The following is a 56,240-nucleotide window of genomic DNA, read 5'->3' on the forward strand; positions in this document are numbered from 1 at the left end:
CCGCGGCGAGGAGTGGCTGGCCTCCGTGCCGAAGCACATCCTGATCTACCGCTATCTCGGCCTCGAGCCGCCGGTCTTCATGCACCTGTCGCTGATGCGCAATGCCGACAAGTCGAAGCTGTCGAAGCGCAAGAACCCGACGTCGATCTCGTACTACACGGCGCTTGGCTATCTGCCGGAAGCGCTGATGAACTTCCTCGGCCTGTTCTTCATCCAGATCGCCGAAGGCGAGGAGTTGCTGACGATCGAGGAACTGGCTGCAAAGTTCGACTCGGAGAACCTCTCCAAGGCCGGCGCGATCTTCGACATCCAGAAGCTCGACTGGCTGAACGCCCGCTGGATCCGCGAGAAGCTTTCGGAAGAAGAATTCGCCGCCCGCGTCCTTGCCTGGGCCATGGAAAACGACCGCCTGAAACAGGGCCTGAAGCTCAGCCAGTCGCGCATTTCGAAGCTCGGCGAACTGCCTGATCTCGCAAGCTTCCTCTTGAAGTCCGACCTCGGCCTCAAGCCCGAAGCCTTCGCCGGCGTCAAGTCGACGCCCGAAGAACTGCTCGAGATCCTCAACACCGTTCAGCCGGACCTTGAAAAGATCCTCGAATGGAACAAGGAATCGATCGAAGCCGAACTGCGCGCGGTCGCCGAGCGCATGGGCAAGAAGCTGAAGGTGATCCTGGCGCCGCTCTTCGTGTCTGTGTCCGGCTCGCAGCGCTCGCTGCCGCTGTTCGACAGCATGGAAATCCTCGGCCGCGCCGTGGTCCGCCAGCGCCTCAAGGTCGCGTCCCAGGTGGTCGCCTCCATGGCCGGTAGCGGAAAGTAAGGAGAGCACGATGAACGACAAGACCGAGACCACTGGCCTCTCCTCCGACGCCACGGAAGTGCGCGCACAGAAGCTGAAGCTTTTGCGCGAGCAGATCGGCGACGTCTATCCGGCGCATTTCCACCGGACGATGAGCAATGCCGAGCTGACCGCAAAGTACGAGAGCCTGGAGCCGGACACCGAGACCCAGGATGTCGTGACCGTTGCCGGCCGCGTCTATTCCTCGCGCAACTCCGGCATGTTCATGGACATCCATGACGCCTCCGGCAAGATCCAGATCTTCAGCCACAAGGACACCACGCCGGAAGACGCCCGCGCGCTGCTGCCGATGATCGACATCGGCGATATCATCGGCGTGACCGGCGTCGTTCGCCGCACCAAGCGTGGTGAGCTGACGATCAACGCCCAGGCAATCACCATGCTGACGAAGTCGCTGCTGCCGATGCCCGAAAAGTGGCACGGCCTCTCCGACATCGAGATCCGCTACCGCAAGCGCCACCTCGACATCATGACCAACGAGGAATCGAAGCTGCGCTTCCAGCAGCGCAGCAAGATCGTCTCGGGCATCCGCCGCTTCATGGAAAACGACGGCTTCATGGAAGTCGAAACGCCGATGCTGCACTCGGTCTACGGCGGCGCCACCGCCGAGCCGTTCAAGACGCATCACAACACGCTGAAGCTCGACATGTTCCTGCGCATCGCGCCGGAACTGTACCTGAAGCGCACGCTGGTTTCGGGCCTCACCGACAAGGTCTTCGAGATCAACCGCAACTTCCGTAACGAAGGCGTCTCCACCCGGCACAATCCGGAATTCACCATGATGGAGTGCTACTGGGCCTATGCCGACTACGAGGACATCATGGACCTCGTCGAGCGGCTGTTCGGTGAGCTTGCCATGGCGATCCACGGCTCGACCGAGTTTGCCTATGGCGACAAGGAAATCTCCTTCAAGGGTCCGTTCCGCCGCGTGCCGATGCCCGACGCTGTCAAGGAAGCGACCGGCATCGACTTCCTGGCGATGAAGACCGACGAAGAAGCCCGCGCTGCCGCCAAGGCTGCCGGCTTCGAGGTCGAGAAGGACTGGACCTGGGGCGAGTGCCTCGCCTTCATCTTCGAAGAGAGGGTCGAAGGCACGCTGATCCAGCCGGCCCACGTCACGCATTTCCCGAAGGACATCTCGCCCTTTGCCAAGGAAGTGCCGGGCGAACCGCGCCTCGTCGAGCGTTTCGAGACCTATTGCAACGCCTGGGAACTGGGCAACGCCTTCTCCGAACTCAACGATCCGGAAGAGCAGCGCGCCCGGATGGTCGAGCAGCTGGAACAGGCGCACGCCCGCGGAGAAAAGGCCAAGCAGCTCGACGACGAGTTCCTTGACGCGATCGACCAGGGCATGCCGCCGGCCGGTGGCCTCGGCATCGGCGTCGACCGCCTGATCATGCTGCTCACCAACGCACCGTCGATCCGCGACGTCATCCTCTTCCCGGCCCGCCGGCAGAAGGCTGACTGATCAAGGTCGCAAAACCCACGAACACGAAGGCCCGCCGCTCACGCGCCGGGCCTTTTTTCAATTCTCAGAAAGAACGGATTACCGAACGTAACCCGGGCCTAGTGGCCCGCAGGCGCCTCGGCGGTCTCGGCCGGCTTGGCCTCCTGCTCACCGGCGCCGCCCTCGGCGCTCACGCCATCGGCCGGTGCGGCCGACGGGTCGATGCATGGCGAATGGTCGTCCATGGCCGCCATCATCGCGCGGATGTCGTCCATCGAAAGGTCGACGGTCTTGCCATGGAAGACGCCGACAGAATTTGCCGTGCCGTCATTGTAGAACGCCCGAAACGTCTCGCTCATGCCCGGAACGCTCCGCGGACCGGGGGCGAAGAGCACCTCCGCACCGATCGCCGCACCGCGCACGTCAGCCCGGTTTTCGGGACCTGCGGAATCGAGCACGACGACCTGATAGAGATCTGCCCGCTCGGCCTTCGCCAGGGCGCCCACGACGCGCAACGCCGTGCGCATGCGCGCCTGGCCGTCGGCGCGGTCGGTCTTGACGTGCATGCGGATCCAGCGCTGGCCGTTGTGGCCGAGCTTCAACGTGCGAATGGTCGTACACTCGAGGCCCGAAACCTTCGGCTTGGAAAGTTCCGCCATGAGCGCATCGCGGCTGACATAGACGGCAGCACCGCCCGAAGCGGCGGAAACACCGAAAGCCGCCGTGAGAATGACGAGCAGTCTCTTTGATGGCCTGATCTTGCCGAGGATAGCCTTCACGAGCGTGGACTCCGCCATCATATCCAGAAATTGCAGAAAGCCCGGAACGGGCAGCACAACATTAGGCGCGCGACCTTTCGGAAAGTTTAAATTGCGGTAGCGATCTGCCGGCAACCCGCAAGACACCGGCGGGTGGCAGATCAACAGACAGGAGGCCGGTGATTGTGCGCCGGCCTCCTGCCTGAAGCATGCACGCCGATCAGTCGACGGCGATATCGATCCGGTCGCGGCACTCGCGATAAGGCGAAAGATGCACCTTGCCCGAGGCATCGATCCACCGGCGGTTTTCGACGCAATTGGCGCCCGACTTCGTCAGGATGACCTTGGGGCGCCGCCGGTTGTAGCTGTCGTTGGCATGGGTGAAGGAACCGATGCCGGCATACCAGTCGCTGCTGTCGGAAGAACCGTGTCCGCCACCACCGCCACCGCGGCCCTTGCCACCGGCACTTTGGGCAAAGGAGGGAGCGGCAAACGACGTTGCCGCGGTGACGACGATCATGGAAACAAGGACCAGCCGATGCATGACATTACCTCCCGATTGACTGGATGAGCCGTTCCCATCCACACGCAAAGCTTGCCATGCTCGCCCGGTTGGTGATGTTCCCATGGAAACCATGGCCAGAGGCACGGCCGCTCCTCGCGTCAACCCGGATGGCGATTGACATTCGCGGCCATCTTGCCTCCATTGCGAGCCGTCAAACACAAGAACAAGAAAAGAAGAACGAGAATGCATAAAGTCATCTTTGATACGGATCCGGGCATCGACGATGCAATGGCGCTGCTTTTCCTGCACCGTCACCCGGCCATCGACCTGATCGGCATCACCACCGTATTCGGCAACGCCTCGGTCGAAACCACTACCCGCAACGCGCTGTTCCTGAAGCAGCGTTGGGGCATCGGTGCGCCCGTCGCCAAGGGTCTCGACAAGACTTTCAATCCCGACCGCCCGCATGTCGGCTGGCCGACCTTCATCCACGGTGACGATGGCCTCGGCAACATCGACGTGCCCGAGACGGTCGACCTGCCGGTCGATCCGCGCCCGGCGCACCGCTTCATCATCGACACCGTTCGCGCCCATCCCGGCGAAGTGACGCTGATCGCCGTTGGCCGCATGACCAACCTGGCGCTGGCGCTGCGCGAGGATCCCGATTTCGCAGCGCTCGTGCGCGAAGTCGTCATCATGGGTGGCGCCTTCGACGTCAACGGCAACATCACGCCGGCTGCCGAGGCCAACATCCACGGCGACCCGGAAGCCGCCGACGTCGTCATGACGGCCCCCTGGCCGGTCACCGTCGTTGGCCTCGACGTCACCACCCAGACCGTGATGACCAAGGCGATGATCGCCGATATCGCCGAACGCGGCGGCGACGCCGGCAAGCTGCTTGCCGATATCTCGAAATTCTACGTCACCTTCTACGAGCAGCACGTGCCCGACGGCATGGTCGTGCATGACAGCTGCGCCTGCGCCTATGTCGTGGCGCCCGACCTCTTCACCGTCAGGAGCGGATCGATCCGTGTCGTCTGCGGCGGCATTGCCGACGGCCAGACGATCCAGAGCCCCGACAACCGTTTGTTCCCGCCAAGCCCCTGGGACGATCTTCCGAGCCAGAAGGCCTGCATCGACATCGATGCCGCCCGCACGCTGAAGCTCATTATCGACACGCTGGTTCTGCCCGGCTGAACCTGATCGAGGCGCAGCAAATGTTGCGCCTTGAAAAACTTGAACAAGACGGCTGGCGAATGCGCATTCGCCGGCTATCTTTCAGTCCATGAAACCGGACGCCCTGCTCTACCCCGCCCCCAAAGGCCTCTATTGCCCGATCGGTGACTTCTACATCGACCCGGTTCAACCGGTCGAAAGGGCGCTGATCACACACGGCCATTCCGACCATGCCCGCGCGGGGCACGGCCACGTGCTCGCCACCCGCGAGACCCTCGACATCATGCGCATCCGCTACGGCGACGACTTCTGCGGCACGAGCCAGGCGATCAGCCTCGGTGAACCCCTTGTCGTCAATGGCGTCGACGTGGGCTTCCATCCGGCCGGTCATGTACTCGGCTCGGCGCAGATCTCCGTTCGTGCAAACGGCGTGCGCATCGTCGCGTCTGGCGACTACAAGCGACGACGGGATCCGACCTGCGCCGGCTTCGAGCCGGTCGCCTGCGATGTCTTCATCACCGAAGCGACCTTCGGCCTGCCGGTCTTCCACCACCCGGACGATCGCGCGGAAACCCGCAAATTGCTGACGTCGCTCGCCCAGTTTCCCGAGCGCACGCACGTGGTCGGTGCCTATGCGCTCGGCAAGGCGCAGCGGGTGATCGCACTCCTGCGCGAAGAGGGGTATCACCAGCCGATCTTCATCCATGGCGCCCTGCAACGGCTGTGCGACTACTATCAGAGCCAGGGCATCGACCTCGGCGACCTGCGCCCGGCAACGCTTGCCGCCGACGAAAAGCAGGATTTCAGGGGCACGATCGTGATCGGCCCGCCCGCCGCCTTCGCCGATCGCTGGTCGCGGCGCTTCTCCGACCCGATTGCCAGTTTCGCTTCCGGCTGGATGTTGATCCGGCAACGAGCGAAACAGCGGGGCGTCGAGCTGCCATTGATCATCTCCGACCATTGTGACTGGGCCGAACTGACGGCAACGATCACCGAGATCGCGCCGGCCGAGGTCTGGGTCACGCACGGACGCGAGGAAGCGCTGGTGCGCTGGTGCGAGCTCAAGGGCATCGCCGCCCGCCCGCTTCACCTCGTCGGCTACGACGACGAGGGAGAGTGACGAGATGCGCGCCTTCGCCGAACTGCTCGACCGCCTCGTCCTCAGCCCGCAGCGCAATGCCAAGATCCGCCTGCTTGTCGATTACTTCCGGACCGCGCCGGATCCGGATCGCGGCTATGCGCTCGCGGCGATCGCCGGCACGCTGTCGCTCAACACCGTCAAGCCGGCGATGATCCGCGACCTCTTGCTCGAACGCATGGACGCGGTGCTTTTCCAGTATTCCTACGACTATGTCGGTGACCTCGCCGAAACGGTGTCGCTCGTCTGGGAGCCGCCTACCGGCACCGTAGAGGCGGACATTCCGCTTGGCGAGGCCATCGAGCGTCTGCAAAGGACCGGACGGGCCGATGTGCGCGGCGTCGTTCGCGACATGCTCGACCGATTGGATACGTCGGCGCGCTTCGCCTTCCTCAAACTTGTGACGGGCGGCCTTCGCATCGGGGTATCGGCGAAGCTCGCCAAGCAGGCGCTCGCCGACATGGGCGGCAAGGACGTCGCCGAGATCGAGACCCTCTGGCACGGCCTGTCGCCGCCCTATCTGCCGCTCTTCCGCTGGCTTTCGGGCGAGGCGGAAAAGCCCGAGCTTTCGACGCCGGCCGTCTTTCATTCGGTCATGCTCGCCAATCCTGTCGGCGACGGCGATCTCGACGGGCTCGACCCCAAGGACTTCGCTGCCGAATGGAAGTGGGACGGGATCCGCGTGCAGCTTGCCAATATCGGCGGCGTGCGCCGGCTCTATTCCCGCAGTGGCGACGAGATTTCCGGCGCCTTTCCCGACGTCCTGGAGGCCGCCGACTTCACCGGGGTGATCGATGGCGAACTGCTCGTCGGCGGCACCGCGCGCACCAACCGCGCAACCCGAACTTTCGCCGACCTGCAGCAACGGCTGAACCGCAAGACGGTCAGCCCTAAGCTCATCGAGACCTATCCGGCCTTCGTCCGCGCCTATGACATTCTCTTCTCAGGCGAAGAGGACGTTCGCCCACTGGGTTTCGTCGAACGACGCGCGCGGCTCGCCGACCTCGTCGAGCGCGCCTCGCCGCAGCATTTCGACCTGTCGCCGCTGGTGCCCTTCGCGTCCTGGCAAGAACTCGACAGCCTGCGCGCCGACCCGCCCGATCCGGTGATCGAGGGCATCATGCTGAAACGGCTGGATTCGCCCTATACGCCGGGCCGCGCCAAAGGCCCGTGGTTCAAGTGGAAGCGCGCGCCCTTCAACATCGACGCGGTGCTGATGTATGCCCAGCGCGGCCACGGCAAGCGCTCGAGCTACTACTCCGATTACACCTTCGGCGTCTGGACCGACATCGACGGAAAGGAAACGCTGGTACCGGTCGGCAAGGCCTATTTCGGCTTCACCGACGCCGAACTGGAAATTCTCGACCGTTTCGTCCGGGACAATACGACCGAGCGCTTCGGGCCGGTGCGCGCCGTCAGGGCCGAGCCCGAGTTCGGTTTCGTTGTCGAGGTCGCCTTCGAGGGTATCAACCGCTCGAGCCGCCACAAGTCGGGCGTCGCCATGCGCTTCCCGCGCATCGCGCGCCTGAGACAGGACAAGCTGCCGCGTGACGCCGACCGGCTGGAGACGCTGCAGGCGATGATCGAGGCGCGGGAGAATACCTAGCTTCGCGGAACATCCGGCGCTGCCTCGCGTTGGCCAGGGCAACCAACCGAAAGGCGATGTGCCATGCCAGCCCAGTCGAAAGCCCAACAGCGTGCAGCCGGCGCTGCCCTTGCCGCCAAGCGCGGCGACGTCAAGAAATCCAGCCTCAAGGGCGCCTCGCGCGAAATGGAAAAATCCATGAGCGAAGGTGAACTCGAAGACCTTGCAGAAACCAAGCACAAGAAGCTGCCCGAGCACAAAGGTGACTGAGACGCGAAGGAATAAAAGCGGAACCTAAAACAAGGTTTATTAAGACCCTTTTGGGATTATCCGGCTCAAGACATAGCCATTCGCGTGCCGCCGGGGTGTTTCGTGCCTGCCAGACATGCTTTCAACCTCGGGATGAAGAGGCTCGCCAGGGTTTTGACGCCGAGCTATCTTCCGGCGATCATTGCCGCCTTCGTGGTTCTGGTCGCTGGCATCCTTGCGGACAACCAGAACCAGGTGGTCGACGAGGCGCGCCAGCGCGCGCGCGTCGCCGAGGAACTCAATCCCATCCGCTCCAAGCTCGAGGCCAACGTCAACGGCAACATCCAGCTCGTGCGCGGGCTGATCGGCACGCTGGTCACCGAGCCGGCAATGGATCAGCAGCGCTTCGCCGCGCTGTCGCGCAGCGTCTTCACCGAGCGCTCGCAATTGCGCAGCATCGCGGCTGCGCCCAATCTGATCGTCTCGCTCGTCTACCCGCTCGAACAAAATCGCCGCGCACTCGGCCTCGACTACCGCCGGAACGAAGCGCAGCGCGCCGCCGTCATGCGCGTAAAGGACACCGGCCAAATGGTGCTTGCCGGGCCTGTCGATCTCGTCCAGGGCGGCAAAGGGCTGATCGGCCGCTTCCCCGTATCGATCGACGCCGGCGGCGGCAGCAACCGCTTCTGGGGCATCGTCTCGGCCATCATCGACGTGGACCGGCTCTATCGCGACAGCGGCCTTTCTTCCGATGAACTCGGCATAGACGTCGCCATTGCCGGTCAGGACGGCACAGGCGCGCAAGGTCCGGTCTTTTACGGCGACGCCAATATTTTCCGTGGCTCGCCGGTCGAAATGACCGTGCTCCTACCCGGCGGTTCCTGGCATATCGCAGCCGTTCCGAAGGGCGGTTGGCCGACGACGGCGGGCAACGCCTGGCTCATCCGCGGCCTCATCGTCATCGGCGGACTGATGATCATCCTGCCGATGGTGTTGACCGGGCGCCTCTTGAGCGAGCGGCAAGGCAACATTCGTGCGCTCAGATACAGCAAGGCGCAGCTCCAGGAACTGTCCCATCGGCTGAAGATCGCGCTCGACTCCTCCCAGATCGGCATCTGGGAACTCGACATCGCCAGCAAGAAGCTGCTCTGGGACGAGCGGACCAAGGAACTCTATGGGCAAAAGACGTCGTTGCGTCAGGCCTATGACGACTGGAAGGACGCGCTGCACCCGGACGACCTCGACCGCGCCGAGCGGGAATTTGCCGAGGCGCTGGAATCCGGGCTCGCCTACAATTCCGACTTCCGCGTTCGCCTGCCCGACGGCAGCACGCGCCACATCCGGGCCAACGGCTCCTTCTATATCGGCGCCGACGGGCACAGGAAGATCGTCGGGGTCAACTGGGACGTGACCGCCGACTTCGAAACCCGCGAAACGCTTTTCGAAGCCAAGCGCACGGCCGAGGCGCACAGCGTCGAACTCGAAGCGGCGCGCCATCGCATGGAGTTCAACGCGCTGCACGATCCGCTGACCGGCCTGCCAAACCGGCGTTTCCTCGACCAGGTCCTGGCCGATCGCGACCGGCATTTCGCGCGGGAGGCGAAACTCAGCATCTTCCACATGGACCTCGACCGCTTCAAGCAGATCAACGATACGCTCGGCCACGCGGCGGGTGACGAGATCCTGCGGCATGCCGCCGAGCTTCTGCGCGGCAATGCCGACGAAAAGGACTTCGTCGCCCGCATCGGCGGCGACGAATTCGTGCTCGTCCGCCAGGATGGAGGCATCGAGCCGGATGCCCGGCTGGCGTCACGCATCATCGAGGCGATGAGCGTGCCCGTCCGCTACAAGGACCAGGAGTGCCGCATCGGCGTCAGCATCGGCATCGCCGCCCAAAGCCAGACGAGCGAAGAGCTGTCGCACGTGCTCGTCAACGCCGACATCGCGCTCTATGAAGCCAAGCGCCGCGGCCGCAACCGCCACGAGATCTTTACCGGCGAACTGAAGACGGCTGTCTTCAAGACCAAGCAGACGGCCGACGAGATCCTGCGCGGGCTCGAACACAACGAATTCATCGCGTATTTCCAGCCGCAGTTCTGCCCGCGCTCGCTCGACATCATCGGTGTCGAGGCGCTGGCGCGCTGGGACCATCCGACCAAGGGCCTGCTCGGCCCACACACGTTCCTGAAGACGGCCGAAGACATCAATGTTGTGGCCGCGATCGACCAGGCGATCCTGGAGCAGGCGCTGTTCCAGATCTATCGCTGGGAAGCAAGCGGCATTCGTATCCCCAAAGTCTCTGTCAATCTCTCCTATGCCCGGCTTCACGACGAAAATCTGATCGAGCGCCTGGAACAGTTGCAGATCCCGGCCGGCCGCCTGTCGTTTGAACTGTTGGAATCGATCTCCTTCGACGAAAGCGACATGACGGTCCTGTCGAACATCCGCCGGATCAAGGAACTCGGCATCGCCATCGAGATCGACGATTTCGGCACCGGCTATGCATCCATCGTCAGCCTGCTGAAGCTGACGCCGCGGCGCTTGAAGATCGACCGCCAGCTCGTCCTGCCGATCCTCAAATCCCCAGCCGAAAAGCGTCTGGTCGAGTCCATCATCGACATCGGCACGTCGCTCGGCATCGAAGTGATCGCCGAAGGCGTCGAGACCCTCGAACACGCGGCCATCCTGAAGGAACTCGGCTGCCATGGGCTGCAAGGTTATGCTTTCGCGCGGCCCATGAGCGCCAACGACCTTGCGACCTTCGCCTTCGAGCGTCGGTGGCTGGCAGCCTGAGAGGCTTCGGCCACAGCTAAAAAGCGCAGGTGCGTGCATTTTTCGCAGGCTTGAGGCTTGGCAGCCCTGCCGCGAATCGCCATAAAAACAATTGCCTGCCTCCACATTCTTGGGAATGGCGGCATCACCTGCGGCAGTCGCTGATGCGACCGCCCTTTCGGGCCTCTAGAGTGTCCCGCTTCAAGTGGAACCACTGAAAGCGGAAAAGATGCTCTAGAATCAAAATCCTGGTGCGTCCCTTGTGCATTCTTTTGGAAAGCACGGCGCTCGGGTGCCCGCTCTCCATGAACCCGAACGAAGGGAACGGTACGATCGAATACGCGGGAAAATTGCTTTCTGTCTTCATTCTCGCCCCATTTGTGGGAAGCCTCCTTGCAATCTTCTTTCCGCCCGATCAGCGCGGTGCGACAGCCTGGTTTGCAGGAGCGATCGCGCTCCTTTGTTTCCTCGTCGCCGCCGGCCTCTATCCCTTCGTCACCTCGGGCGGCGTCCTGCGCTATGACATCGCCTGGCTGCCGGAACTCGGCCTCAACTTCACGCTCCGGATGGACGGCTTCGCCTGGCTCTTCACGGTTCTGGTAACCGCGATCGGCGTGCTCGTGGTGCTTTACGCCCGCTACTATATGGCCGCGGAAGACCCGGTGCCGCGCTTCCTGTCGCTTTTCCTCGCCTTCATGGGCTCGATGCTCGGCGTCGTGCTTTCAGGCAATCTCATCCTGCTCGCCGTTTTCTGGGAACTGACGAGCATCGTCTCCTTCCTTTTGATCGGCTACTGGCACCACAATGCCCACGCCCGTGACGGCGCCCGCATGGCGCTGACCGTAACCGGCACAGGCGGCCTCTGCATGCTCGTCGGCCTTCTGCTGATGGGTCGCATCGTCGGCAGCTACGATCTCGACGTGGTGCTCGCCTCCGGCGACCTCATCCGCAACTCGCCGCTCTACATGCCGGTACTGATTCTGGTGCTGCTCGGGGCGCTGACGAAGAGCGCGCAGTTCCCGTTCCATTTCTGGCTGCCGCACGCGATGTCGGCGCCGACGCCGGTTTCGGCCTATCTGCATTCGGCAACCATGGTGAAGGCAGGCGTCTTCCTCTTGGCGCGCCTCTGGCCGGTCATGGCCGGCACCGAGGCCTGGTTCTGGATCGTTGGCCTTGCCGGTCTTTCGACGCTGCTGCTCGGCGCCTATTTCGCCATCTTCCAGCAGGACCTCAAGGGCCTGCTCGCCTATTCCACTATCAGCCATCTCGGCCTGATCACCGTGCTCCTGAGCCTCGGCAGCCCGCTGGCCGCGGTCGCCGCGGTCTTCCACATCGTCAACCACGCGACCTTCAAGGCGTCGCTGTTCATGGCGGCCGGCATCATCGACCACGAGACCGGAACGCGCGACATGCGCAAGCTCGGAGGGCTGATCAGGTACATGCCTGGAACGGCGGTACTCGCCATGGTCGCGAGCGCGGCCATGGCTGGCGTACCACTCTTGAACGGCTTCATCTCGAAGGAAATGTTCTTCGCCGAAGCGATCGAAACGCACCAGGCCAACATTCTCGATACGATGACGCCCTATGTCGCGACGCTCGCCGGCATGTTTGCCGTTACCTATTCGCTGCGCTTCATCCACAGCGTCTTCTTCGGCAAGACGCCGGAGGACCTGCCCAAGGTGCCGCACGAGCCGCCGCGCTGGATGCGTGTGCCGATCGAGTTCCTGGTGCTCGCCTGCCTCGTCGTCGGCATCATTCCGGCGATCACCATCGGCCCGTTCCTGCACACGGCTGTCGTCTCCATTCTCGGCGCCAACACGCCCTATTACAGCCTTTCCGTCTGGCACGGCTGGAACCTGCCGCTGATCATGAGCTTCGTCGCTCTTGCCGGCGGCATCGGTCTCTACTTCCTGATGCGCAACTACCTCGCCACCAGCGTCGAGGGGCCACCGATCTTCCGCCTGCTGCACGGCCAGCGCATCTTCGAGCGCGTGCTGGTAACGCTCTCCTGGAAATGGGCGCGTTCGCTGGAGCAGCGCCTCGGCACGCGGCGGCTGCAGCCGCAGATGCGCTTCCTCGTCTTCATCGCGATCGCCGCCGGCGCGCTGCCGCTGCTTCTCAATCATTTCGAGCTGCCGCCGCTTCTCGTGCGCAGCATCGATCCGGCCTTTGCCCTCCTCTGGGCGGTCGGCATCGCCTGTGCCATCGGTGCTGCGATCCTGGCGAAGTTCCACCGGCTGGCGGCACTCGTGCTGCTCGGCGGCGCCGGGCTCACCACCTGCCTCACCTTCGTCTGGCTTTCGGCGCCGGATCTGGCGGTTACACAGCTCCTCGTCGAGATCGTCACGACGGTGCTGATCCTGCTCGGCCTGCGATGGCTGCCGAAGCGCATCGAGGACACCGAGGAAACCGAGCTCTTGTCGCTGAAGGTCCGCTTCCGGCGCCTGCGTGACTTCCTGCTGGCGGTCGTCGCCGGCGGCGGCGTGGCGCTGATCGCCTATACGATCATGACCCGGCCCATGCCTGACACGATCGCGAGCTACTTCCTCGAGCGCGCCTACAAGGAGGGCGGCGGCACCAATGTCGTCAACGTCATCCTCGTCGACTTCCGCGGCTTCGACACGCTCGGCGAGATCGCGGTGCTGGCGATCGTCGCGCTTACCGTCTTCGCCCTGCTGCTGCGCTTCCGCCCGCAGGCCGACAGCCTGGAGGCTCCGGAACAGCAGCGCGTCCAGAACGCCTTCGACGACGATCACCCGGATCGCAACAAGGGTGACAGCGTGGCTGAATACCTGTTCGTGCCATCGGTGATCATGCGTTGGATGTTCCCGGTCATCGGCATGCTCGCAGCCTACCTCTTCCTGCGCGGCCATGACCTGCCGGGCGGAGGCTTTGCTGCCGGCATCGCCATGTCGATCGGCTTCATCCTGCAATACATGTCCGGCGGAACCCGCTGGGTCGAGGAGCGCCTGCGCATCCATCCGCTGCGCTGGATGAGCATCGGGCTTCTGGTGGCCGCTGCGACCGGCATCGGCTCCTGGTTCTTCGGCTATCCGTTCCTGACATCGCATTCGCAATACGTGACGCTGCCGATCATCGGCAAGTTTCCTCTGGCGAGCGCCCTGTTCTTCGATCTCGGCGTCTTCTCGCTGGTGCTCGGCGCAACCGTGCTGATCCTCATCGCGCTCGCCCACCAGTCGATCCGCGCGCCGCGAGCCCATGCACGCGCCATGCGAAAGGAGGCACGCTGATGGAGATCATTCTCTCTGCCGCAATCGGCGTGCTTACGGCATCCGGCGTCTACCTGCTTTTGCGCCCGCGCACCTACCAGGTGATCATCGGCCTCTCGCTGCTCTCCTATGCGGTCAATCTCTTCATCTTCGGCATGGGGCGCCTTCGCGTGAACGCGCCGCCGGTGCTGGAGCCAGGTGGTGTCGGCGATCTCAGCCGCTTCACCGATCCGGTGCCGCAGGCCCTGGTGCTGACAGCGATCGTCATCGGCTTTGCCATGACCGCGCTCTTCCTCGTCGTGCTGCTCGCCTCGCGCGGCTTCACCGGCACCGACCACGTCGACGGCAGGGAGCAGCGCCATGACTAACTGGATGCACCACCTGCTGATCCTGCCGATCCTGCTGCCGCTGATGGTCGGCGCCGCGATGATCCCGATCGACGAGCGCAACCGCTCGCTCAAGGGTGTGCTGAGCTTCGTCTCGACGCTCGCGCTCTTCATCCTCTCGATCGTGCTGATGCGGATCGCCTCGATGGATGGGGCGCCCGCAGGCAACGGCGTCTATCAGCTCGGCAACTGGCCCGCCCCTTTCGGCATCGTGCTGGTGCTCGACCGCCTTTCGGCACTGATGCTGTGCCTGACGAGCGGACTGGCGCTTGCCGCCCAGGCCTATTCGATCGCGCGCTGGCACACCGCGGGCCATCATTTCCATTCGCTGTTCCAGCTCTTGATCGCCGGCCTCAACGGCTCGTTCCTGACCGGTGACCTTTTCAACCTCTTCGTCTTCTTCGAGATCATGCTGGCGGCGTCCTACGGGCTGCTGCTGCACGGCTCCGGGCCGCTGCGCGTCAAGGCCGGTCTGCACTATGTCGCGATCAACCTCGCCGCCTCCTCGCTCTTCCTGATCGGCGTCAGCCTGATCTATGGCGCGACTGGCACGCTCAACATGGCCGATCTCTCCATGAAGCTGGCGACGCTCTCGCCGGAGGATCGCCAGATGGTCGAGGTCGGTGCCGGCGTGCTCGGCGTGGCCTTCCTGGTGAAGGCCGGCATGTGGCCCTTGAGCTTCTGGCTGCCGACGGCCTATGCAGCCGCGACGCCGCCGGTCGCCGCCGTCTTTGCGATCCTCACCAAGGTCGGCATCTATGTCATCCTCAGGCTGTCGCTGCTGGTCTTCGGCGCGAGTGCCGGCGCGTCTGCCGGTTTCGGCCAGCCGATCCTGCTTGCCGGCGGCCTGCTGACGATCGCCTTCGGCGCCATCGGCGTGCTCGCATCGCAGGCCATGGGCCGCCTCGCCGCCTATTCGGTGCTGGTCTCCTCCGGCACCCTGCTCGCCGCCATCGGCCTCGGCCACCCAAGCATGATCGCCGGTGCGCTCTTTTACCTCGTCAGCTCGACACTGACGATCGCCGCCTTCTTCCTGCTGATCGAACTGGTCGAGCGCGGACGTGACGCCGGCGCCGACGTTCTTGCGGTGACGATGGAAGCCTACGGCGACGCCGACGAGGACGAGGAGGAAGAAGAAGTCGGCTCGGCGATCCCCGGCACGATGGCGATCCTCGGCCTGTGCTTCTGCCTTTGCGCCCTCTTGCTGGCCGGCCTGCCACCGCTCTCCGGCTTCGTCGCCAAGTTCGCGATCCTCGGCGGTCTCTTCGGCCTGTCGGGAGCGGAAGCCGCCCCGGCGGTCTCCGCCGCCGACTGGACCTATGTCACGCTGCTGATCGTTTCCGGTCTCGCCGCGATGATCGCAATGAACCGCGTCGGCATCCGCACCTTCTGGGCGTCGATCGAAAACACCGTGCCGCGCGTCGTAGTCATCGAGATCACCCCCGTCGTCGTGTTGCTCGCTGCCTGCATCTTCTTAAGCGTGCAGGCCGGGCCGGCGATGCGCTACATGCAGGCAACAGCGGATTCGCTGTTCGATCCTGCGGGTTATACGGAACGGGTGCTCTCAGCGCCGCGGGCGGGAGGGCAATAGGCGATGCGCACCTGGCTCCCCTATCCCCTGCTCTCCGTCGGGCTGCTCATCATCTGGCTCCTGCTCAATCAGTCGGTTGCGCCCGGCACCTTCCTGATGGGGACGGTACTGGCAACCGGTCTTGGCTGGGTGACGCTGAAGCTTGGCCTCGTGCGCTCGCACCCGCGCCGGGTTCTGTTGATCGTGCGCTTCGGCTTTGCCGTCGCCGTCGACGTGATCCGCTCGAACATCGCCGTCATCGCCGTCATCCTGCGTGGCCAGCGCCGACCGCCGAACTCGGGCTTCCTGACCATCGATCTCGATCTGGAAGACGAAAACGCCCTGGCGCTGCTTGCCTGTGTCATGACAGCGACGCCGGGAACGGCCTGGCTCGAATACGATCGCGGCCGCAAGTCCCTGCTCTTCCACGTGCTCGACATGGAGAACGAGGACATCTGGCTCGATACGGTCAAGCGCTATGAGACCGCCCTGAAGGAGATATTCGGATGATGGAACTTTCAATCATCTGGTCGATCCTGATTGCCCAGATCATGCTCGGCCTGGCGATGGCTTTTGCCTTCTATCGCATGGTGAGGGGGCCGCGCGCCCAGGACCGCATCCTCGGCCTCGACACGCTCTATATCAACGCCATGCTGATGCTCTTGACCTTCGGCATCCGCACGGCCAACTCGCTCTATTTCGAGTCCGCCTTGATCGTGGCTTTGATCGGCTTCGTCTCGTCGATCGCCTTCGGCAAGTTCCTGATGCGCGGGGAGATCATCGAATGAGCCACCTCACCGACCTTCCCGTCTGGGCAGCCGTTCTCGTCTGCGGGCTCACCGTCCTCGGCGCCGCAGTGGCGCTGATCGGCTCCGTCGGCTTGCTCCGGTTCACCAGCTTCTACGAGCGCCTGCACGCACCGACGCTGGCGACCAGCGGCGGCGTACTGATGATCTGCACCGCCTCTATCATCTGCTTTGCCGTGCTGCAGAGCCGCTGGGTATTCCACGAAATCCTGATCATCGTCTTCGTCGTCGCCACCACGCCGGTGACGCTGATGCTGCTTGGACAGGCAGCGCTCTACCGCGACCGCGTCGAGGAAAAGCGCGGCGTCCCGCTCAAGCAGCGGCCGCCGCGCGAAGAACCGGCAGAATAGGTTTCAAAACCCTCTCAGCGGGAAACTTAGGCCGACCCCCGAGGGAGTGCGGCCTATTCGCCGCGCCCTCTGAAGCGCCGCTGATAGGCGGGATCGTAGAGCGAGCTTTCACGGAAATCAGAGGCTTCGAGCCCCGGACCGACGAAGATCAGCGCCGTGCGCTCGATCGGCTCTTCCGCCACCTTGGCGGCGATGTCACCGAGCGTGCCGCGCACCACGCGTTCGTCCGGCCAGGAGGCCTTGACGACGATGGCGACCGGGCAGTCGGCACCGTAGACCGGCGTCAGTTCCTCGACCACCTGCTGAAGCGCATGGATCGCAAGGTGGATTGCCAGCGTCGATCCAGTAGCGCCGAAAGCGGAAAGCGTTTCTGAGTTCGGCATCGGCGAGGCGCGGCCCGAAACGCGGGTCAGCACCAGGCTCTGGGCCACGGCCGGAATGGTCAGTTCGCGACCGAGCGCTGAAGCCGCCGCCGCAAAGGAAGGAACGCCCGGCGTCATCGTATAGGCAATGCCATGCTTCTCGAGCCGGCGGATCTGTTCGGCCACAGCACTCCAGACCGAGAGGTCGCCCGAATGAAGCCGCGCCACGTCGAGCCCTTCGGCTTCGGCCTTCACATACTCCGCCTCGATCTCGTCGAGCGACATCGGCGCCGTATCGACAATGCGGGCGCCCGGCGGGCAATATTGCAGCAGCTCCAGCGAGACGATCGAGCCGGCGTAAAGGCAGACCGGGCAGCGCCCGATCAGGTCGCGACCACGCACCGTGATCAGGTCTGCGGCTCCCGGGCCGGCGCCGATGAAATGTACCGTCATAGGTTACTCTTTCTTTTTCTTGCGCAGTTCCGGACGCAAAACCGCGTCACACTTTCGCTGGAACTGCTTTAGCCCTTCGTCCACGACCATTGGGTGACCGGCATGGCCGGCTTCCAGCCGGTCATGCCACCGATGGGTCCTGCACGCGCGATATCGATGCGGATCAGCGAACCGCCGAGCCGCGCGTGATGATCGAGCAGCACCGCTTCCATGTCCGTCGTCACCGCGTTGGCAACCAGCCGTCCGCCTAACTTGAGCGCCTCGATCGCTGCTTCCATGACGCCGTCTTCGCTGCCGCCGCCGCCGATGAAGATCGCGTCCGGTTGTGGCAGGCCGGCAAGCGCCGCCGGCGCCTCGCCTTCGACAACCGTCAGCCCGGGCACGCCGAACATCGTCGCGTTGCGGCCGATGCGCGCTGCCCGCTCCGGCTCCACCTCAATGGTGATCGCCTGCATGGTCGGATCGGCGAGCATCCATTCGATGCCGATCGAGCCAGAGCCGCCGCCGATGTCCCATAGCAGTTCGCCCTTGCGCGGTGCGAGTGCCGACAGCGTCAGCGCCCGGACCTCGCGCTTGGTGATCTGCCCGTCATGTTCGAACAGCGCATCGTCGCGGCCGGCGGCAAGCGGCAGGATGCGCGCGCCCTCGTCGGCCGCCACCTCAATGGCGCAGACGTTCAAAGGATGCACGAGGCCGAGCATGAAGCGCGCGGCGATCTGCGTCGTCACCCGTTCGCCGGCGCCGCCCAGCGCTTCGAGCACGGTCAGTCGCGACTGACCGAAGCCGCTTGAAACCAGAAGCTCGGCAAGGTCTCGCGGACCCGCGCCGTCCGACGTGAGCGTAAGCACACGCGCCCCCGGATGCAAATGCGGTCGCACCAGATCCAGCGGCCGCCCATGTACGGAGACGAGCGTCGCATCCTGCAGCGCCCAGCCGAGGCGCGAGGCGGCAAGACTGATCGACGACGGCGCCGGAAGCGTGCGTATTTCGGCCGAGGCGATGCGGCGCGCCAGCGTCACGCCGACGCCGAAGAAGAATGGGTCGCCCGAGGCAAGCACCACCACCGGGCTGCCGCGACGCGCGACGATCTCGACGACCGAGCGTTCGAGGGGGCTTAGCCAATTGTGCGCTTCGCCGGTGATGAGGGAGGCGGCGAGCTCCAGATGACGATGGCCGCCGTAGACGACCGGCGCTTCGGCGATCAGCCGCTTGGCCTCGTCGCCGAGACCCGCTACACCATCCTCACCGATACCGATGACGGTCAGCCAGGGGGAGACGATGGCGGGTTCGCTGTTCGACACGTCAGCCATGGAAAAACCTCGTATTCTGATTCTGGGTGGCACCACCGAGGCACGCGAACTCGCGCGCCGCTTGGCCGAAGATGTCCGCTACGACACCGCCATCTCGCTGGCCGGCCGCACCGCGGACCCGCGGCCGCAGCCGGTCAAGACGCGCATCGGCGGCTTTGGCGGCGCCGATGGGCTGGCGCATTTCCTGCATGACGAAAACATCGCGCTGCTGGTCGATGCGACGCACCCCTTTGCCGCACGCATTTCGCACAACGCCGCGGACGCAGCGCAAAGAACCGGCGTTGCGCTTATCGCCCTCCGCCGACCGGAATGGGTGCTCCTGCCTGGCGACCGCTGGACTGCTGTCGATAGCGTTGTCGAGGCCGTCAGCGCGCTCGGTGATCGGCGACGCCGCGTCTTCCTGGCGATAGGTCGACAGGAAGCTTTCCACTTCGAGGTCGCGCCGCAGCACAGCTACGTCATCCGCAGCGTCGATCCGGTGACGCCGCCGCTTAATCTGCCCGACCAGGAGGCGATCCTGGCGACCGGTCCCTTTGCGGAAGCCGATGAAGCCGCGTTGCTCAGGAGCCGGCAGATCGATGTGATCGTCGCCAAGAACAGCGGCGGCAGCGCCACCTACGGCAAGATTGCCGCAGCGCGCCGGCTCGGCATCGAGGTGATCATGGTCGAGCGGCGCAAGCCCGCGGACGTGCCGACGGTCGGCAGTTGCGACGAGGCACTCAACCGCATCGCTCACTGGCTCGCCCCTGCATAGAAGCGCGGCGTGTAGACGAGATCGGGTTGGCCGTCGCGCTCGACGATGCGCGTCTCCGGCGAGCCGATGATGACGCAGGTCGCCATGTCGGCGCGGTTGGCATCGGCCTCGCCGAGCGGCATCACCGCGATCCGTTCGTCCGGCCGCCCGGCCGCACGGCCGAAGATGACCGGAACCGTTGCCGGCAGAACGCTGCGCAGAAGCTCGAAGGCCTCACCGAGCTGCCAGGGCCGCGCCTTGCTGATCGGATTGTAGAGCGCAATGACGAAGCCCGCTTCCGCCGCCAGCCTGAGGCGCCGGGTGATGACTTCCCAGGGCTTCAGATTGTCGGAAAGCGAGATCGCACAGAAATCATGACCGAGCGGCGCGCCGATGCGGGCGGCAACGGCGAGCATCGCGGTCACGCCGGGCGTGATCACCAGTTCAACCGACTTCCATTCCGCCGGTCCCTTGTCGATCGCCTCGCAGACGGCGGCCGCCATGGCAAAGACACCGGGATCGCCACCGGAGACCATGCAGACCTTCACGCCTGCCGCAGCCCGCGTCAGCGCGACCTGTGCCCGATCGAGCTCCTCGCGGTTGTCCGAGGCGACACGGATCTGATCCGGTCTGAGGTTCAGCCGGTCGAGATAGGGAAAGTAGCCGTAAAACTCCTGAGCGGCCGCAACGGCTTCCGCCGTTTCCGGCGTCATCTGCTTGGCGCTGCCCGGTCCGGTACCGACGACATAGAGCGTACCGGTCATGGTCGGTCCTTCCAGCCGGGAACGAGCACCAGCGAGAAATAGGGCGCCTCGTCGTCGGCCTTTTCCGCAAGAGCCGTCATCGCCGCGTTCTTCATCGTGCCGCGTTCGACATAGACGGCCTGGTCGAGACGGCCGGAGGCAGCGAGCGCCCGACGGATCTTCGGCAAATTGCGCCCGACCTTCATGATCACGGCGGCTTGGGTATCCGCAAGCCTGCGGCCGAGCTCGGCCTCGGCCATGGTGCCCGGAAGCACCGAGAGCACGTCGTCGCCCTGCACCAGCGGCAGGCCGGCAAGCGACCAACAGCCGGACATGGCGGTAATGCCGGGGATCACCTCGACCGGGAAACGATTGGCGAGCCGCACATGCAGATGCATGTAGGAACCATAGAACAGCGGGTCGCCTTCACTGAGCACGGCGACCGTGCGCCCGGCGGCAAGATGCGCCGCTACCGCTTCGGCCGACGCATTGTAGAAGTCGGTGATCTGGGTCTTGTAGGCGCCATCGTCCTTGTCGATTTCGGTCGTCACCGGATAGTATAGCGGCAGCTCGACAAGATCGGGCTTCAGCAGACCCTCGACCACCGCGCGGCCGTTACCGCTTCGCCCGGCCTTGGCGAAATAGGCAAGCACATCGGCTTGCCCGAGCGCCTTCACCGCCTTGACCGTCAAAAGTTCCGGATCACCGGGGCCGGTCCCAACACCGATCAGGCGCCCCACGCCGACGCCGCTCACAGGCCCGGCCTCGCGAGCGAGTTGAGCGCTGCCGCCGTCATGGCGCTGCCGCCGAGCCGGCCGCGCACGATGGCGAAGGGAACGCCATAGGAATTCTCGGCCAACGCATCCTTCGATTCCGCCGCGCCGACGAAACCGACGGGCATGCCGAGGATTGCCGCCGGCTTCGGCGCGCCGTCGCGCAGCATTTCCAAGAGGAAGAACAGCGCCGTCGGTGCGTTGCCGATCGCGACCACCGAACCGGCCAGCCGCTCGCTCCAGAGCTTTAGGGCTGCGGCGGAGCGGGTGTTGCCGATCTCGGCCGCAAGGCCGGGCGTGCGAGGATCGCGCAGCGTGCAGATCACCTCGTTGCCGGCCGGCAGACGGGCGCGGGTGACACCGTGCGCAACCATCTCGGCATCGCAGAGGATCGGCGCACCGGCTTTCAGCGCCGCACGGGCCGAGCTTACGAAATCGGGAGAAAACACGAACTGCCTGGTCGCCTCGACGGAACCGCAGGCGTGCACCATGCGCACCGCCAGATCCGCTTCCTCTTCGGAGAAGCGCGACAGATCGGCCTCGGCGCGGATGATGGCGAAGGAACGCTCGTAGATGGCGTTGCCATCGCGAATGTAATCATACTCAGGCATGTCTATCCCTGTTCGAACGCTGCCGAGACGCGCGCAGCTCCGAGCCGTGTAAGACAGGACTGCGCCGATTCGCCAGCGTCTTTGTTTTGCCGCACCAGCCGGCCGAGCCGGGCAAGGGCGGATCCCATTCCATTCTCATCGGTGTAGGCGCTTGGCAAGCCATTGGCAGCCCCATTTACGACAAGCCCGTATCCTGATGGCGCACCGACAAGCGTCAGTTCGGACGGCTTCGGCCGGGCGCAGCCCTTGGCGCAGCCGGAGAGATGCACGGTGAGCGACCCGTCCAGCAATTCCGGCGCCGTCTCGACGAGGCGCTCGGCCATGCCATTGGTTTCCATCCACGCCGAGGCGCAACCCTTGCTGCCGGCGCAGGTGGCGATCGCGTTGCGCGGATCCTGCTCGGCAATGCGAAAACCGTGTGACGCTGCCAGGCTCTGCGCCACAGCCGCGGTCTCGGGGCAAAGGCCGAGGACGAAGAAGGCGTGCCCGGGCGCAAGCCGGATCGCATTGGCGCCAAGCGCCTGGACCTGATGCAGGTAGGATGCCAGCGCGGCGGCCTCCACCTGAGCAAAGGCCAGACCGAGGCCGAGAACGGTGTCGGCGTTACCCAGCGCATGAATGCCGGGTATTGCGGCCGAACGCGGAGCGGCCGGGCGTTCGGACGATGTCTCACAGCGACAGAGCGCGCGGATTTCCGACGGGTCCAGATCGCGCCCGCGCACCGTCGTGCCTAGGCTCGCCAGTTTCTCGAGAATGGTGATCAGGGCCGGCACGACCGCGTTGCCGGCCAACGTCCCGACGATCGATGCCTTCGTTGCCGTGCCGCCAAGCGACAGCACCCAGGCGACCCCCGCGACAGTCGAAACCGCCTGAAGGCGAATGTCGGCGACGACAGCGCCGAGACCAAACCGGCCACCGCTATCGATGACGACGGATAATTTGGGTGCAAGCTTCAACGGCACCTGGCGCGCACCCAACGCTTCACGAAGCTCGGTGGCAATCGGCCGCGGATCGGCGATCTCGTCCGGGTCGATGCCGGCGAGAGGCGGCACCTCTATCGCGAGCCCCTTGGCAATGGCGATCTCCGCATCGCCGATCGCCTGCGCCAGCATCGGCACCGAAGCTGCACTCAGGCCGCGAAGCTGCAGGTTTCCGCGCGCGGTAATCTCGATGATGCCATTGCCGAAGCGCTCGGCAGCCGTGGCAAGGGCAATGACCTTCGGCAGCGTCAGACTGTCATCCGTTGGCCTCACCCTGACGAGCAGGCCGTCGCCGGTCTGCATCGGCTCTGCCAAGGACGGGCAGGCGCCGCGGCGCATCGAAGCGACGGTGCCGGTTTCTCCGGTCAATGGAAGGGCGCAGCTGGTCATCAAATCCGTCATCACTTGAGGCTCTCCTCCCTGAAGAAGCCTCTTAAGACGCTATAACACAGCCGCAAACCTTGAGTGAGATCAAACACGACGCAGATCGGCCCTCCCCGTCACTCGTCGAAGTCGGCGCCCTTGCGCAGGAGATAGATGTCCATGATCCATCCCATCTTCGCGCGCGCCGCCGCCCGCGTTTCAAGGATCCGGTCCTTCACCTCAGCCACGCGGCCGGAAATGACGATCTCATCCGGCGTGCCGAGATAGGCGCCCCAATAGATCTCCGCCTCCGGGTCCTCGACCCGCTGAAACGCCTGTTCGCCATCGAGCATGACGACCGAGGTCTGGCTCTTCTCGGGAAAGCTTTCGTGCAGCCGACGCCCCGTGGTGATCTCCACCGGCTTGCCGACGAGGTTCAGCGGAATGCGGTGGCTGGCGCAAAGCGCCTGCAGACTGGTGATCCCGGGAATGACGTCGTAGGCGAAGGCGACCTCACCGCGTGCCCTGACCCGCTCGACGATGCGAATGGTGCTGTCATAGAGCATCGGGTCGCCCCAGACGAGAAACGCGCCAGTTCCCTCTTCGCCCAACTCCTTCGACAGAAGCGCTTCGTAAATCCCAGCGATCTGGGCGTGCCAGTCATCGACGCTGCCGTCATAGCTGACGCCTTCGGTGCGCCGCACGGGCACCGCGAACTCGACGGTGCGACTGTCCTTGCGCGTGACGTAGCGGGCGCAGATGTCGCGGCGCACTTCGGCAAGCTCGGTCTTCTTCGCTCCCTTGGTCGGGATAAAGAGCACGTCGGCGCGGTTCAGCGCGTTGATCGCCTGCACGGTCATGTGTTCGGGATTGCCCGAACCGATGCCGATGATCAGAATTTTGCGCATGCCCGCCTCCGCCATTTCGTTCGGGCGTCTTAGGCGGATCGCCGCCGCCAAGGCAAGGCCTCGGGGCGACGACAAAGCCGTCATTCGCGCCAAGCCTTCAGTTGATGTCCGCAGCCGGATTTTCCGGCAACCGCCAGTCGATCGGATCGAAGCCTTTGCCTTCAAGGAAGGCATTGGCCTGGGAAAAATGCCGGCAGCCGAGAAAGCCGGAATGGGCTGAGAGCGGCGACGGATGTGGTGCCCTCAGGACAAGATGGCGCGAGCGGTCGACGAAGGCCGCCTTCTTCTGCGCATAGGAGCCCCAAAGCATGAAGACGACGGGATGCTCGGCCTCGTTGACCGCACGGATGATCGCATCCGTGAACTTTTCCCAACCGTGACCCTGGTGTGACGCAGCGTTCCCGCGCTCTACCGTCAGCACGCTGTTCAAAAGCAGCACGCCCTGCCTTGCCCAGCTTTCGAGAAAACCGTGACGCGCCGGCGGAATACCGAGATCGGTATTCAGTTCCTTGTAGATGTTGACCAGCGACGGCGGCGTCCGGACACCGGGGCGAACGCTGAAGCAGAGCCCATGCGCCTGGCCGTCACCGTGATAGGGATCTTGGCCGAGAATGACCACGCGCACCTTGTCGAGCGGCGTCAGGTCGAGCGCGCGAAAATACTCCGGCCCGCGAGGGAAAATCTGCCGGCCCTCGTTCTTCTGGGCCACGAGGAACTGCTTGAGGTCAGCCATGTAGGCGCTGGCGAATTCCGGTGCCAACGCTTCCTTCCAGCTTTCTTCAAGCTTCACTGCCGTTTCCATTGCACGTCCGCTCCATGTCAGGGGATCGAGGCCGCAATTTAGGCCGCCCGGACATCATCGCAAGCCCAATCGCGCCCGCCGCGGGAATGCTGCACCGGTTTTGCCGGGCGGCCACAACCACACGGGTATTACGCTAGCCCTTTTGAGGAGCATTGTATTTCAACAGATACAACGGTAATCAGGAGGCGATATCGTTGTATCCTAAGAGATATCACGCATCGTTGGAGGGAAATCGATGATCAAGAGAAGAGACTGGCTGAAGGGACTGGTGCTGGCGCTCGGCCTCGCCTGGGCCGGCGCAAGTGTTCTGCCGGCGTCCGCACAGGCGGAAGAAAAGGTGACGGTCTTTGCGGCTGCGAGCCTGAAGAACGCGCTCGATGCGATCAATGCCGAGTGGCAGAAGGAAAGTGGCAAGGAAACGACCGTTTCCTACGCGGCCAGCTCGGCACTGGCCAAGCAGGTGGAACAGGGCGCGCCCGCCGACGTCTTCATCTCTGCCGACCTCGCCTGGATGGACTACCTCGCCGAAAAGAAGCTGATCAAGGACGACACCCGCGCAAACCTGCTCGGCAACCGCATCGTGCTCGTCTCCGGCAAGCAGGACGCTGCCCCGGTCGAAATCAAGCAGGGCTTCGATCTCGCTGGCATTCTCGGTGACGGTCGCCTTGCCATGGGTGCCGTCGATTCCGTTCCGGCCGGCAAGTACGGCAAGGCTGCGCTCGAAAAGCTCGACGCCTGGAAGGCCGTGGAGGCCAAGGTCGCCGGCGCTGAAAGCGTGCGTGCCGCCCTCCTGCTCGTTTCGCGCGGCGAAGCGCCGTACGGCATCGTCTACCAGACCGATGCCGCGGCAGACCCGGGCGTCAAGGTCGTCGGCACCTTCCCGGAAGACAGCCATCCGCCGATCATCTACCCGATCGCGATCACGGCCGAGAGCAAGAGCCCTGATGCGGCCGCCTACATCGACTTCGTCAAGTCGGCAAAGGCTGCCGAACTCTTTGAAAAGCAGGGCTTCACAGTCCTGAAGTAGCCGGCTGAAATAGGCGCTAGTGCCGTCTGTCCAGAGGCAGGCGAAGCATCTAACGTCATGTTCGCGACGCCCGCGCCCAAACGCGGGCGACGCGAACATTTGTCAGAGGCATAGGGGGCAGACAGCCGCGTCCCACAAGCCTCGTATTGGGGAGCGATATCCATTGGACTGGCTTGCAGTGAGCGATGCGGAATGGACGGCGATCCTGTTGAGCCTGCGTATCGCAACCGTCGCAATGATCTGCAGCCTGCCCTTCGCACTCGTCGTCGCCATGCTGCTTGCCCGCGGGCGCTTCTGGGGCAAGACACTGCTGAACGGCCTCGTTCATCTGCCGCTGATCCTGCCGCCTGTCGTCACCGGCTTCCTGCTGCTCCTGCTTTTCGGCCGCCGCGGCCCGCTCGGCGCCTTCTTCGCCGATTATTTTGGCCTCGTCTTTTCCTTCCGCTGGACCGGCGCTGCCCTTGCCTGCGCCGTCATGGCCTTCCCGTTGATGGTGCGCAGCATCCGCCTGTCGATCGAGGCGGTTGACCGCAAGCTCGAGGACGCGGCGACCACGCTCGGCGCGAGCCCCCTCTGGGTCTTTGCCACCGTCACGCTGCCGCTGATCATTCCCGGCATCATCGCCGGCATGATCATCGCCTTTGCCAAGGCGATGGGCGAGTTCGGCGCCACGATCACCTTCGTCTCCAACATTCCCGGCGAAACGCAGACGCTTTCGGCCGCCATCTACACCTTCACCCAGGTGCCGGGCGGCGACGCCGGCGCCATGCGGCTGACAATCATTTCCGTCATCATTTCCATGGCCGCGCTCATCTTCTCCGAACTGCTGGCGACCTTCGCCGCACGCCGGGTGGCCGCCCAATGAGCCTCATCGTTGAAGCCCGCCACCAGCTCGGCAATTTCTCGCTCGACGCCGCCTTTAGTTCCGATGGCGGCGTGACGGCGCTGTTCGGCCGCTCCGGCTCAGGCAAGACCTCGCTCATCAACATCATCGCCGGGCTTCTGAAGCCCGAAAGCGGCCGTGTCCTGCTCGATGGCGACGTCATCGCCGACAGCGAGAACAGGATCTTCACGCCGGTGCACCGCCGGCGCTTCGGCTATGTCTTCCAGGAGGCGCGGCTGTTTCCGCATTTGAGTGTACGCCGCAACCTCGCCTATGGCCGCTGGTTCGCCGGCAAGAGCGGCACCGGCAATGAGTTTACCCGCATCGTCGACCTGCTCGGCATCGGCCATCTGCTCGAACGCAACCCTTCGGCCCTTTCCGGCGGCGAAAAGCAGCGCGTCGCCATCGGCCGCGCCTTGCTCGCGGCACCGCGCCTGCTTTTGATGGATGAGCCGCTGGCCGCGCTCGACGAGGCGCGCAAGGCCGAAATCCTGCCCTATCTCGAACGGCTGCGCGACGATGCGCGCATCCCGATCGTCTATGTCAGCCATTCCGTCAGCGAAGTCGCCCGGTTGGCCCGGCGCGTGGTCGTGCTCGAAAGCGGTCGGGTCACCGCATCGGGCGCGGCCGCCGAGGTGTTGAGCGCGCCCGCCGCAACGCTTGCCACCGGCAGGCGCGAGGCCGGTGTCCTGCTGGAGGGCGAAGTCGAGGGAACCGATCCGGTGCACGAACTGACGACCGTCCGGGTCGGGCGGGAACGGCTGCGCATCGCTGGTGTCAGCGCGACGGCCGGCGTCAGGCTTCGCCTGCACATCGCCGCCCGCGACGTCATGCTGGCGACCTCAAGGCCAGTGGAAATCAGTGCGCTCAACGTACTCGAAGGGCGCATTCTGACGCTGACATCGGAGGAGGATGGCAGCGTCGATGTCCGGGTGACCTGCGGCGAGGCGACGATTGCCGCCCGCATTACCCGCTTTTCCCGCGACGCGCTGCAGCTTGTTCCCGGCAGAACCATCTATGCCGTCATCAAGTCGGTCGCGATCGATCACTAAAGCCTGTCGCATGAAAACGCATTCACGCGCCAGGCTTTAAGCTCTTGTTTTTATGCATGTCGTTGCCGCAATACCGCTGCACGCTTTTGCGCGACATGCATTAGGCCTTTTGGGAAACAGCCTCGGCCGTATCGGACGCTCGTGTATCGCTGCTCCGAACGGATTCGAGCCAGGCCAGATCCTCGCCGATCGCAAGGCGCGCCTTCTCCTCCATCTCGCGGTAGCGCCGGATAAGCTCTTCGCCGAACGGCGTCACCAGGGCTCCGCCACCCTGCTTGCCGCCGCGCTGCGATTCTACCGAAGGCTCGCTGAACATCCGGTTCAGGGCATCGACCAGCAGCCAGGCGCGGCGGTACGACATGTCCATCGCCCGGCCGGCGGCGGAGATGGAGCCGGTCTCGCGGATCAGTTCGAGCAAGAGGATCTTGCCGCGGCCGAGCCGGTCGGCGGGCGGAAAATCGATGCGCAGGACGGGGCGAAGATCGGGGCGGCTCTCACTCATGCGCGCGAGCATAGAAGCACGCGCAAAATTCCGAAAGACCGTCTCGCGGCGAACCGGACGGGTTGGCGATAAAAGATTGCCAGCAACCGAGCGCCGGCCGACGACGGCCAGATTGCAGGTCTTGATCTCGCGGCGGCGGCATGCACCGATGGCCGCGACACCTCCTGCCCGAAAGTGCCCTCCCCATGCCCGGTCCCACGCTCGATCCGATCGCCACAGACACCACCCTGCCCGCCAGGGCCGACGTCGTCATCGTCGGCGGCGGCATCATCGGCGTCAGCACCGCCCTCTTCCTTGCCGAACGCGGTATCGACGTCGTGCTCTGCGAGAAGGGCACGCCCGGCGCCGAGCAATCGAGCCGCAACTGGGGCTGGGTTCGGGTGATGGGCCGTGACGAGCGCGAAATCCCGCTGGCGATCGAGGCGCTGAAGATCTGGGACACGCTCGACGCGCGCATCAGTGGCGAGACCGGCTTTCGCCGCAGCGGCATTCTCTATGTCTCCGAGAATGAGCGCGACATCGCCAATCGCGACGCATGGCTCGCCATGGCCCGACCCTACGGCGTCGACAGCGTGCAACTCAGCTCCGACACGACAGAGGCGATGATGCCGGGCGCCGCCATCCGCTACCAAGGCGGGCTCTTCACGCCGAGCGACGGCCGGGCAGAACCGCAGAAGGCGGTGCCCGCGATTGTCGCCGGTGCACGCCGCGCCGGTGCCCGTATCCTGACGGGCTGCGCCGTGCGCGGGGTCGAAAAGGCAGCGGGCCGGATCTCCGCCGTCGTCACCGAGAGAGGCCGCATCGAGACGTCGACCGTCATCGTCGCCGGCGGCGCCTGGTCCAGGCTCTTTCTCAAAAGCCTCGGCATCCGGCTGCCGCAGCTGAAGGTGCGGAATACGGTGTTGAGAACCGGGCCGGTCTCCGGCGGTCCGGAAGGGGCCGGCGCAACCGCGACCTATGCCTATCGCAAGCGCCTCGATGGCGGTTACACGATTGCCGACGGTGCCGCCAACCTGCACGCGGTCGTGCCCGACAGCTTCGCATTCTTCCGGGATTTCCAGCCGGCGCGAAAGGCGGAGGGCGATGCCGTGCAGGTGGGCATCAACGCCCAGAGCTGGAACGAATTGTTCGAGATCGGCACCGTCCCGCTCGACCGGCCCGGCGCCTTCGAGCGCCACCGCGTGCTCGATCCCAATCCGGATTCGCGGCGCGCCCTCCGGGCCCTCGACGCCGCCGGCAGGGCCTTGCCATTCCTGCGCAAAACCAAGGTGCAACAGATATGGGGAGGACTGATCGATGTGATGCCCGATGCCGTCCCCGTCATCTCACCCGCCGAAACCGTTCCGGGCCTCATTGTCGCGACGGGTTTTTCCGGCCACGGTTTTGGCATCGGGCCTGGCGCCGGACACCTCGTCGCCGACCTCGTAACCGGCGAGAAACCGATCGTCGATCCGACGCCATTCCGGCTCTCGCGCTTCCTCGATGGAACGCCGATCACCATCGCCCCGCCGGTCTGAGCGCTACCGCCGACGGATCGCCGCGAAAGAAAATTACCGGCAACGACCGGCAAGAAGGTGAACGACACAACGCGTGGGCGCACTCCCGGCAGGATTCTATCTTTCTTCGCCTGCCCCTGCCCCGCAACACGGAAAGACCTTCATAAGCCCCGGAACTCGTGGCAGTCTGTGAGCATTCCCGTCGGGAGAGCGGGGGCTTTTAGGAGGAGTCTGTGCAGACCTTGGGCGGAGGAGCCTTGCCGGTCACATTGCACGTCCTCGTACACCTCAGGCCCATCGTTATCCCGTCCCAGAGCATTTCCAGCGAGGGTGCTAGCGCCTTTGCGTCCGGAAATGCGTGAGAACAGAAATGAAGAGCGGTTCGACTGGAACCGATCTTGATTTGGTGCACTGCGCACTCCGGAGGAGGCCGGAAACCGCATGAGCGATCTCGATCGACTTAGCCTGCATGTCCCCGAACCCGCCGTTCGGCCCGGCGGCCAGCCGGATTTCTCCAACGTCAAGATCCCGAAGGCCGGCTCCGTGCCGCGCCCGGAGGTGGACGTCGCGCCGGAAGAGATGCGCGACCTCGCCTATTCGATCATCCGCGTCTTGAACCGCGACGGCGAAGCGGTTGGTCCCTGGGCCGGGCTGCTTTCGGATGACGAGTTGCTCTCCGGCCTCAGGCACATGATGCTGCTGCGCGCCTTCGATGCGCGCATGGTCATGGCGCAGCGCCAGGGCAAGACCTCCTTCTACATGCAGCATCTGGGCGAAGAGGCCGTCAGTTGCGCCTTCCGCAAGGCGTTGGTGAAGGGCGACATGAACTTCCCGACCTATCGACAGGCCGGTCTTCTGATCGCCGACGGCTATCCCATGGTCGAGATGATGAACCAGATCTTCTCGAACGAGAGCGACCCTCTGCGCGGCCGGCAGCTGCCGATCATGTATTCCTCCAAGGAGCATGGCTTCTTCACCATCTCCGGCAACCTCGCCACCCAATATGTACAGGCGGTCGGCTGGGCGATGGCGTCGGCCATCAAGCGCGACACCAAGATCGCAGCCGCCTGGATCGGCGACGGCTCGACGGCGGAATCGGACTTCCACTCGGCGCTCGTCTTTGCCTCCACCTACAAGGCACCGGTTATCCTCAACATCGTCAACAATCAGTGGGCGATCTCGACCTTCCAGGGCATTGCCCGTGGCGGCTCCGGCACCTTTGCCGCCCGCGGCCTCGGCTTCGGCATTCCGGCCCTGCGCGTCGACGGCAACGACTATCTCGCCGTCTACGCCGTCGCCAAATGGGCGGCCGAGCGTGCAAGGCGCAATCTCGGCCCGACCCTGATCGAATACGTCACCTACCGCGTCGGCGCCCATTCGACCTCCGACGATCCGAGCGCCTATCGCCCGAAGACGGAATCCGAGGCCTGGCCGCTCGGCGACCCGGTCCTGAGATTGAAGAAGCACCTCATCCTTCGCGGCGCCTGGTCGGAAGAGCGTCATGCGCAGGCGGAAGCCGAGATCACCGACGAAGTGATCCAGGCCCAGAAACAGGCCGAGGGCCACGGCACGCTGCATGCCGGCGGCAAGCCGTCGGTGCGCGATATCTTCGAGGGCGTCTATGCCGAGATGCCGCCGCACATTCGCCGCCAGCGGCAGAAGGCAGGATACTGATATGGCCAGAATGACAATGATCGAAGCCGTGCGCAGCGCCATGGATGTCTCCATGGAGCGCGACGACAATGTCGTCGTCTTCGGCGAGGACGTCGGCTATTTCGGTGGCGTCTTCCGTTGCACGCAAGGCCTCCAGGCGAAATACGGCAAGACCCGCTGTTTCGACGCGCCGATCAGCGAAAGCGGCATCGTCGGCACGGCGATCGGCATGGCCGCCTACGGGCTGAAGCCCTGCGTCGAGATCCAGTTCGCCGACTATATGTATCCGGCCTACGACCAGATCACCCAGGAAGCGGCCCGTATTCGTTACCGCTCCAACGGTGATTTCACCTGCCCGATCGTCCTGCGCATGCCGACCGGCGGCGGCATCTTCGGTGGCCAGACGCATAGTCAGAGCCCCGAAGCGCTTTTCACCCATGTCTGCGGCCTGAAAGTCGTCGTGCCCTCCAATCCCTACGACGCCAAGGGCCTGCTGATCGCCTCGATCGAGGATCCGGATCCGGTGATGTTCCTGGAACCGAAGCGGCTCTACAACGGCCCCTTCGACGGCCATCATGACCGGCCAGTCATTCCCTGGTCGAAACACGATCTCGGCGAGGTGCCGGAAGGCCACTACACCGTTCCGATCGGCAAGGCGGAAGTCCGCCGAGAGGGCTCCGCCGTCACCGTCGTCGCCTATGGCACCATGGTGCACGTGGCGCTCGCGGCTGCCGAGGAAACCGGCATCGACGCCGAGGTGATCGACCTGCGCAGTCTGCTGCCGCTCGACCTCGATACGATCGTCAAGTCGGTGGAAAAGACCGGGCGCTGCGTCGTCGTGCACGAAGCGACGCTGACGTCGGGCTTCGGCGGCGAAGTGGCCGCCCTCGTGCAGGAGCACTGCTTCTACCATCTCGAAGCGCCCGTCGTGCGCGTCGCCGGCTGGGACACGCCCTACCCGCACGCGCAGGAATGGGACTATTTCCCCGGCCCCGCGCGCGTCGGACGCGCGCTCGTCGAAGTGATGGAGGCCTGACATGGGCGAATTCGTAATCAAGATGCCCGATGTCGGCGAAGGCGTGGCCGAGGCTGAACTCGTCGAATGGCATGTGAAGCCCGGTGACCCCGTGCGCGAGGACATGGTGCTCGCCGCCGTGATGACCGACAAGGCGACCGTCGAAATCCCCTCGCCCGTCACCGGCACCGTGCTCTGGCTCGGCGCCGAGGTAGGCGACACCGTTGCGGTGAAGGCGCCGCTCGTGCGCATCGAAATATCAGGCGAAGGCGAAACGGCTGCTCCCGTGGAAGAGAAGCCTGTCGCGAAGGTGGAAGAAAAACCCGCAGTGAAGACTGAGGCGCCCGCGCCGGTCTCCAAGCCGGCCCAGCCCGCCAAGGTCGAGGTCAAGGCGCCGACCACGAACGGTGTCCACGCCAACGGCGCACATGCCGCTGGCGAACGATTGGAGAAGGCCCTTGCCTCGCCGGCGGTGCGCCTGCGCGCCAAGGAAAGCGGCGTCGATCTGCGCCAGGTGACCGGCACCGGTCCGGCTGGCCGCATCACCCATGATGACCTCGACCAGTTCATCGCCCGCGGCGCCCAGCCGGCGCTTGCGCCGGCCGGCCTGCAGCGCAAGACCGCCGTCGACGAGATCAAGGTAACCGGCCTTCGCCGTCGCATCGCCGAGAAGATGTCGCTTTCGACCTCGCGCATTCCCCACATCACCTATGTGGAAGAGGTCGACATGACGGCGCTCGAGGACCTGCGGACGACGATGAACCGCGACCGCAAACCCGACCAGCCGAAGCTGACCATCCTGCCCTATCTGATGCGCGCGCTCGTGCGCACCATTGCCGATCAACCCGCCGTCAATGCCACTTTCGACGACGGCGCCGGCATCATCAGCCGCCATCACGGCGTGCATATCGGCATCGCGACGCAGACCCCGGCCGGCCTCACCGTTCCGGTCGTGCGCCATGCCGAAGCCCGCGGCATCTGGGATTGTGCCAACGAGCTCAATCGCCTGGCGGACGCTGCCCGCACCGGCACGGCCACCCGCGACGAGCTCACCGGATCGACCATCACCATCTCTTCGCTCGGCGCGCTCGGCGGCATCGTCTCCACGCCGGTCATCAACCATCCGGAAGTCGCGATCATCGGCGTCAACAAGCTCGCCGTCCGCCCGGTCTGGGATGGCACGCAGTTCGTGCCGCGCAAGATCATGAACCTGTCCTCGAGCTTCGATCACCGCGTCATCGACGGCTGGGATGCGGCCGTCTTCGTGCAGCGGCTGAAGACCCTGCTCGAAACGCCGGCGCTTATTTTCGTGGAGGCCTGAGGCGATCATGAAGGAAATTTCCTGCAAGCTGCTCGTCATCGGCGCCGGCCCCGGCGGCTACATCTGCGCAATCCGCGCCGGCCAGCTCGGCATCGACACGGTCATCGTCGAAAAGGCGAAAGCCGGCGGCACCTGCCTCAATGTCGGCTGTATTCCCTCCAAGGCCCTCATCCACGCGGCGGAAGAGTTTCATAAGCTGCGCTCGGCCGCTTCCGGCCGCAGCCCGCTCGGTCTGTCGCTCGCCAACCCGACAATCGACCTTGCCCGCACCATCGCCTGGAAAGACGGCATCGTCGGACGGCTGAACGGCGGCGTCATCGGCCTTCTGAAGAAGGCGGGTGTCAAGGCGGTGATCGGCACCGCCCGTTTCGTCGACGGCAAGACCGTCGATGTCGAGACCGAGATCGGACTGCAGCGCATCCGCGCCGAGACGATCGTCATTGCCACCGGCTCGGCGCCGGTCGAGCTGCCCGACCTGCCTTTCGGCGGGTCGATCATTTCCTCGACCGAGGCCCTGTCGCTGAAAAGCGTGCCGAAGAGCATCGCCGTCATCGGCGGCGGTTACATCGGTCTCGAACTTGGCACCGCTTTCGCCAAGCTCGGCAGCCACGTGACCGTACTCGAAGCGCAGCCGCGCATTCTGCCGCTCTATGACGCCGATCTGACGAAACCGATCGCCAAGCGTCTCGGCGAACTCGGCATCGAGGTCTTCACCCAGACGGTCGCCAAGAGCTACTCCGCCGAAACCGGCAGCCTGCAAGCCGAACACAACGGTCGCGCAATCGATGTCGCCGCCGAAAAGGTGCTGGTCACCGTCGGCCGCAAACCCGTGACCGAGGGCGTCGGCCTTGAGGAAATCGACCTCGACCGCACTGGCCGCTTCATCCGCATCGACGACCAGTGCCGGACGTCCATGCGCGGCATCTATGCGATCGGCGACGTCACCGGCGAGCCGATGCTGGCGCACCGCGCCATGGCGCAGGGGGAAATGGTGGCGGAGATCGTCGCCGGTCACAAGCGCAGCTGGGACAAGCGCTGCATCCCGGCCGTCTGCTTCACCGATCCGGAGATCGTCACCGCAGGGCTGTCGCCCGACGAGGCGCGTGCGAGCGGCATCGAGATCAAGATCGGCCAGTTCCCCTTCCAGGCGAATGGCCGCGCCATGACGACGCTTGCCGAAGACGGTTTCGTTCGCATCGTCGCTCGCGCCGACAACCACCTGGTGCTCGGCATCCAGGCCGTCGGCCACGGCGTCTCGGAACTCTCGGCAAGCTTCAGCCTGGCGATCGAAATGGGCGCGCGCCTCGAAGACATCGCCGGCACGATCCATGCGCATCCGACGCAATCGGAAGCTTTCCAGGAGTCCGCGTTGAAGGCGCTCGGGCACGCGCTGCATATCTGACGTCGAGGGGCGGTTGGGGCAAAAGTGCCCCTCATCCGGCCTGCCGGCCACCTTCTCCCCGCCACGCGGGGAGAAGGACACACGCGGGGCACGCACTCGCGCCAACCATTGCCTTTTGCCGTATGGGAGAAAGACATGAGCAGAACTGACCCGATCGTCATCGTTTCGGCGGCCCGCACACCAATGGGCGCCTTTCAGGGCAGCCTCAAGGATTTGACCGCGCCGGAAATCGGCGCCATAGCGCTCAAAGCCGCACTCGATCGTGCCGGCCTTGATGCTGTCGACGAGGTGTTGATGGGCAATGTGCTGCCGGCCGGCATTGGCCAGAACCCGGCGCGCCAGGCAGCCCTTGGCGCCGGCCTCGGCAAGGAAACGCCGTCGACGACCATCTCCAAGGTCTGCGGCTCCGGCATGAAGGCGTTGATGCTTGGCCACGATGCTCTGCTGTCCGGTAGCGCGTCGGTGCTTGCGGTCGGCGGCATGGAGTCGATGACCAACGCGCCCTATCTGCTGCCGAAAGCGCGCGGCGGCTTCCGCCTGGGTCATGGCGAAGTCAAGGACCACATGTTCCTCGACGGCCTCGAAGACGCCTATTCCGGCCGGCTGATGGGCACCTATGCCGAGGACACGGCCGAGCACTATCAGTTCTCGCGCGCCGATCAGGACGGCTTTGCGCTGCGATCTCTGGAGCGCGCAACCCGCGCAGCTGAGGATGGTTCCTTTGCCGAGGAAGTCGTGTCAGTCGCTGGCGCCGGCAAGCGCCAGACCGCCAATCTCGACCGCGACGAACAGCCGACCAAATCGGATCCGTCAAAGATCCCGAAGCTGAAACCCGCCTTCCGCGACGGCGGCAGCGTGACGGCCGCCAATTCGTCGTCGATATCAGACGGGGCAGCGGCGCTGATCCTGATGCGCGCCAGCGAAGCGGAAAAGCGGGGGCTGACCCCGCTTGCTATCGTCGCGGGCCATGCGGGCCACGCCCAGGAGCCGGCCTGGTTCACGACCGCCCCGATTGGCGCAATCGACAAGCTGCTGGCAAAGCTCGCCTGGGAGAAGGGCAGCGTCGGCCTCTACGAAATCAACGAGGCCTTCGCCGTGGTGGCGATGGCGGCGATCCGCGACCTCGGCCTGTCGGACGAGATCGTCAACATCAACGGCGGCGCCTGCGCACTCGGCCATCCGATCGGCGCATCCGGCGCCCGCATCATCGTGACATTGCTTCACGCCATGCGCGCCAACGGCGTCAAGCGCGGCATCGCCTCGCTCTGCATCGGCGGCGGCGAGGCGACGGCGGTCGGGCTAGAGCTGTTGCAATAGCGTAGCGCGTTCCGGTCGCCTCGCGCTCCAACCTACGAGAAACGCCGCCGGTCGAACCGGCGGCGTTTCTCGTTTTCAGCATGCGATTTGCCTGACGCCTCACCCCATACGCTCGGAAGCATAGGAGCCCGGGCTCGGCGGGAAGACGACGACACGGTTGCCGTTGATGAAGCAACGGTTGTGGATATGAGCGTGCACGGCGCGCGCCAGCACCTGGCTTTCCACGTCACGGCCGATCGAGACATAGTCTTCGGCACTCTGGGCATGAGTGATACGGGCGATGTCCTGCTCGATGATCGGACCTTCGTCGAGGTCGGCGGTGACGTAATGCGCCGTCGCGCCGATCAGCTTCACGCCGCGCTCATAGGCCTGCTTGTAGGGGTTGGCGCCCTTGAACGACGGCAGGAAGGAGTGATGGATGTTGATGATGCGGCCCGACATCTTCTTGCAGAGCGCGTCGGACAGGACCTGCATGTAGCGGGCAAGCACGATCAGTTCGGCGCCGGTCTGGTCGACCAGTTCCAGCAGCTGGGCTTCCGCCTTCGGCTTGTTCTCCTTCGTCACCTTGATGCAGTGGAACGGGATATCGTGGTTGACCACCACCTTCTGGTAGTCGAAGTGGTTGGAGACGACACCGACGATGTCGATCGGCAGTGCGCCGATCTTCCAGCGATAGAGCAGGTCGTTGAGGCAATGGCCGAAACGCGACACCATGAGCAGCACCTTCATGCGCTCCTCGCTGTCGCGGATCTCGGCGTTCATGTCGAAGCGCTTCACCACCGCTTCGAAACCTGCCTTCAACTCGTCGAGTTTTGCGCCTTCCTGGCTGATAAAGCTGAGACGCATGAAGAACAGGCCGGTTTCGAGGTCGTCGAACTGCGAACTGTCGGAGATATAACAGCCCTTTTCGGCGAGATAGCCGGTGATCGCGGCGACGATGCCACGGGTGGTCTTGCAGCTGACGTTCAGCACATAGCTTTTCATCGGTATGTCTCTCGCTCCAGAGGTTTTTCCGGCCCCCCTTATAGGCCAGTCATACAAAAACTAGCGCGGCCTTTTCGCCGCCGTCGATCCATTCGCGACATTCGCTTGACGGAACCGGCCAGAGAAGGCGGCCCGCAGGATGCGGGCGCGCCCGAAGGTGCTAGGAGAAGGGATCAAGCGAGAAGCCGCGTGGCCCCTCAGCGCGGCGTGCGGTCCGGGTGCGCGCGGGCGAAAGCCTCGATCTCCGCGCAGTTCTGGTCGATCGCGACCAGCCGCGGACAGGCCGAAAGATCGACGTCCCATCGGCGGGCATTGTAGACCTGCGGCACAAGGCAGAAATCCGCCATGGTCGGCATGTCGCCATGGCAGAAGCGCCCGGTCGCGGAATGGTCGAGCAACCGTTCGAAGGCGGCAAGCCCCTCGCCGATGAATTTGCGCATCCAGTTGCGCCGCGCCGCCTCGCTGTCCTCGGCATTGGCCATGACGTGGGACACGACGCTGAGATTGCAGACGGGGTGGATGTCCATGGCGATCGCATAGGACAGGCTGCGCACCCGCTGACGACCGATGGCGTCATCCGGCAGGAAGCCGGAGGTTGCCCGGGTCTCGGCGAGGTACTCGATGATGGCGAGCGATTGCGTGAAGCGCTCGCCATCGATCTCAAGGACAGGCACGAGCCCTTGCGGGTTGCGGACCAGATGGTCCGGCGCCTTGTGTGCCTTGGCAAGCAGGTCGACCGGCACAGAACGATAGCGTTCACCGAGGCTGTTGAGCGCGATGCGCACCCGATAGCTCGCCGACGAACGCCAGTAGTCGTAAAGGACGGTCTCGCTCATGCCTTGCCCGTTCGTGTCAGTCAGCCGTTTCCGACTGTGTTGTAAGCTTCGACGGTCTGTTCGATAGCTCCGAAGATGGAATGACCGGTTTTGTCCTTCATCTCGATGCGCACGACGTCGCCGACCCTCAGGAACTGGGTTTTCGGCGCACCGCCGGCGATCGTCTCGATCATCCGGAGTTCAGCGATGCAGGAATAGCCGGCACCGCCTTCCGCAACAGGCTTGCCCGGTCCGCCGTCGAGCTTGTTGGAAACGGTGCCCGAACCGATGATCGTGCCGGCGGAAAGCGGCCGGGTCTTGGCCGCATGCGCGACCAGCTGCGCAAAATCGAAGGTCATGTCGATGCCGGCATTGGCGCGGCCGAAGGGTTTGCCGTTGAGGTCGACTTGGAGCGGCAGGTGCAGCTTGCCGCCGTCCCAGGCGTCGCCCAGTTCATCCGGCGAAACGGCAACCGGCGAAAAGGCCGACGACGGCTTTGACTGGAAGAAACCAAAACCCTTGGCAAGCTCGGCCGGGATCAACCCGCGCAGCGACACGTCGTTGACGAGCATGACGAGCTGGATCGCCGCCCGTGCCTCGTCGATGGTCGCACCCATCGGCACGTCGTCGACGATGACGGCGACCTCGCCCTCCATGTCGACGCCAAAGGTCTCGTCGGCAAGCGGGATCGGATCGCGCGGCGCGATGAAGCTGTCGGAGCCGCCCTGGTACATCAAGGGATCGGTCCAGAAGCTTGAAGGCATCTCGGCATTGCGGGCCTTGCGCACCAGCTCGACGTGATTGACGTAGGCCGAGCCGTCGGCCCATTGGTAAGCGCGCGGCAACGGCGACAGCGCATCATGTTCATGGAAGCGGATCGTCGGCTGCGAACCGGTCTCGATCCCTTCGGCGACGCGCGCAAGCCGAGGGCCCGCATGCGCCCAGTCGTCGAGCGCTGCCTGCAGCGTGCGGGCGATGTGCCCGACCTCCGAGCAGCGGGTAAGATCGCGGGAGACGACCACGAGCTTTCCGTCGCGCGTACTGTCCTTGAGTGTCGCCAGTTTCATGCAGTCCTCCCTCTCAAACTTCTCATTGTTCCAGACCGAAGACCGCTTCGCGGCCGTCGCGGAATTTCTTTACGCGGACGAATCGTCCGCAATCTTCACAACAAGGCCGTCGGTGGCGATCGTCAAGGCGCCCGCCCAGTTTTTGCGAGCCGCCGCAATCCAGTGGGCCTCAGATATCTCGGGGTCGTCGGCGGGGATGAGGTGATGCAGCACCAGCCGTCCGACGCCGGCGGCCGCCGCGATCGCCGCCGCCTGTTCGGCGAAACTGTGGCTCGCCAGCAGATGCTCCTTCAGCCGCGCGCCATTGCCGGTGCGCGCCACCAGCCGGTCGACGCCTTCGGCGAGCATCGCCTCATGCACGAGGATGTCAGCTCCTTTGGCGAAATCAGCAAGCAGCGGGAAATAGGCTGTATCGGACGAGAACACGACCGAGCCTTCCGCATCGTCGAACCGAAGCGCAAAGCAATCGGTCACCGGCGGATGGTCGACGCGCAGCGCCGAGAGCGTCAGGCCGTTCTCGGAGAAGATCTCGCCTTCCGAAAACTCGATGACCTCGACCAGCATCCGCAGGTCGGGCCGGCCCTCATCGACGATACGAATCTCGATATCGAAGGCCATCGATTGCAGGAAGCCCTGCCAATAGGCGCGAGTGCCTGTGGGCCCGTAGACGCCTACCGGCTGCGACAACCCCGCGGTCCAGGCCGTGTGAATGAGCGGCCCGAGTTCCAGCACATGATCCGAATGCAGATGGGTAATGACGATCAGGTCCAGCGTCTTCAGCGCCACACCGGCATCGGTCAGTCCGCGCGTGACGCCAAGGCCGCAATCGACGACAACCGTCCGGCCGCCGATTTGAAGCAGAGACGACGTCGGCCACGGGCCGCCCGGCCGGATCGCCGGACCGCCCTTGCTGCCGAGCAAAACCAGGCGTGAACTCAAGACCAATCGCCTTCCGGCGTCCCGTTGAACCGCTTCTTGAGATCCGTCCAGCAGTCGATGTAGTTGTCCTGCAACGTCTCCAGTTCGGCGGCGTAGCGGGTCAGTTGCTGCGGGAAGCGGGTCTCGAACATGAAGGCCATCGTATGGTCGAGCTTCACCGGTTTCAACTCGCTATTCGTCGCTTTGTCGTAGCCCGACGCATCGGGCCCATGCGCCAGCATCATGTTGTGCAGGCTCATGCCGCCAGGCACGAAGCCCTCTTCCTTTGCGTCGTAGCGACCGTAGATCAGCCCCATGAATTCGCTCATGATGTTGCGGTGGTACCAGGGCGGACGGAAAGTGTGTTCAGCCACCAACCAGCGCGGCGGGAAGATAACGAAATCGATATTCGCCGTGCCCTCTTCGCCCGAGGGCGCCGTCAGCACCGTGAAGATCGACGGATCCGGATGGTCAAAGAGGATCGCGCCGACGGGCGAATAGGTCTTGAGGTCGTATTTGTAGGGCGCGTAGTTGCCATGCCAGGCGATGACGTCGAGCGGCGAATGGCCGATCTCGGTTACGTGGAAACCGCCGCACCACTTCACATGCACGCGGCAGGGCGTCTCCTTCTCCTCGAAGGCGGCGACCGGCGTCTTGAAATCGCGCGGATTAGCCAGGCAGTTTGCGCCGATCGGACCGCGATCCGGCAGCGTGAACTTGGCGCCGTAGTTTTCGCAGACATAGCCGCGCCAAACCTTCTCGTCGCCAAGTCGCGTCACCTTGAACATGGTGCCGCGTGGCACGATGCAGATCTCGGAGGGTTCGACGTCCATCTTGCCGAGCTCGGTGAACACCTGGATCGCGCCCATTTCCGGAACGATCAGCAGCTCGCCGTCGGCATTGAAGAAATAGTCGTCCACCATGTCGGCGTTGAAGGCATAGGCATGCGCTGCCATGCCCGAATGCGTCGGCGCATCGCCCGCCGTCGTAATCGTGCGGATGCCCTGCAGGAAGTTCAGCTTTTCCGTCGGCTCCGGCAGTGGATTCCAGCGCAACTGGCCAAGCGCCAAAGAATGCTCGGCGACATGCGGCGCCGTCTTCCAGTGCGGATAGTCGATTTTGTTGAAACGTCCGGTGTGGCGAACGCTCGGGCGGATGCGATAAAGCCAGGACCGCTCGTTGGTGCCGCGCGGCGCGGTAAAGGGGGAGCCCGAAAGCTGCTCGGCATAGAGGCCATAGGCACATTTCTGCGGGCTGTTCTGCCCTTGCGGCAGGGCGCCCGGCAGGCTCTCGGTCTCGAAATCATTGCCGAAGCCGGGCATGTAGCCAAGCGCTTCGTTGGCCTTAGCCAGTGTCCCGGCCTGTTTTCCTGCCTTGTCCAGCATCGTCGATCCTCCTCCTCATGGCACCCTGCTTCGGCTTCGCGAACCGACCTGTTCACAGGTCCGGCGCAATTCCAAATACCGCGGCGACGGCCTTTTCCCAGGGTGGACGCAGGCGTCGCCTTCGGCATATTAGTTGCAATCGTAACTATCGATTTTGTAACTATCAAGGATGCCCGATGGCCGCCGATGGCTTCGAACTCAATGCCTTCCTGCCCTATCGGCTGAACCGCGCCGCGGAATTCGTCGCGCTGCGCTTTGCCGCCCAGTACAAGGCGCGCTACCAGCTCACGCGCCCGGAATGGCGCACTCTGGCCGCCCTCGGCAGCACAAGCCGCCCGATGACGGCCACCGAAGTCGGCGCGCACTCGGCCATGCACAAGACCAAGGTCAGCCGCGCCGTCGCCTTGCTCGAAAAACGCCGCTGGCTGACGCGGCGCGAAGACGAAAACGACCGCCGCATCGAACATCTGGAACTGACGAAGACCGGCATCCGGGCCTATGGCGAATTGACGGAGCTTGCCGTCCGCTATCAGGCGGAACTCGACACGCTGATCGGGCCGGCCGGGATACAGGCGCTCGCCGTCGGGCTGGAAGCAGTGGAACGCGCTATCGGCAGGTTCGACCCTCCGCCCTCTGCCTGAGGCTTCAGCCCTTCATCCGCTCGGGGATCGGCACGCCCTCGAAGCTCTTCAAGGTTTCAAGCACGATCGACGTCTTCACATGCTGCACGCTGTCGTGCGGCAGAAGCACGTCGTTGACGAAGCGCGACAGCCCCGCAAGATCTGGCGTCACCACCCGCATGTGGTAGTCCATCTCGCCGGTGAGCGCATAGGCCTCCAGCACCTCCGGCAGGCCGGAAATGAGCTTGCCGAAGCGCTTGGCATTGTCGCGATTGTGGGTAGCGAGCGTGACCGAGATCACCACCATCAGATCGAGGCCGAGCTTCTGCCGGTCGATCTGTGCCTGGTAGCCGGTGATGTAGCCTTCCGCTTCAAGCCGGGTGCGCCGGCGCGAACATTGCGACGGCGAAAGCGCGATGCGTTCCGACAGTTCGTTGTTGGTCAGATGCCCGTCACGCTGCAATTCGCTGAGGATCTTGAGATCGAACCCGTCAAGCTGCTCCATTCGTGCATCCTAATACGCAATTTTGCATGTTTCGTGCGCCATTCTGTCTAAACCGCGCAAGAATACAAGCATCATGCATGGGAATTGCGTCATACTCCAGCAAAGTTTGGAAGAATAAGAGGAGACTTCCGATGGGCCCCTTCCCGCATGACGCCCCGCCGGCAACGATTACCGCTGACAATCCCGCCGGCACCGACGGCTTCGAGTTCGTCGAATTCGCCCATCCGGAACCGGAAAAGCTGGCCGAGCTCTTTACTCGCATGGGCTACAGCCCGGTCGCCAAACACAGAAGCAAGAACATCACCGTCTGGCGCCAGGGCGACATCAATTACATCCTGAACGCCGAGCGTGGCTCGCACGCCATGCGCTTCGTCGACGAACACGGCCCCTGCGCCCCGTCGATGGCCTGGCGCGTCGTCGATGCCAAGCACGCCTTCGAGCATGCAGTCTCGAAGGGCGCCATCCCTTACGAAGGCAAGGACAAGTGTCTCGATGTCCCGGCGATCGTCGGCATCGGCGGTTCGCTGCTCTATTTCGTCGAGACTTACGGTGCCAAGGGCTCGGCCTACGAGGCCGAATTCGAGTGGACCGGGGAGCGCAATCCGAAGCCCGAGGGCGTCGGCTTCTATTATCTCGACCACCTGACCCACAACGTCTATCGCGGCAATATGGACAAGTGGTGGGCCTTCTACCGCGAACTGTTCAACTTCACGCAGATCCACTTCTTCGACATCGACGGCCGCATCACCGGCCTCGTCAGTCGCGCGATCACCTCGCCCTGCGGCAAGATCCGTATCCCCTTGAACGAGTCCAAGGACGATACGAGCCAGATCGAGGAATATCTGCGCAAGTACAAGGGCGAAGGCATCCAGCACATCGCCGTCGGCACCGAAGGCATCTACGATGCCACCGACAAGCTGTCGGACAATGGCCTGAAGTTCATGCCGGGCCCGCCGGAGACCTACTACGACATGTCTCACGACCGTGTGCACGGCCATGATGAGCCGATCGAGCGGATGAAGAAGCACGGCATCCTCATCGACGGCGAAGGTGTCGTGAACGGTGGCATGACAAAGATCCTCTTGCAGATCTTCTCGAAAACCGTAATCGGCCCGATCTTCTTCGAATTCATCCAGCGCAAGGGCGACGAGGGTTTCGGCGAGGGCAACTTCCGCGCTCTGTTCGAGTCGATCGAAGCCGACCAGATCCGTCGCGGCGAACTGGGTCCGCAGGCGGCCGAGTAAGTCAGGTCCGGCATCGGCCGGACGGCACCGCCCAATCAAATCAGCCTCTCGCCTCAAGCGAGGGGCTTTTTACTTTGGAGACCTGAGGCGCCTGCGAGCCAGCCGCGCCCAGTGTACACCCCAACGTGCCCCAAGAGGGGCACGCATCGGCGAGAGCCTCAGTTCGTGGCGTCGTTGACCACCCGCCAGTTTGGCCGACCAAGGTCGTGCGGCCAATCGATGACGTCGCGGTCGTTGAAGTAGACGACCTCGGCGAGATTGGGGAACTGCGAATCCGCTTGCGTCGCGGCGTTCATCCAGGGCTGCATATAGGCCTGGCTGCCTTCCCATCCGAGCTCGGCCACCCAGATCGGCTTGTTGTATTTGGCGACCAGGTCGTAGCCGGGTTTCAGTGCCTCGGTGAAGGTCTTCGGCGCGCCGTATTCGATCTTGTCAAACGGTTCGAGCCCGAAGACCGAGAGGCCGACGAGATCGACGTAGTCATCGCCCGGATAGTAATCGACCAGGTTCGGCAGCCCCTTGGGCGACCACATGATCTGCGCTTTTGGCGCTTTCGCCCGCACGATGTCCATCGCGTGCCGGTAGGCCTTGATCCAGTCCTGGGGCTCCCAGCCGGCCCAGGAGAAACGCCCGGACGTATCTTCCATTTCCTGGCCCCAGCGCACGATGACTGGGCTCTTCAGCCCGGCAATCGTGTTGGCGATTGCTTCCATGTTGGCGTCATACTCACCTCTGAGCATGCGGTCGCGAAGCTGCGTCGGCGTCAGTTTCCAGTCCAGCGACCAGGACCAGGGCTCGATGGTGATCAGCAGGTTGCGATTGCGCTGGAGCGCGTACTCGTCGGCGACCTGCAAGGAAGCGAGGTCCACGTCTTCCCAAGGCAGGAACAGGGCCTCGGTCGAGACATCGCTCTGGGCGCCGAAATCGCCATGCGGATCATAGGCACCGAACTTTGTTCCGCCCGGGTGAATGACCGGACGTTTATCGCTCATCGTCTGTTCTGCACTGGTCGCAGGATTGGCTTTCTCCTGCGCCAACGCGGATACCAAGCTTGCACTGAGATCCAGCTGGAGAGCCAGAGCCGTGCATAGCGCGAATGCCAATTTGCGTTTCATTTCATCCTCCTGCAGCAGAACGTCTATTTCTTGGCCAGGAACTGTTCCTTCAGCCGGAGTGCCTTGGCCGTGATGTTGTCGTGGGCAACAAAACGTTTGTACTCGTCACCGGCGCGGGGCTTGGCATGGCTGAAGACGTACCACTTCCCGTTGGGCACCTTGCGTTGATAGACCGTGTCGCCGATCCGGGCGTGACCGAAGCAGCTCCGGGCATTGCCGGCATTGGCCGAGGTCGTCCAGGTGGCCTGCATGCACATCATGCCGAGGTCGCTGACGTACCAGTTGCCTTCGGCAAAGGAACGATCGCCCTTGCCCTTGTCGACGAACGCCACGAGCTTGCGCCCGTGGGCTTCGAACCGGGCACCGCCTGTCGACCACTCCCAGGTCTTGTTGCGGTAGAGCGAGTAGACCTCATAGGCGCTGAGCGGCTTTGGCTTGACTTCCATCTTCGCCTTGACCGGCTCGGCGCCGAAATAGACCGCGGCCGCTGCCAAAGGCACCAGCAGCGGGAGAGCTATGACTTTCAACGACCCTTTCATTGCATTTCTCCTCGCATTGGAGACCACACACACTCGACTGCTTGCCGTCGTCATGACGGCACATGAAACCGACCGACCTTCCTGGTCGTTATCGTTTCCCTGTTACTTTGTTGGCTGATATTCGATGCACTGATTTCGCCGCGCGCCTGCCCGTCGGATGGCTGTGAAAACCCTCTCCATTTCAGGCGGAAGCGAACGGTTTTGAGATTGGTGCCGCTGCCGGCACCGGCGACCGTGTATCTCGTTTCGGTGAAGCTCACGAACTGCAGGCCGTGCGACAGCGCCTGGGTTGCCTCGGCCCCATGGCGCACGGCCGATTGAGCCGAGAGCACCGAGACCAGCACCAGGCACCCGGCCGTCGCCGCCGTCATCGTCGACCGCGGGATCAGGGCCAACCGGTTTTCGCGTGCGTGGCAAATGAGGATCACCGCCACCAACCCCGCATAGATGAGCGCGTTGATGCCGGCGAAGACATAAAACCCGCGCGCCGTGCCGGCATCGGAGATACCCCTGGCGACCAGAGCCGATGCCAAGGCGAGCACCAGATAGGGCATCAGCACCCGCAGCGGCAAAGGCGCGGCGGCACCGCCACCCTTCGGCGTGATGCGGAAGTCGACGAAGGAGCCCGTCAGATGATCGCGCACCGCCGCAAGGCAACCGAGCAGCGACCAGGGCCAGCGTGCAAACAGGAACAGCGTGCCTTCCCAGCTCAGGACGCGTGCGTCATAGGGCCGGAACGTGCCCGTCGAGCGCCAGAAATAGGCAAGCGCGATCAGCACCAACGAGAGCGGCGCGAAATGCAGCAGAAATTCCGGATAGGTGACGGCGACGAAGGTCCGACCGGAGACGAGCGCCACGATCGGCATCAGGAACATCAGCGCCATGAACGACGAAAACAGCGGATACCAGAGCTGCGAGAACAGGAACTGGAACTTCAGCCGCGGCGACAGCTTCGGCACGTAGACCGGCGAGTATTTCAACAGGATCGTGACGAGGCTTCGCGACCATTGGAACTCCTGAACCACGAGATCGGCGAAATTGGCCGGTCCGTCGCCATGGGCGATCGCGTTCAGCGCATGCACGCCGCGCCAGCCATGGGCATTCATGATCAGCGTTGTCGAATGGTCTTCGGCAAGTTCGGGCCCAAGCCCACCGATCTGCTTCAGGGCCTTGGTCCGAACGGCATAGTGCGAACCGATGCACAGCGGCGCCCAGCCGTTGTTGTAGCCGGCCTGCAGCGAGCCGTGCATGCTGGCCTCCGCGTGGAGCCTCCCGCGCGCTGCCCAGCTGGTGGCGGCGTTGGCATCGCAGATGCTCGGCGCCGAGACATAACCGACCGACGGGTCGTTGAACGGGCGCAGCACCTCGACGAGATAGGTGGTTTCCGGCACATGATCGGCATCGAACTGGGCGACGAAATCGTAGCGCTCGTAGCCATAGTGATCGTAGAAATAGGCGAGGTTTCCCTCCTTGCACCGGGTCCGGCGCGGCCAGGAAGAGCGATGGTAGTCTGCGACGCCCTTTCGCGTGGAGATCATCACCCCGCGCGCCGCGCACCAGGCAATCGTGTCCGGTGACGGATCTTCGTCTGCGAGCCACACGTCGAATTCGCAGCCGGTCTGGTCGAGCATGGCGAGCAGCGTCTTGCGCACCACCGAAAAGGGTTCCGAAGGCGCCTTGGTCACCACCATCGCGACCCGCCCCTGCGGCACCCGGACGGCGCTTGCCGCCATAACCTTCGCGCCGGAAAAGATCACGATGAAATAGACCGGCAGCAGCGTGATCCATCCGACGACCACCGTGATCAGCACATAGGACGGCCAGTCGACGACGTGGGCGGGATCAAGCCACCACTGCCAGAAATACAGGAGGGCGCCAAACCATGCGGCAATGCCGAGGACATGGAGCAGTCGCAGCCGGCCCGAAAACAGGGCGGCGGGCGCCGAAGCGGCCTTCCGGCTCTGCCCGAAGGCGATCGTCTCATCCGGTTTCGCGGTTTCCAGCGACCAGTTCATGAGCGCACCTCCAGGCCGAAGCTCGGCGCGGCCGTCGCGATGATCGTGTCGATGTCCGAAAGCTGCGGACGGAAACCCAGCCTCTGGCGCGCCCAGTTCGTGTCGGCATAGAGAACCGGCGGGTCGCCGGGCCGGCGCGGCAGCATCTGCACCGGGACCGGCCGACCGGTGACCCGGTCGATGGCCGACAGCACCTGCCGGACCGACGTCCCATGGCCAGAACCGAGATTGGCGTGCAACACCTCGCCGCCGTCGCGCAGATAGTTCACCGCCGCCACATGCGCGTCGGCAAGATCGGTCACGTGGATGTAGTCGCGGATGCAGGTGCCATCCGGTGTCGCATAGTCGTCGCCGAAGACATCGAGCCTGTCGATCCGCCCGGCCGCCGCCATCAGCGCACGGGGAATGAGATGCGTTTCCGGATCGTGTTTTTCGGTCAGCTGCCCTTCCGGATCGGCGCCGGCCGCATTGAAGTAGCGCAGCGCCACCGAGCGGATGCCGTAGGCACGGGCATAGTCGCCAAGCATCAGTTCGATCATCAGCTTGGTGCGGCCATAGGGATTGATCGGCAGCTGAACCATGTCCTCGGTAATCGGCAGCTGCGGCGGGATGCCGTAGGTGGCGCACGAGCTGGAAAAGACGATGCGTCCAAGTCCGGTCGCCCGGCAGGCTTCCAGAAGCGCGATGCTGCCGGCAACATTGTTGGTGTAGTATTTTCCCGGATCCTCGACCGATTCCCCGACATAGGCGGATGCGGCAAAGTGGATGAGGCATTCGGGCGAATGGGTCCGGATTGCCGCCGCCAACCGTTCCTTGTCCTCGATCGCCCCCTCCACGAGGGGGCCCCATTTCACGTTGGATCGATGCCCCGTCGAGAGATTGTCGTAGACGACGGGAACGATGCCCTGCTCAGCCAGACGCTTGCAGGTGTGGCTGCCTATGAAGCCGGCTCCGCCGGTGACCAGTGCGACGCGAGACATGTCATACCGCCTCTCCGGCCACTGCGCGACCGGCCGCACTGAGGCGCTCGTCGAAATGGGCGATCGTGCGCTCAAGGCCTTCGCGCAGCATCACCTTCGGCTCCCATGCGAGTTCACCACGCGCCTGGGTGATATCGGGTCGCCGCTGGCGAGGATCGTCGGTGGCCGCCGCCAGATGCACGATGCGCGAACGCGAGCCCGTCATCGAAAGCACCATTCGCGCGAGCTCGAGAACCGTGAACTCTCCGGGATTGCCGAGATTGATCGGACCGGTGCACGGGTCGGCCGAGACCGAAAGACGGAGGAAACCGTCGATCAGGTCGTCGACATAGCAGAAGGACCGGGTCTGGTGCCCGTCACCATAGATCGTCAGGTCCTTGCCCTGCAGGGCTTGGACGACGAAGTTCGATATCACCCGCCCGTCGTCGGGCCGCATGCGCGGACCGTAGGTGTTGAAGATACGCGCGACCTTGATCTTCACGCCGTAGGTCCGGTGGTAGTCGAAGAACAGCGTCTCGGCCGACCGTTTGCCTTCGTCATAGCAGGCTCGCGGCCCGATCGTGTTGACGTTGCCGAAATAGGTTTCCCGCTGCGGACTGGTCAGCGGATCGCCATAGACTTCCGAAGTCGAGGACTGGATGACGGTGGCGCCAGTGGCCTTGGCGTTTTCGAGCGCATGCAGCGCGCCGAGAACGTTCGTCATCAATGTCCCGACCGGGTCCGCCTGATAGTCCGGTGGTGACGCGGGGGAGGCAAAGTTGAAGATGACATCGGCATCGATCAGGTAGGGCTTTCGAACGTCGTGATCGATGATGTGGAGATGGGGGTCCTGCGCCAGATGAGAGAGATTTTCGCGCCGGCCGGTCGAAAAGTTGTCAAGACAGATGACCGTATGACCCAGGGAAATAAGTCTTTCGCAAATATGAGATCCGAGAAAACCACTTCCACCCGTTACTAGTATTCTCTTCGGTATTCCTGCGATCTTCTTAAGAAACTCCCGCTGTCCAACCACGGACAGCGGTCCCGTGACGACCTTTCGCATGCGCACCTCCAATTATTAAACTCACCATTTTCGTTGGTGATTTGGAGACGGGATGCGAGCGCAATAGATAATAAAAATATTCTCTTTATTACAACGACACGCACAACCCGACAAAAAATAAACTATTCAATTTCAATCAATATTTTTTAGATTCTCAATTTCAATATTAGCTAATTATCAAATACGAACCGTCCAGTCAATATGTATGGAATTTATTTCCAGTAAATAATCCAAAATTACAACAAATTACTATTGACATAATCATATGTGATTACATTTCAGCCAATCCAGGCCAAAAGTAACGAAATATTTACCAGTATATTCTAGGGTAAATTTCGGTGTGATCTTTCGAGCTTTCACGCACCTGTCGAGGAGACATGCCACAGCGGGACCGCCCGGCCAATCGCCGGGGCAGGCTCAAAGTAGCATTTGATTTCGGGAATCAGCCCCAGGAGAACGCACCTGGGGCCGAATAGAACTTGGCACGCCTTCGACGACGGCCAAGCCCTCAAGCAGATAAATGTCTGCCTTACGTCGCGCCTAGTTCTTCCAACGCGACAGGAGGACGTCGCCGTTGCGCTCCGTCGCCGCATCGTTGGTGAAGTATCGAGACGCCGCTTCCGTACGGTTGCGAACGTTCATCTTCTTATAGATGTTGCGGACGTGAACCTTGACGGTATTTTCCGACAGCCCGAGCCGGTCCGCGATGATCTTGTTCTGCGTGCCCTTGCAGATCAGATCGAGGATCTGGACCTCGCGTGTCGTCAGGCCATCGGGGCCAGCATCGCGCTTGCGCCGTCCTGTTCCCGAAACGGTCGTCTGGCCCGGGGCCTCCCCGCGCCGGCCATAAAGGCTGTTCGCCGCGAAAGGCTCGGGAGAAAGCCGCCGCAGCAGAGCCGCCGGGAAATGTTCGCCGCCCTTCATCAGTAAGTCGATGGCCGCAAGGCAGACATCCAGATTGAGGTTCAACGGCAGGACGCCATGGATGAGGCGCTCTTCGACGAAGCCGGCAATCGACGGATCGAGTTCCTCGGCATTCTCCACCACCAGGCCAATCGATGCCCGCGGGTGGAACTCGTGAATGGTCCGCAAGATAGCCGGAAAGGACTTGGGAGGCATCCGGTACAGCATGATCAGCGTGACATCGACGAGACTACCGTCAAGCAGATTGTCGGGATCGGAGAAGCTGACGATATCGTGCCCTTGAAACCTGGACCCGACGGCCTGCATCAGGCATTCGGCGAACAGGTCGATCTTGGCGAGCATTACGATTTTTTTCTTTTGTGACAAAGCCTTGTTGTTATCTTCAAAATCACCCACGTTGGAGCTTCCAGGATACATTACGCCCTCCTAGGATTTTTCCATTTATTTTTATGGGTGCCCCGGTCTGGCCGTGGGCACGCCCCACTTTCAAAAAATTTATTCGGAACCACTTATGCGTCACGATTATTCCTGTGCGATAAAATTCGCGATAGCTAATGTAACGTAAAGATCTCCGCAACGAAACAGCCCAAAAGGATTAGAGAAGCGCCGGAAGGGCACTTAAATCGTTATAAATCGAACCATCTTTGGGTTATATTGCTAACGTTCTGTTTACCAAGACGCGGAACGCTCTCAAAAACAAGCCTCTAGGATACCCCCAGCAGAGCGAGCGTCCTATGCATTTCTGCCAAGACGGACCCGACGGCGCGCGATAAATGGATTAGTTAAGCGGCCTCGTGCAGCCGCGCTTAACCCCCCTCTTCCGCTCCGATATACGCAGGAATACTTAGTTGGTACTAGGAGGCCCGTCCGCTGCTGTCGACGATAGCCCGAAGCCAAGCGCAAAGCGTGGAAAGCGCGGAGGCACCGGTCGGCAGATGCCCCTGAAAAAGCAGGGGATTTCCTCGCTGCGCCAATGGCTTGCGGTCGATGGCTAGGCGAGAAAGTGTCAGTAATTACAAACCACTAACTAGAATTGGTATCTTCCGCGCCACGCGATTTGGTGTCAAATTAAGCGTTCGTTCCGGAAGATCAAAAGGGACCGGCTGAGCGCCACCAAGCGCTTCCAGCCGTGAGAAGCCTCGACCTCCGGAGAGTAGCGTCAGCGTTCCACCGAGTAAGCGTAAAGCAAGTCAACATACAAACCGGACCTAAATCCGGGCATAAATTATATAAAAAAGTAAAAACTAAAATAAATTTAGCAAAAAAGCGAAAATCTCTAAATCAAGATATTATCGTTCTTCCAAACGGAGCCAACACCGGAAAAATACCGTAAGAGTTAAGGGTATTTGGTGTTGGCCTCCCCTTTTTCCGAAATCCGCTCCAGCAACGAAAACCGCGCCCGGCGACGTCAGGCAACGCCGAAAGAGGCAGCCATGACCAGCGCGCCTGGAAAGCGGCGCGCTGCCTGTCACCCAATGATGCAATCGGGCACCACGCGGCGACACCGCAAGGCGGCTCGCCGCTGCGATCACTTCTTGCTCAGCGCCTGCGCCAGCTGATCGACAATGTCCTGTTGCGACTTCAGGCCCGATGCCGTGAGGTAAAGCTTGGCGGAGTCGAGATAAACGACGTGTCCGTCCTTCCAGGCCTTGGTCTGCCGCACGAGTTCGTTGTCGAGCAGGGCGGCCGCCGGCTGTGCCTGCTGGCCGATGGCTGCATCGCGATCGACGACGAAGATCCAGTCGGGGTTGGTTTCGAGAATGTACTCGTAGGAAACCGCCTGGCCGTGGGTCGCGACCTGCAGCTCGGGATCGGCCGGCTTGATCCCGAAGACGTCATGCAACGCGCCGAAGCGCGATCCCTTGCCATAGGCGCTGATCTTTCCGCCGGTCGTCAGCAGGATGAGACCCGTTCCACGTTCCGCAGCAAGGCCACGCAGCGCCTCGATCGAGGAATCGAGCTTGGCGATGCTTGCCTTGATCTCGGCTTCTTTGCCGAAAATCTCGCCGAGGATCTCTGCATTCTTCTTGACGCTGCCGATCAGATCCTTGTCGTCCGAGGTCAGGTCGATCGTCGGTGCCAGTTTGGCGACTTCAGCATATTTCGCCTGCGACCGCCCGCCGACGATGACGAGGTTGGGCTCCGCCGCATTGATCGCCTCGAAGTCGGGTTCAAACAGCGTGCCGATCTTCGCATAGGTGTCGGCCTTGTACTTTTCGAGCGACGGCGGGACGGCCGATCCGGGGACGCCGGCGACGGGGACGCCGAGCATATCCAGCGTTTCCAACATACCGAAATCATAGACCAGCACGGTCTTCGGGTTTTTCTCCACCTCGGTGACGCCGCTGCTGTGTTCGATCTTCAGGGTTTCGGCCGTCGCCACCGATGCGCCGCCAACCGTCATCATGGCCGCGACGAGCAGTCCGCGCAAACCATTAGAGAAGGGAGATATATTCATGACTATTTACCTCATGTTTTCTCCTCCTCCCTAGCGCGATTTTGCCAGGAGGGCAATGCACGCATTCCGCGTCATTCCCGCCTCACAAAACTTGACGAAGCCGATCATATATATGACTAAGGCGAGCCTTCGATCGAGCACCTCCTCACGGCCGCAAGCCTCAGGGGTTCGTTGCGGCGGTCGATGGAAAAATGCAGCCACGGATACGAGAGCGGTGATCAGAACGAAAAGCAGCTGGAGCGTGACGCAACCATGAGGCCGGTCCTGTTCGCTATCCCGGTCGTCCTGTTGCTTGCCGCCGTCAGCGTCTTTACCGGTGTCGGCAGTCTTGCGGCCAGCGACGACGGCCGCGGCTGGCTTCTGGTCGTCGAAAGCCGCCTGCCACGCACACTGGCGCTGATGCTCGCAGGCGCCGGCCTCGCAGTGTCCGGCACGATCATGCAGATGCTGGCGCGCAACCGCTTCGTCGAGCCGTCGACCGCCGGCACCGCCGAATCCGCCGCCCTCGGAATGCTTCTGGCCATGCTGATCGCGCCGGGCCTGCCGGTGGCAGGCAAGATGGCCTTCGCCACCCTGACCGCGCTTGCCGGAACCGCCCTGTTCCTGCAGATCCTGCGCCGCGTTCCGCTGCGCTCGGCGCTGATGGTGCCGCTGATCGGCCTCATGCTCGGCGGCGTGGTCAACGCCGTTACCACCTTCATCGCCTATCGCTACGACCTGATGCAGTCGATGGGCGCCTGGATGTCCGGCGATTTCTCGGTCGTCCTTCGCGGACGCTACGAGCTGCTGTGGATCGGTTTCGCGCTGACGCTGGTCGCCTACGCGACCGCCGCGCGCTTCACCGTCATTGGCATGGGCGAGGCGATCGCCCGCAATGTCGGGCTCGACTACGACAAGGTGGTCACCCTCGGACTTGCCATCGTCTCCATGGTCACGGCGACGGTGGTTGCGACCGTCGGTATGATCCCGTTCCTCGGCCTCGTCGTTCCCAATATCGTCAGCCTGACCCTTGGCGACAATCTCAGGCGCACATTGCCGGTGGTCGCCATCTCCGGCGCTGGGCTTGTTCTCGCCTGCGACATCGTCGGGCGAATGGTGATTGCGCCCTACGAGGTGCCGGTGGGCACGGTCATGGGCGTGATCGGCAGCCTCGTCTTCCTTTATCTCCTGCTTTCGAGGCGGTCCCATGCAGGCTGATGCCAAGCGGATCTCTCCGTCGACCGTCCTTCTTGCGTCCGCTGCGCTGGCGCTGCTGTCGATGATCGCCTTCATGACCATCGGCGCGAAGGGAAGCTGGAGCTTCATCCTCTCTTTCCGCGGCACAAAGCTTCTCGGCATGGTGCTGGTCGCCTACGCGATCGCCGTCTCGACGGTGCTGTTCCAGACAATTTCCGGTAACCGCGTTCTGACGCCGTCGATCATCGGTTTCGACGCCATGTACACGCTGCTGCAGACGGTCATGGTGTTCTTCCTCGGCGCCGCCGGCGCGGCAAGCATGAACCCGCAGATGCAGTTCACGCTCGAAACGACCGTGATGGTCGGCCTGTCGCTGCTCCTGTTCCGCGCCCTCTTTTCCGGCGGCAGCCGTAGCCTGCATCTCCTGATGCTGGTCGGCGTCATTCTCGGGGGCCTGTTCCGCAGCCTCTCCTCGTTCCTGCAGCGCATTCTCGACCCCAACGACTTCATCGTCCTGCAGGACAGGTTGTTTGCGAGCTTCAACAGTATCGATGCCAACCTGCTCGGTATTGCCGCCGCAGCCACCCTCGCCGTGACCTTCGTCCTGTGGCGGTTGTCGCCCACCTTCGACGTGCTCTCGCTCGGGCGCGAGGCGGCGATCGGGCTTGGCGTCGACCATCAGCGCGTGGTGACGCTTCTCCTGGTGCTGATCGCCGTGCTGGTCTCGGTCTCCACCGCGCTCGTCGGGCCGGTCACCTTCTTCGGTCTGCTCGTTGCAAGTCTCGCCTGGCAGCTGTCACCCACCGCCAGCCACCGCTTCGTCCTGCCGGTCGCAGTCTTTATCGCGGTCGCGACGCTCGTCGGCGGCCAGGTCATCCTCGAGCGGCTGTTTTCCTTCAACACGGCGCTCAGCATCGTCATCGAATTCTTCGGTGGCCTAGTCTTCATCTTCCTGCTCGTCCGAGGCTCCGCGCGATGATCGAGATCCAAGAGGTAACGAAATCCTATGGCGGCACCGCGGTCGTCGACCGGGTGTCGCTGACGCTACCCGCAGGCGGCCTGACTTCGATCATCGGCCCAAATGGCGCCGGCAAGTCGACGCTTTTGTCGATCGTCAGCCGGCTGATGCCGATGGATACGGGCAAGGTGCTGGTCGACGGCCTCGACGTCAGCCGCGCCGCCGGCGACGTGCTTGCCCGGCGGCTGTCGATCATGCGCCAGGACAACCACATCAGCGCGCGCCTGAGCGTGCGCGACCTCGTCGCCTTCGGCCGCTATCCCTATTCCAAGGGACGGGTGACCGCGGCCGATGCGGAGCATATCGACCGATCGATCGCCTATCTCGGGCTCGAACCCTACCAGAACCGCTTTCTCGACGAACTCTCCGGCGGCCAGCGCCAGCGCGCCTTCATCGCCATGGTGCTGTGCCAGGACACCGACTACATGCTGTTCGACGAGCCGCTCAACAATCTCGACATCAAGCATGCGGTCGAGACGATGAAGCTCCTGCGCCGGCTGGCCGACGATTTCGCCAAGACGGTGGTCGTCGTGCTGCACGACATCAACTTCGCCTCCGCCTATTCCGACCGCATCGTCGCCATGCAGGGCGGCCGCCTCGCCTTCGAGGGACCGCCGCAAGACATGATCGTGCCGTCGCGGTTGCAGGCGATCTTCGATGTCGACTGCCGCGTCCATGCCGTCGGCGACACGCGCCTCGTCAACTATTTCGACTAGAACGCAGACATACGCCTTGGCCCGAATGCGCGAAGCGCGCTGCACGGACACCCATGCAGCGCGCTTCGACAATGATCATGCCGGGAACAGGGCGGACGCTATCCGGCCGCGCCGGGTGCGCCCTCCTTGCCGATCCGGGCCGCATCCGCCGCGTGGTCCTCGTCCGTCACGGAGGAGAAGCGCTT

General features: G+C 63.5%; 53 protein-coding genes (2 of these 53 running past the window's edge). 28 read left to right on the forward strand and 25 right to left on the reverse strand.

Annotated features, from left to right (window positions below; all coding sequences use genetic code 11):
- Together gltX and lysS are read left to right on the forward strand one after the other, a co-directional pair.
- Nucleotides 1-817 carry the 3' portion of a glutamate--tRNA ligase gene (gltX, locus tag AC3WVQ_RS16240; RefSeq protein ID WP_090298001.1) on the forward strand. It extends 641 nt beyond the left edge of the window, so only the last 817 of its 1,458 coding nucleotides appear in the window; its start codon lies beyond the left edge, outside the window; the stop codon is at nt 815-817.
- 10 nt (nt 818-827) lie between these two features.
- Entirely contained in the window at nt 828-2,324 is a 1,497-nt protein-coding gene (lysS, locus tag AC3WVQ_RS16245; protein WP_090298004.1) for a lysine--tRNA ligase, read from the forward strand.
- A gap of 98 nt (nt 2,325-2,422) precedes the next feature.
- Here lysS and AC3WVQ_RS16250 read toward each other — a convergent pair whose 3' ends face one another.
- Both AC3WVQ_RS16250 and AC3WVQ_RS16255 read right to left on the reverse strand, forming a co-directional pair.
- On the reverse strand, nt 2,423-3,082 hold the full coding sequence (locus AC3WVQ_RS16250) for a hypothetical protein (RefSeq protein WP_090298101.1): 660 nt from the start codon (nt 3,080-3,082) through the stop codon (nt 2,423-2,425).
- A 199-nt stretch (nt 3,083-3,281) separates the two neighbouring features.
- The gene (locus AC3WVQ_RS16255) at nt 3,282-3,605 is read right to left on the reverse strand and encodes a hypothetical protein (protein ID WP_492382869.1); all 324 of its coding nucleotides are present in this window, start codon (nt 3,603-3,605) and stop codon (nt 3,282-3,284) included.
- A gap of 204 nt (nt 3,606-3,809) precedes the next feature.
- Between AC3WVQ_RS16255 and AC3WVQ_RS16260 the strand changes: the two genes are divergently transcribed.
- The 11 genes from AC3WVQ_RS16260 (at nt 3,810) to mnhG (ending at nt 16,828) form a co-directional block, all read left to right on the forward strand.
- Entirely contained in the window at nt 3,810-4,763 is a 954-nt protein-coding gene (locus AC3WVQ_RS16260; protein ID WP_089044921.1) for a nucleoside hydrolase, read from the forward strand.
- 88 nt (nt 4,764-4,851) lie between these two features.
- On the forward strand, nt 4,852-5,862 hold the full coding sequence (locus AC3WVQ_RS16265; protein ID WP_060517502.1) for a ligase-associated DNA damage response exonuclease: 1,011 nt from the start codon (nt 4,852-4,854) through the stop codon (nt 5,860-5,862).
- Between the two features lie 4 nt (nt 5,863-5,866).
- On the forward strand, nt 5,867-7,486 hold the full coding sequence (locus AC3WVQ_RS16270) for a cisplatin damage response ATP-dependent DNA ligase (protein ID WP_090298007.1): 1,620 nt from the start codon (nt 5,867-5,869) through the stop codon (nt 7,484-7,486).
- A 63-nt stretch (nt 7,487-7,549) separates the two neighbouring features.
- A complete protein-coding gene (locus tag AC3WVQ_RS16275; protein WP_089044918.1) occupies nt 7,550-7,735 on the forward strand; it encodes a DUF3008 family protein in 186 nt (61 codons plus the stop codon).
- 132 nt (nt 7,736-7,867) lie between these two features.
- On the forward strand, nt 7,868-10,507 hold the full coding sequence (locus AC3WVQ_RS16280) for a bifunctional diguanylate cyclase/phosphodiesterase (RefSeq protein WP_090298010.1): 2,640 nt from the start codon (nt 7,868-7,870) through the stop codon (nt 10,505-10,507).
- Nucleotides 10,508-10,791: 284 nt separating this feature from the next.
- Complete coding sequence (locus tag AC3WVQ_RS16285; protein ID WP_090298012.1) at nt 10,792-13,737, forward strand: monovalent cation/H+ antiporter subunit A; 2,946 nt, start codon at nt 10,792-10,794, stop codon at nt 13,735-13,737.
- The gene (locus AC3WVQ_RS16290) at nt 13,737-14,084 is read left to right on the forward strand and encodes a Na+/H+ antiporter subunit C (RefSeq protein WP_034787081.1); all 348 of its coding nucleotides are present in this window, start codon (nt 13,737-13,739) and stop codon (nt 14,082-14,084) included. The genes AC3WVQ_RS16285 and AC3WVQ_RS16290 overlap by 1 nt, the downstream gene beginning before the upstream one ends.
- Nucleotides 14,077-15,693: a monovalent cation/H+ antiporter subunit D gene (locus AC3WVQ_RS16295; RefSeq protein ID WP_090298015.1), complete on the forward strand. Its 1,617-nt coding sequence runs from the start codon at nt 14,077-14,079 to the stop codon at nt 15,691-15,693. Before AC3WVQ_RS16290 ends, AC3WVQ_RS16295 begins: the two co-directional genes overlap by 8 nt.
- A gap of 3 nt (nt 15,694-15,696) precedes the next feature.
- Complete coding sequence (locus AC3WVQ_RS16300) at nt 15,697-16,182, forward strand: Na+/H+ antiporter subunit E (protein ID WP_034787086.1); 486 nt, start codon at nt 15,697-15,699, stop codon at nt 16,180-16,182.
- Nucleotides 16,179-16,460, forward strand: coding sequence for a K+/H+ antiporter subunit F (locus AC3WVQ_RS16305; protein ID WP_034787089.1), 282 nt, complete (start codon nt 16,179-16,181; stop codon nt 16,458-16,460). Before AC3WVQ_RS16300 ends, AC3WVQ_RS16305 begins: the two co-directional genes overlap by 4 nt.
- Nucleotides 16,457-16,828: a monovalent cation/H(+) antiporter subunit G gene (gene mnhG, locus AC3WVQ_RS16310; RefSeq protein WP_034787092.1), complete on the forward strand. Its 372-nt coding sequence runs from the start codon at nt 16,457-16,459 to the stop codon at nt 16,826-16,828. The genes AC3WVQ_RS16305 and mnhG overlap by 4 nt, the downstream gene beginning before the upstream one ends.
- A gap of 53 nt (nt 16,829-16,881) precedes the next feature.
- On the opposite strand, the gene cobM is transcribed toward mnhG, so the two are convergent.
- Nucleotides 16,882-17,643: a precorrin-4 C(11)-methyltransferase gene (gene cobM / locus AC3WVQ_RS16315; RefSeq protein ID WP_090298018.1), complete on the reverse strand. Its 762-nt coding sequence runs from the start codon at nt 17,641-17,643 to the stop codon at nt 16,882-16,884.
- A gap of 68 nt (nt 17,644-17,711) precedes the next feature.
- Entirely contained in the window at nt 17,712-18,953 is a 1,242-nt protein-coding gene (cbiE, locus tag AC3WVQ_RS16320) for a precorrin-6y C5,15-methyltransferase (decarboxylating) subunit CbiE (RefSeq protein ID WP_090298020.1), read from the reverse strand.
- Here cbiE and AC3WVQ_RS16325 point away from each other — a divergent pair.
- Nucleotides 18,922-19,707: a cobalt-precorrin-6A reductase gene (locus AC3WVQ_RS16325; protein WP_090298105.1), complete on the forward strand. Its 786-nt coding sequence runs from the start codon at nt 18,922-18,924 to the stop codon at nt 19,705-19,707. The two genes, cbiE and AC3WVQ_RS16325, sit on opposite strands and share 32 nt — an antisense overlap.
- On the opposite strand, the gene AC3WVQ_RS16330 is transcribed toward AC3WVQ_RS16325, so the two are convergent.
- The 6 genes from AC3WVQ_RS16330 to ung form a co-directional block, all read right to left on the reverse strand.
- A complete protein-coding gene (locus tag AC3WVQ_RS16330) occupies nt 19,686-20,450 on the reverse strand; it encodes a precorrin-3B C(17)-methyltransferase (protein WP_060517485.1) in 765 nt (254 codons plus the stop codon). The genes AC3WVQ_RS16325 and AC3WVQ_RS16330 overlap by 22 nt on opposite strands.
- Complete coding sequence (locus AC3WVQ_RS16335) at nt 20,447-21,184, reverse strand: precorrin-2 C(20)-methyltransferase (protein ID WP_110819339.1); 738 nt, start codon at nt 21,182-21,184, stop codon at nt 20,447-20,449. The genes AC3WVQ_RS16330 and AC3WVQ_RS16335 overlap by 4 nt, the downstream gene beginning before the upstream one ends.
- Nucleotides 21,181-21,813, reverse strand: coding sequence for a precorrin-8X methylmutase (locus tag AC3WVQ_RS16340; protein ID WP_034787118.1), 633 nt, complete (start codon nt 21,811-21,813; stop codon nt 21,181-21,183). Before AC3WVQ_RS16340 ends, AC3WVQ_RS16335 begins: the two co-directional genes overlap by 4 nt.
- A gap of 2 nt (nt 21,814-21,815) precedes the next feature.
- Nucleotides 21,816-23,183, reverse strand: coding sequence for a precorrin-3B synthase (gene cobG / locus AC3WVQ_RS16345; protein ID WP_090298108.1), 1,368 nt, complete (start codon nt 23,181-23,183; stop codon nt 21,816-21,818).
- 110 nt (nt 23,184-23,293) lie between these two features.
- Entirely contained in the window at nt 23,294-24,064 is a 771-nt protein-coding gene (cobF, locus tag AC3WVQ_RS16350) for a precorrin-6A synthase (deacetylating) (protein WP_089044913.1), read from the reverse strand.
- Between the two features lie 97 nt (nt 24,065-24,161).
- Entirely contained in the window at nt 24,162-24,866 is a 705-nt protein-coding gene (gene ung, locus AC3WVQ_RS16355; RefSeq protein ID WP_090298025.1) for a uracil-DNA glycosylase, read from the reverse strand.
- A gap of 235 nt (nt 24,867-25,101) precedes the next feature.
- Between ung and modA the strand changes: the two genes are divergently transcribed.
- The 3 genes from modA (at nt 25,102) to modC (ending at nt 27,828) form a co-directional block, all read left to right on the forward strand.
- Entirely contained in the window at nt 25,102-25,893 is a 792-nt protein-coding gene (modA, locus tag AC3WVQ_RS16360; protein WP_090298028.1) for a molybdate ABC transporter substrate-binding protein, read from the forward strand.
- A 163-nt stretch (nt 25,894-26,056) separates the two neighbouring features.
- Nucleotides 26,057-26,758 (forward strand): molybdate ABC transporter permease subunit, encoded by a 702-nt coding sequence (gene modB, locus AC3WVQ_RS16365; RefSeq protein ID WP_090298031.1) that lies wholly within the window; start codon nt 26,057-26,059, stop codon nt 26,756-26,758.
- Entirely contained in the window at nt 26,755-27,828 is a 1,074-nt protein-coding gene (modC, locus tag AC3WVQ_RS16370; RefSeq protein ID WP_090298033.1) for a molybdenum ABC transporter ATP-binding protein, read from the forward strand. Before modB ends, modC begins: the two co-directional genes overlap by 4 nt.
- 100 nt (nt 27,829-27,928) lie before the next feature.
- On the opposite strand, the gene AC3WVQ_RS16375 is transcribed toward modC, so the two are convergent.
- The gene (locus AC3WVQ_RS16375; RefSeq protein WP_090298110.1) at nt 27,929-28,330 is read right to left on the reverse strand and encodes a winged helix-turn-helix domain-containing protein; all 402 of its coding nucleotides are present in this window, start codon (nt 28,328-28,330) and stop codon (nt 27,929-27,931) included.
- Nucleotides 28,331-28,515: 185 nt separating this feature from the next.
- Here AC3WVQ_RS16375 and AC3WVQ_RS16380 point away from each other — a divergent pair, with 185 nt between their 5' ends.
- From AC3WVQ_RS16380 to AC3WVQ_RS16405, 6 genes are all read left to right on the forward strand, one after another.
- Entirely contained in the window at nt 28,516-29,847 is a 1,332-nt protein-coding gene (locus tag AC3WVQ_RS16380) for an NAD(P)/FAD-dependent oxidoreductase (protein WP_090298036.1), read from the forward strand.
- A gap of 420 nt (nt 29,848-30,267) precedes the next feature.
- Nucleotides 30,268-31,500: a 3-methyl-2-oxobutanoate dehydrogenase (2-methylpropanoyl-transferring) subunit alpha gene (locus tag AC3WVQ_RS16385; RefSeq protein ID WP_034787158.1), complete on the forward strand. Its 1,233-nt coding sequence runs from the start codon at nt 30,268-30,270 to the stop codon at nt 31,498-31,500.
- Between the two features lies 1 nt (nt 31,501).
- Complete coding sequence (locus AC3WVQ_RS16390) at nt 31,502-32,515, forward strand: alpha-ketoacid dehydrogenase subunit beta (protein ID WP_034787163.1); 1,014 nt, start codon at nt 31,502-31,504, stop codon at nt 32,513-32,515.
- A gap of 1 nt (nt 32,516) precedes the next feature.
- The gene (locus AC3WVQ_RS16395) at nt 32,517-33,815 is read left to right on the forward strand and encodes a dihydrolipoamide acetyltransferase family protein (RefSeq protein WP_034787169.1); all 1,299 of its coding nucleotides are present in this window, start codon (nt 32,517-32,519) and stop codon (nt 33,813-33,815) included.
- A 7-nt stretch (nt 33,816-33,822) separates the two neighbouring features.
- Entirely contained in the window at nt 33,823-35,217 is a 1,395-nt protein-coding gene (gene lpdA, locus AC3WVQ_RS16400; RefSeq protein WP_090298039.1) for a dihydrolipoyl dehydrogenase, read from the forward strand.
- 135 nt (nt 35,218-35,352) lie between these two features.
- A complete protein-coding gene (locus tag AC3WVQ_RS16405) occupies nt 35,353-36,534 on the forward strand; it encodes an acetyl-CoA C-acyltransferase (RefSeq protein WP_090298043.1) in 1,182 nt (393 codons plus the stop codon).
- 99 nt (nt 36,535-36,633) lie between these two features.
- On the opposite strand, the gene purU is transcribed toward AC3WVQ_RS16405, so the two are convergent.
- From purU to hmgA, 5 genes are all read right to left on the reverse strand, one after another.
- Nucleotides 36,634-37,518: a formyltetrahydrofolate deformylase gene (gene purU / locus AC3WVQ_RS16410; RefSeq protein WP_034787183.1), complete on the reverse strand. Its 885-nt coding sequence runs from the start codon at nt 37,516-37,518 to the stop codon at nt 36,634-36,636.
- Nucleotides 37,519-37,715: 197 nt separating this feature from the next.
- On the reverse strand, nt 37,716-38,354 hold the full coding sequence (gene maiA, locus AC3WVQ_RS16415; protein WP_090298046.1) for a maleylacetoacetate isomerase: 639 nt from the start codon (nt 38,352-38,354) through the stop codon (nt 37,716-37,718).
- Nucleotides 38,355-38,374: 20 nt separating this feature from the next.
- Complete coding sequence (locus tag AC3WVQ_RS16420; RefSeq protein ID WP_060581238.1) at nt 38,375-39,400, reverse strand: fumarylacetoacetate hydrolase family protein; 1,026 nt, start codon at nt 39,398-39,400, stop codon at nt 38,375-38,377.
- Between the two features lie 69 nt (nt 39,401-39,469).
- A complete protein-coding gene (locus AC3WVQ_RS16425) occupies nt 39,470-40,339 on the reverse strand; it encodes an MBL fold metallo-hydrolase (protein ID WP_090298113.1) in 870 nt (289 codons plus the stop codon).
- A complete protein-coding gene (hmgA, locus tag AC3WVQ_RS16430; RefSeq protein WP_090298050.1) occupies nt 40,336-41,703 on the reverse strand; it encodes a homogentisate 1,2-dioxygenase in 1,368 nt (455 codons plus the stop codon). The genes AC3WVQ_RS16425 and hmgA overlap by 4 nt, the downstream gene beginning before the upstream one ends.
- Nucleotides 41,704-41,879: 176 nt before the next feature.
- On the opposite strand from hmgA, the gene AC3WVQ_RS16435 reads away from it, so the two are divergent.
- Nucleotides 41,880-42,344 (forward strand): MarR family winged helix-turn-helix transcriptional regulator, encoded by a 465-nt coding sequence (locus AC3WVQ_RS16435; RefSeq protein WP_060604581.1) that lies wholly within the window; start codon nt 41,880-41,882, stop codon nt 42,342-42,344.
- A gap of 4 nt (nt 42,345-42,348) precedes the next feature.
- Here the strand turns inward: AC3WVQ_RS16435 and AC3WVQ_RS16440 are convergent, their stop codons facing one another.
- The gene (locus tag AC3WVQ_RS16440; protein ID WP_034787199.1) at nt 42,349-42,828 is read right to left on the reverse strand and encodes an Lrp/AsnC family transcriptional regulator; all 480 of its coding nucleotides are present in this window, start codon (nt 42,826-42,828) and stop codon (nt 42,349-42,351) included.
- Nucleotides 42,829-42,959: 131 nt separating this feature from the next.
- On the opposite strand from AC3WVQ_RS16440, the gene hppD reads away from it, so the two are divergent.
- Nucleotides 42,960-44,072 (forward strand): 4-hydroxyphenylpyruvate dioxygenase, encoded by a 1,113-nt coding sequence (gene hppD / locus AC3WVQ_RS16445; protein WP_090298053.1) that lies wholly within the window; start codon nt 42,960-42,962, stop codon nt 44,070-44,072.
- 158 nt (nt 44,073-44,230) lie between these two features.
- Here the strand turns inward: hppD and AC3WVQ_RS16450 are convergent, their stop codons facing one another.
- The 7 genes from AC3WVQ_RS16450 to AC3WVQ_RS16480 form a co-directional block, all read right to left on the reverse strand.
- Nucleotides 44,231-45,187 (reverse strand): glycoside hydrolase family 26 protein, encoded by a 957-nt coding sequence (locus AC3WVQ_RS16450; protein ID WP_060517455.1) that lies wholly within the window; start codon nt 45,185-45,187, stop codon nt 44,231-44,233.
- Between the two features lie 23 nt (nt 45,188-45,210).
- Nucleotides 45,211-45,726 carry a DUF995 domain-containing protein gene (locus AC3WVQ_RS16455; RefSeq protein WP_034787207.1) on the reverse strand — a complete coding sequence of 172 codons (516 nt, stop codon included), beginning with the start codon at nt 45,724-45,726 and terminating at the stop codon, nt 45,211-45,213.
- 50 nt (nt 45,727-45,776) lie between these two features.
- A complete protein-coding gene (locus AC3WVQ_RS16460) occupies nt 45,777-47,741 on the reverse strand; it encodes a glycosyltransferase family 2 protein (RefSeq protein WP_090298055.1) in 1,965 nt (654 codons plus the stop codon).
- Entirely contained in the window at nt 47,738-48,721 is a 984-nt protein-coding gene (gene galE, locus AC3WVQ_RS16465) for a UDP-glucose 4-epimerase GalE (protein ID WP_090298058.1), read from the reverse strand. Before galE ends, AC3WVQ_RS16460 begins: the two co-directional genes overlap by 4 nt.
- 1 nt (nt 48,722) lies before the next feature.
- The gene (locus tag AC3WVQ_RS16470; RefSeq protein WP_082566281.1) at nt 48,723-49,763 is read right to left on the reverse strand and encodes a UDP-glucuronic acid decarboxylase family protein; all 1,041 of its coding nucleotides are present in this window, start codon (nt 49,761-49,763) and stop codon (nt 48,723-48,725) included.
- Between the two features lie 540 nt (nt 49,764-50,303).
- Nucleotides 50,304-51,104 (reverse strand): helix-turn-helix transcriptional regulator, encoded by an 801-nt coding sequence (locus AC3WVQ_RS16475; RefSeq protein WP_060530574.1) that lies wholly within the window; start codon nt 51,102-51,104, stop codon nt 50,304-50,306.
- Nucleotides 51,105-52,215: 1,111 nt separating this feature from the next.
- Nucleotides 52,216-53,145, reverse strand: coding sequence for a siderophore ABC transporter substrate-binding protein (locus tag AC3WVQ_RS16480; RefSeq protein WP_090298061.1), 930 nt, complete (start codon nt 53,143-53,145; stop codon nt 52,216-52,218).
- Nucleotides 53,146-53,397: 252 nt separating this feature from the next.
- Between AC3WVQ_RS16480 and AC3WVQ_RS16485 the strand changes: the two genes are divergently transcribed.
- From AC3WVQ_RS16485 to AC3WVQ_RS16495, 3 genes are read left to right on the forward strand one after another with little or no spacing between them, the layout of a single operon-like run.
- Nucleotides 53,398-54,342: an ABC transporter permease gene (locus AC3WVQ_RS16485; protein WP_060604779.1), complete on the forward strand. Its 945-nt coding sequence runs from the start codon at nt 53,398-53,400 to the stop codon at nt 54,340-54,342.
- On the forward strand, nt 54,332-55,300 hold the full coding sequence (locus tag AC3WVQ_RS16490) for an iron chelate uptake ABC transporter family permease subunit (RefSeq protein WP_060517451.1): 969 nt from the start codon (nt 54,332-54,334) through the stop codon (nt 55,298-55,300). The genes AC3WVQ_RS16485 and AC3WVQ_RS16490 overlap by 11 nt, the downstream gene beginning before the upstream one ends.
- A complete protein-coding gene (locus AC3WVQ_RS16495; RefSeq protein WP_060517449.1) occupies nt 55,297-56,055 on the forward strand; it encodes an iron ABC transporter ATP-binding protein in 759 nt (252 codons plus the stop codon). The genes AC3WVQ_RS16490 and AC3WVQ_RS16495 overlap by 4 nt, the downstream gene beginning before the upstream one ends.
- A 98-nt stretch (nt 56,056-56,153) precedes the next feature.
- On the opposite strand, the gene AC3WVQ_RS16500 is transcribed toward AC3WVQ_RS16495, so the two are convergent.
- Nucleotides 56,154-56,240: the final stretch of an efflux RND transporter permease subunit gene (locus AC3WVQ_RS16500; RefSeq protein WP_090298064.1), read on the reverse strand. Its footprint extends 3,012 nt past the window's final position; 87 of the gene's 3,099 nt are visible here — the last part of the coding sequence; the start codon falls outside the window, past its right edge — the gene reads right to left on this strand; it ends in the stop codon at nt 56,154-56,156.

This window comes from Ensifer sp. EB106-05-01-XG146 (assembly GCF_058791875.1).

Excerpts from the sequence above, each read along its gene's own strand:
- lysS (WP_090298004.1), top strand. The coding sequence starts at position 828 with ATGAACGACAAGACCGAGACCACTGGCCTCTCCTCCGACGCCACGGAA.
- AC3WVQ_RS16255 (WP_492382869.1), bottom strand. The coding sequence starts at position 3,605 with ATGCATCGGCTGGTCCTTGTTTCCATGATCGTCGTCACCGCGGCAACG.
- AC3WVQ_RS16260 (WP_089044921.1), top strand. The coding sequence starts at position 3,810 with ATGCATAAAGTCATCTTTGATACGGATCCGGGCATCGACGATGCAATG.
- AC3WVQ_RS16265 (WP_060517502.1), top strand. The coding sequence starts at position 4,852 with ATGAAACCGGACGCCCTGCTCTACCCCGCCCCCAAAGGCCTCTATTGC.
- AC3WVQ_RS16270 (WP_090298007.1), top strand. The coding sequence starts at position 5,867 with ATGCGCGCCTTCGCCGAACTGCTCGACCGCCTCGTCCTCAGCCCGCAG.
- AC3WVQ_RS16275 (WP_089044918.1), top strand. The coding sequence starts at position 7,550 with ATGCCAGCCCAGTCGAAAGCCCAACAGCGTGCAGCCGGCGCTGCCCTT.
- AC3WVQ_RS16280 (WP_090298010.1), top strand. The coding sequence starts at position 7,868 with ATGAAGAGGCTCGCCAGGGTTTTGACGCCGAGCTATCTTCCGGCGATC.
- AC3WVQ_RS16285 (WP_090298012.1), top strand. The coding sequence starts at position 10,792 with ATGAACCCGAACGAAGGGAACGGTACGATCGAATACGCGGGAAAATTG.
- AC3WVQ_RS16290 (WP_034787081.1), top strand. The coding sequence starts at position 13,737 with ATGGAGATCATTCTCTCTGCCGCAATCGGCGTGCTTACGGCATCCGGC.
- AC3WVQ_RS16295 (WP_090298015.1), top strand. The coding sequence starts at position 14,077 with ATGACTAACTGGATGCACCACCTGCTGATCCTGCCGATCCTGCTGCCG.
- AC3WVQ_RS16300 (WP_034787086.1), top strand. The coding sequence starts at position 15,697 with ATGCGCACCTGGCTCCCCTATCCCCTGCTCTCCGTCGGGCTGCTCATC.
- AC3WVQ_RS16305 (WP_034787089.1), top strand. The coding sequence starts at position 16,179 with ATGATGGAACTTTCAATCATCTGGTCGATCCTGATTGCCCAGATCATG.
- mnhG (WP_034787092.1), top strand. The coding sequence starts at position 16,457 with ATGAGCCACCTCACCGACCTTCCCGTCTGGGCAGCCGTTCTCGTCTGC.
- cobM (WP_090298018.1), bottom strand. The coding sequence starts at position 17,643 with ATGACGGTACATTTCATCGGCGCCGGCCCGGGAGCCGCAGACCTGATC.
- AC3WVQ_RS16325 (WP_090298105.1), top strand. The coding sequence starts at position 18,922 with ATGGCGGGTTCGCTGTTCGACACGTCAGCCATGGAAAAACCTCGTATT.
- cbiE (WP_090298020.1), bottom strand. The coding sequence starts at position 18,953 with ATGGCTGACGTGTCGAACAGCGAACCCGCCATCGTCTCCCCCTGGCTG.
- AC3WVQ_RS16330 (WP_060517485.1), bottom strand. The coding sequence starts at position 20,450 with ATGACCGGTACGCTCTATGTCGTCGGTACCGGACCGGGCAGCGCCAAG.
- AC3WVQ_RS16340 (WP_034787118.1), bottom strand. The coding sequence starts at position 21,813 with ATGCCTGAGTATGATTACATTCGCGATGGCAACGCCATCTACGAGCGT.
- cobG (WP_090298108.1), bottom strand. The coding sequence starts at position 23,183 with ATGACCAGCTGCGCCCTTCCATTGACCGGAGAAACCGGCACCGTCGCT.
- cobF (WP_089044913.1), bottom strand. The coding sequence starts at position 24,064 with ATGCGCAAAATTCTGATCATCGGCATCGGTTCGGGCAATCCCGAACAC.
- ung (WP_090298025.1), bottom strand. The coding sequence starts at position 24,866 with ATGGAAACGGCAGTGAAGCTTGAAGAAAGCTGGAAGGAAGCGTTGGCA.
- modA (WP_090298028.1), top strand. The coding sequence starts at position 25,102 with ATGATCAAGAGAAGAGACTGGCTGAAGGGACTGGTGCTGGCGCTCGGC.
- modC (WP_090298033.1), top strand. The coding sequence starts at position 26,755 with ATGAGCCTCATCGTTGAAGCCCGCCACCAGCTCGGCAATTTCTCGCTC.
- AC3WVQ_RS16375 (WP_090298110.1), bottom strand. The coding sequence starts at position 28,330 with ATGAGTGAGAGCCGCCCCGATCTTCGCCCCGTCCTGCGCATCGATTTT.
- AC3WVQ_RS16380 (WP_090298036.1), top strand. The coding sequence starts at position 28,516 with ATGCCCGGTCCCACGCTCGATCCGATCGCCACAGACACCACCCTGCCC.
- AC3WVQ_RS16385 (WP_034787158.1), top strand. The coding sequence starts at position 30,268 with ATGAGCGATCTCGATCGACTTAGCCTGCATGTCCCCGAACCCGCCGTT.
- AC3WVQ_RS16390 (WP_034787163.1), top strand. The coding sequence starts at position 31,502 with ATGGCCAGAATGACAATGATCGAAGCCGTGCGCAGCGCCATGGATGTC.
- AC3WVQ_RS16395 (WP_034787169.1), top strand. The coding sequence starts at position 32,517 with ATGGGCGAATTCGTAATCAAGATGCCCGATGTCGGCGAAGGCGTGGCC.
- lpdA (WP_090298039.1), top strand. The coding sequence starts at position 33,823 with ATGAAGGAAATTTCCTGCAAGCTGCTCGTCATCGGCGCCGGCCCCGGC.
- AC3WVQ_RS16405 (WP_090298043.1), top strand. The coding sequence starts at position 35,353 with ATGAGCAGAACTGACCCGATCGTCATCGTTTCGGCGGCCCGCACACCA.
- purU (WP_034787183.1), bottom strand. The coding sequence starts at position 37,518 with ATGAAAAGCTATGTGCTGAACGTCAGCTGCAAGACCACCCGTGGCATC.
- maiA (WP_090298046.1), bottom strand. The coding sequence starts at position 38,354 with ATGAGCGAGACCGTCCTTTACGACTACTGGCGTTCGTCGGCGAGCTAT.
- AC3WVQ_RS16420 (WP_060581238.1), bottom strand. The coding sequence starts at position 39,400 with ATGAAACTGGCGACACTCAAGGACAGTACGCGCGACGGAAAGCTCGTG.
- hmgA (WP_090298050.1), bottom strand. The coding sequence starts at position 41,703 with ATGCTGGACAAGGCAGGAAAACAGGCCGGGACACTGGCTAAGGCCAAC.
- AC3WVQ_RS16435 (WP_060604581.1), top strand. The coding sequence starts at position 41,880 with ATGGCCGCCGATGGCTTCGAACTCAATGCCTTCCTGCCCTATCGGCTG.
- AC3WVQ_RS16440 (WP_034787199.1), bottom strand. The coding sequence starts at position 42,828 with ATGGAGCAGCTTGACGGGTTCGATCTCAAGATCCTCAGCGAATTGCAG.
- hppD (WP_090298053.1), top strand. The coding sequence starts at position 42,960 with ATGGGCCCCTTCCCGCATGACGCCCCGCCGGCAACGATTACCGCTGAC.
- AC3WVQ_RS16450 (WP_060517455.1), bottom strand. The coding sequence starts at position 45,187 with ATGAAACGCAAATTGGCATTCGCGCTATGCACGGCTCTGGCTCTCCAG.
- AC3WVQ_RS16455 (WP_034787207.1), bottom strand. The coding sequence starts at position 45,726 with ATGAAAGGGTCGTTGAAAGTCATAGCTCTCCCGCTGCTGGTGCCTTTG.
- AC3WVQ_RS16460 (WP_090298055.1), bottom strand. The coding sequence starts at position 47,741 with ATGAACTGGTCGCTGGAAACCGCGAAACCGGATGAGACGATCGCCTTC.
- galE (WP_090298058.1), bottom strand. The coding sequence starts at position 48,721 with ATGTCTCGCGTCGCACTGGTCACCGGCGGAGCCGGCTTCATAGGCAGC.
- AC3WVQ_RS16470 (WP_082566281.1), bottom strand. The coding sequence starts at position 49,763 with ATGCGAAAGGTCGTCACGGGACCGCTGTCCGTGGTTGGACAGCGGGAG.
- AC3WVQ_RS16475 (WP_060530574.1), bottom strand. The coding sequence starts at position 51,104 with ATGTATCCTGGAAGCTCCAACGTGGGTGATTTTGAAGATAACAACAAG.
- AC3WVQ_RS16480 (WP_090298061.1), bottom strand. The coding sequence starts at position 53,145 with ATGAATATATCTCCCTTCTCTAATGGTTTGCGCGGACTGCTCGTCGCG.
- AC3WVQ_RS16485 (WP_060604779.1), top strand. The coding sequence starts at position 53,398 with ATGAGGCCGGTCCTGTTCGCTATCCCGGTCGTCCTGTTGCTTGCCGCC.
- AC3WVQ_RS16490 (WP_060517451.1), top strand. The coding sequence starts at position 54,332 with ATGCAGGCTGATGCCAAGCGGATCTCTCCGTCGACCGTCCTTCTTGCG.
- AC3WVQ_RS16495 (WP_060517449.1), top strand. The coding sequence starts at position 55,297 with ATGATCGAGATCCAAGAGGTAACGAAATCCTATGGCGGCACCGCGGTC.